Origin of the sequence: Shinella sp. SUS2, from assembly GCF_001262505.1 — a bacterium.
In the GTDB taxonomy this organism is placed as follows: domain Bacteria; phylum Pseudomonadota; class Alphaproteobacteria; order Rhizobiales; family Rhizobiaceae; genus Shinella.
This window is the reverse complement of record NZ_KQ410727.1, coordinates 56390-114060: the sequence shown is the minus strand read 5'-3', so window position 1 is coordinate 114060 and position 57671 is coordinate 56390. Positions and strand designations below refer to the sequence as shown.

Genomic DNA, 57671 nt, shown 5'->3' with positions numbered 1-57671 from the left:
ACGACGGCCTTGAGGATCAGCGCCCGCATCGGCTGGGCGGAGAGGTTCGCCGCAAGACGCTGCGTGCGGGTGCGAAGGCCGCGGCCGATCATCACCAGGCCGGGAACCAGCGCCAGGGTGTAGGACAGCCAGTCGGGCATGATCAGGATCTGGCCGAAACGCACCAGCGAGGATGCATAGGGCAGATTGATCGAGCCGGTCGGGCCGAGAATGAAGAGCTGCAGGCCGAGCAGCGCCAGCAGACCTGCGAGCGTGGCGACGAAACTCGGCATGCCCAGCCGGTTGTAGAGCGTCGCATAAAGAAGGCCGACGCCCGCACCGACGACAAGTGCGGCGAGGATGGCCCCGACGATCGGCCAGCCCTGATTGACCCAGAGGACGCCCACCATGGCGGAAGCAAGACCGCTCATCGAGCCCACCGAAAGATCGATCTCGCCAAGAACGAGCACGCAGACGATGCCGAGTGAGATGACGCCGACGGTGGCGCAATCGAACAACAGGTTCACGAGATTGTTCGGCGCGAGGAAAATCGGATTCAGGGCGGAAAAGACGACGGAGATGACGACGAGGCCGACGGCAACCGGCAACATGCCGAGATCGCCGGAGCGTACGCGGTCGATGAAACCGCGCGCCATGGCGGACAGGCTGTCGTCGTGGCGCACGCGCTCGTCGCTGCGGTCGAGCGTCGGCTGGGAGGAATTCTGGCTCATGCGGCGCCCCCGTGATTTTCCTGGACGTGAGACTTGCGTTCGGCGCGGCGCGAGACGGAATTGTCAGTCGCGCCTGTGATGGCGGAAACGAGCTCCTGATTGGAGGAGTCGGGCGTGAAGACACCGTTGTTGCGCCCGAGCCGGAGCACGACGATGCGGTCGGCGACGGCGCGCACGTCCTCCATGTTGTGGCTGATGATGATGACGCCGAGTCCGCGGTCGCGCACGCGCTCGATGAGGTTCAGCACCTCGGCCGTCTGCGCGACGCCGAGCGCGGCTGTCGGCTCGTCCAGCATGATGAGCTTCGGATTGAGCAGCAGCGAGCGGGCGATGGCGACCGTCTGGCGCTGGCCGCCGGAAAGCGAGGCGATCGGCTCACGCACCGAGGGGATGCGCGCGGCAAGCTCGCGCAGCAGCGTCCAGGCGCGCACTTCCATCGCCACTTCGTCGAGCGCCCAGGGCGACAGCTCGTGGCCGAGATAGAGATTGGCGACGACATCGAGGTTTTCGCACAGTGCGAGGTCCTGGAAGACGGTGGCGATGCCCAGGTCCAGCGCCTTGGCCGGGCTGTCGAGCGTCACCTGTCGGCCGCAGAATTCGATCGTGCCCGAGGACGGCTGATGCACGCCGGCAAGCACCTTGACCAGTGTCGACTTGCCGGCGCCATTGTCGCCAACCAGCGCGACCACTTCGCCGGCCTTCACGTCGAGCTCGATGTCCGTCAATGCGGAAACGGCCCCGAAATTCTTCGATACGCCGCTGAGACGCAGCACGGATTCCCCCTTGGAGGGAGCATTTTGAAGCGTGGCTGTCATGGCCCGGAACCTTCAGACTGACCTTTCGACGGCAGGAAATGTCCGGCCGCCTTGTGCGGCCGGACACAGATGGCGGCGCTTACTGGATGATGCCCAGTTTGCGGCAACCTTCAACATACTCGCCGGTGCAGACCTCTTCCGGCTTGTTGACGCCCTTGTCGAAGATCTCGGCCTTGATGTTCTCCGCCGTCACGACCGCCGGAACGAAAAGCTGTGAGGGCGTTTCGTAGAGCTTGTGCGTCGCTTCCGGCGTCTCGCCCTTGAGGAGCTTGACGGCGACATTCGCCGCCGCTGCCGCAACGATTTCCGACGGCTTGGAGATCGTGTTGTACTGGTCGCCGGAGATGATGAGCTGGAGCGCCGCGATGGTCGCGTCGTTGCCCGTCACCGGCGGCATTTCCTTGACACCGGCCGCCTTCAGCGCCGCGATCGCGCCGCCGCCCGTGCCGTCATTGGCCGCGACGATGCCCTTGATCTCCTCGCCGAAGCGAGTGATCTGGCCAGCCGCCCATTCCTGCGCCTTCGGCGGCGCCCAGTCCGGCGTGTCGAATTCGGCGAGCGTCTTGTAGGGCGAGGCGTCGAGGGCGGAATCGATGCCGTCGCGGATGAGCCCGGCGGCCGCATCGGTCGGCGAGCCGTTGATCTGCAGCACGCCGGCACCATCGGGAACACCCTTCGCCTTCAGGTGATCGACAAGCGATTGCGCAATGGCCTTGCCGATGCCTTCATTGTCGAAGGAGACGTAATAGTCGGCCGGCTTGTCCGGGATCGGGCGGTCATAGGCGATGACCTTGACGTCCTGCGACTGGGCGATCTCGACGAGGGCAGCGGCAGCGGCGGAATCAACAGGGTCGAGCACGACGACCTTGGCACCCTGCGCGATCACCGAGTTGAATTGCTGCTGCTGGAGCGCGACGTCGGCATTGGCGTTCTGGTAGATCACCGTGCAGCTCGGGCACAGCTTTTCCATCTCGGCCTTGAAGCCGGGATAGTCATGCTGCTCGTAACGGGTCGAAGCCTGGTCGGGCATCAGGAAGGCAACGGTCGCGCCCTCCTGGGCAAAGGCGGCGCTGCCGAGCGACAGGACGAGGCCGGTCGAGGCGAGCAAATGGGTAAGCGTCTTCATTGGGTTCCTCCACGGTTGATATTTCGCCAGTTCCCTCAAGCCGTCCAGGGCGACAGGACCGACAATCTCCGCGCACCGAATGGGCACAGAACATCGTTCGCTGCGGCGAGGCCACAACGTCCGGTTCGTCGATGCTCCGTCTGACTCCTCCCTTGGGTCAGCCTTGCTGTTCAGGCAACTTCATCGATGGAGCATACCTGCTCAATCGATGAAGCAAGAATTGCCACCAAACACCATTGGTGTCAAGGTGGCTCACGAAACGGAGATGACGTGTGAATAGAACGACGCAGACGAAAAGGACGACGATCTACGATCTGGCGGAGCTGGCAGGCACCTCGGCAAGCGCCGTCAGCGCGGTTTTGAACGGCAACTGGAAGAAGCGGCGCATCAGCGCAAAGCTCGCCGAAAAGATCACGAAACTCGCCGAGGAACAGGGCTATGCGCTCAACATGCAGGCGAGCGTGCTGCGCCGCGAGCGATCCAAGATCATCGGCATGATCGTGCCGAAATACGACAACCGCTACTTCGCCTCGATCGTCGAGCAATTCGAGATGCTGGCCCGCGCGCGCGGCCTCTTTCCCATCATCACCTGCACGCAGCGCGATCCGGCGCTGGAGGTGGAGGCGGCGCGTGCCATGCTCTCCTACCAGGTCGACTGCCTGATCGCTACGGGCGCCACCGACCCGGACCATATCGTCGACCTCTGCGCTGCCGCGGGCGTACGCACCATCAATCTCGATCTTCCAGGCACGCGCGCGCCATCCGTCATCTCCGACAATTACGGCGGCGCCTTGGAACTCACACGCCGGGTGCTCGCCAACTGCGAGCGGGAATTCGGTGAAAAAAGCCCCCTGCTCTTCGTCGGCGGCCGCGGCAGCGACCACAACACGATGGAGCGCGTACGCGGTTTTCGCGATGCGCATGCCGAGGCGGGCGTGACGGTGGATGAGACACTGGTGATGACCTGCGGCTATGCGCCCGAAAAGGCGGAAAACGCCATGAAGCAGCTCGCCGAGCGCAAAGAGCCGCTGCCACGCGGCATGTTCGTCAACTCCACCATCTCGCTGGAAGGCGTCATGCGCTGGATCCGCCGCTCCGGCCGCTATGCCGACCGGGTGCCGCAGCTCGGCTGCTTCGACTGGGACCCCTTCGTCGCCATGCTGGGCGACCATATCGAGATGGTCCGCCAGGACGTCCCCAAAATGCTGGAAGCCGTGTTCGGCATCATCGATTCCGGCGCGACGGACCGCACCGTGGTGCAAATCCCTCCCATCGTCGAAAAGATCGGCTGAGGCAGCGGAAAGCTCAATCCGCCTCGACGACGAGCCGGTATCCGACACCCGGCTCCGTGCGCACGACGGCCGGATGGGTCGGGTCGCGCTCGATCTTCTGGCGAAGCTGGCCGATGAAGACCCGGAGGTAATGCAGGTCCTCGCCATGGGCCGGGCCCCAGACGGAGGTAAGCAGCGTCTTGTGTGTGACGACCCGCCCGGCGTGGCGCGCCAGCAACGTCAGGAGATCGTATTCCTTCGGCGTCAGGCGGATCGCTTCCTCGTCTCGCGATACCAGCCGGCGCACCGTGTCGATGACGAGGCCGTCGGTGACGAGCGTTGCCGGAGGCGCCTCAGACCGCTCGCGGTGACGCAGCGCATTGCGGATGCGGGCGGTAAGCTCGCCGATGCCGAAGGGTTTTTCGATATAGTCGTCGGCGCCGAGGTCGAGGGCGGCGATCTTCTCGCTCTCCCGCTCGCGGGCGGAGAGGATGATGATCGGAATCTGCGTCCAGCCGCGAAGACTGGTAACGACGTCCTTGCCGTCCATGTCCGGCAGGCCGAGATCGAGAATGACGAGGTCGGGCGCTGCCGTTGCCACGGCCTTCAGTGCCTCGCCGCCGGTTGCCGCCTCCACCACGTCATACCCCGCCGCCTTGAGGGCAGGCTTGAGGAACCGCTGGATCTGCGGCTCGTCGTCCACCACCAGAATGCGCTCGTTCATCATGTCGCCTTGCCCGTCCTTGCCTTTTCACCCACCGGGAAGCGGATGACGATGCGGGTGCCCTTCTTCTTCACTGCCGGGCTCTCTACATGGATCTTGCCGCCCATCGCCTCGATGAAACCACGGGCGATGGATAGGCCGAGACCTGTTCCGGGCGAGCGGCCGTCCGGCTTGCCGCGACGATAGAATTTTTCGAAGACGCGGTCGATCTCCGAGGGCGGAATGCCCCTGCCGAGGTCGGTGACGGAGATGAGGACATCCTGTCCATCCCGCCGCGCATAGACATTGACCGGCTCCTCGCCACCATATTTCACCGCATTGTCGAGCAGGTTGAACAGCACCTGGCCAAGCAGCACGCTGTCGCCCTCGATGAGTGGCAGGTCGGTCGCAATGCCGGTCTCGATCACCTTGCCCGGGAAATACTTGCGCGCCCGCTCGACGGCGGACTGCACGACATCGGAAACGTCCACCCAGTCACCCTTGGGCTTCAACGTGCCGGATTCGATGCGCGTCATGTCGAGCAGGTTGGCGACGAAGCGGCTCATGCGGCTGCCCTCCTCCTCGATCGACTGGAGAAGATCGTCGCGACTTTCGGCAGTCATGCGCCCGCCGAGCTGGCGCAGGCTTGTGACGGCCCCCATGATGGTGGCGAGCGGCGTCCTGAGGTCGTGCGAGATCGAGGAGAGCAGAGCCTCCCGGTAGCGCTCGCCCTCGAGCTTGGCCGCCTGCATCACGCTTTCTTCCGAAAGCCGCGCCCTGTCGAGCGCAATCGCCGTCTGATCGAGGATGGCGGACAGCGCACGCTCCGCATTGAGGTCGAGGCGTTCGTCTCCCAGCTGAATGCCGCACACGCCGACCAGGCCGTGCGGCCCCATCAACGGGCGGAACTCGAAGCGGCTATTGGGCAGCGTGCCCGTGCCCAAGCCGGCCTTCTCCTGCTTGTCGCAGGTCCAGCGTGCCGCCGTGAAATCGGTGACGTCGAGCTCGGTATCCGGCGGCCAGACCGCGGCGACCTTGAGATCGTTCTTGTCGGGCAGAAGCAACACGATGTTGCGCTTGAGGCTTGCCTGCAGATGCGACACCGCCACCCAGTTCGCATCGTCGGCCTTGCCTGCCGTCGAGAGCTTTCGCGAAAAATCGTAGAGCGATTGCAAAGCCGTGGCGCGCACACGGGCAACTTTCGCCTGCTCCTTGATACGCGAGGCGAAACCGCCGGCGATGATTGCCACCGTCAGGAAGACGAAGAGCGCGAAAACCTCGTGCGGCGCGGTGATCGTGAAGGTGTGCACCGGATCGATGAAGAGAAAATTGTAGGCGAGCGCCGAAAGGAAGGCGGCAATGAAGGCGGAGGCATAACCGCCCAGCACCGCGGCACCGAGAACCGCAAGCAGGAAGAGCAGCGAGATGTTCGGCAATTCGGCAAAGAGATAGACAAGCTTGCCCAACGCCGCCGTGGCGGCCACGAGCGCGAGCGCGACAAGCGCCGACTGCCGGTAGGAGGCGATCGCCGGCATAGCGGGGCGTGCGGGGGCGGCCGACTTTTCCTTCCTGTCGGGCGTAACGAAATAGACACCAAGGCCTGCCGCGTTGCGCGAGAGCGCATCGGGCAGCGACGGCGAGACGAGCCGTCGCCAGCCGCGGTTGCGCCGGGCGCCGATGACGATCTGCGTCGCGTGCTCGCGGCGCGCCAGCTTCAGGATTTCCTCGACGAAATCGTTGCCGACCACCCGGCGCGTTTCCGCGCCCAGCTGCTCGGCGAGCCGGAACAGCGCCTCGATGCGGTGCAGATGTTCGGTCGTGCCGACCTCCCGGTCCGCCCGCTCTATCGACACGACGATCCACGGCGCGTTGAGGCCGGAGGCGAGCCGGCTCGCCACACGAACCACCTTTTCCGACAATTCGTCCGGCCCGACACAGACAAGCAGGCGTTCGCCGGCCGCCCAGGGCCCTTCGATCGCATGCTGCTTGAGATAGTCGACCATCTGGTCGTCGACCCGGTCTGCCGTGCGCCGCAGCGCAAGCTCGCGCAGCGCCGTCAGGTTGCCGAGCCGGAAGAAGCGGTCAATCGCGCGGCTGGCGCTGTCCGGCAGATAGACCTTGCCCTCCTTCAGCCGCTCGATCAGCTCCGTCGGCGGCAGATCGACGAGCAGGACCTCGTCCGCCTTCTTCAGCATGACATCGGGCACGCGCTCGCGCACCGTGACACCAGTGATCTCCGCGACGAGATCGGCGAGGCTTTCAAGATGCTGGATGTTCAGCGCCGTCCAGACATCGATGCCGGCCGCGATCAGCTCCTCGATATCCTGGTAGCGCTTGGGATGCCGGCTACCTTCGGGATTGGAATGGGCCAGTTCATCGACGAGCACGATGCGCGGACGGCGGGCGAGCGCACCATCGAGGTCGAACTCCTCCAGTGCACGGCCGCGATGGGTGATCTGTTTGCGCGGCAAAACCTCCAGACCGGCAAGCAGTGCGGCGGTTTCCCCGCGCCCGTGGGTCTCGACGAGGCCGACGACGACATCCACGCCCTCTGCCTTGAGACGGCCGGCACGCGACAGCATGGCATAGGTCTTTCCGACGCCGGGAGCAGCGCCCAGAAAAACAGTCAATTTGCCCCGGCGGTCTTTCTCCGCCAGGGCAAGCAATGTGTCGGGATCCGGTCTGCGGCTGTCGTCGTCCGCCATTCGTCCTCTCATGATCCGAGCGTGTCGAGCGCCATGTTGAGCTGTAGCACGTTCACTTGCGGTTCGCCGAACACACCCAGGAGCCGGCCTTCGACCTGCCGCCCGACAAGGGCCTCGACCGTCGTTTCCTCCATACCACGCGCCTTTGCAACCCGCGCGACCTGCGCCCGCGCGAAAGCGGGCGAGATATGCGGATCGAGGCCGGAACCGGAGGTCGTCACCGCGTCGGCCGGGATCGGCGTCGCCATGCCCGCCGCCGTCAGCCGGGCGACATCCGCCTCGACACGATCCCGAAGCTTGACGGAGGTCGTGCCCAGGTTCGAGCCGGACGAGGCGGCCGCGTTGTAGGCGTCCGGTCCGGTGGCCGAAGGACGCGGCCAGAAATACTTGTCCGAGGCAAAGGCCTGCCCGATGAGGTCGGAGCCGACGACGGCTCCGTTCCTTTCGATGAGAGAACCATTGGCGGCGGACGGCATCACGACCTGCGCGATGCCGGTCACGGCGAGCGGATAGGCAAGGCCGAGAAGCGCCGTCAGGGCGAAGACGAGAGTGAGGGCCGGGCGAAGTTGTTTCAGCATGATCACACCAGATTTAGGGCGCTGACGGCAAGATCGATAGCCTTGATGCCTGCAAAAGGCAGGACGAGACCACCGAGACCGTAGACGAGAAGGTTACGGCGCAACAGGGCGGCCGCTCCCGCCGGACGATAGGCGACACCGCGCAGCGCCAGCGGAATGAGCGCCACGATGATCAGCGCATTGAAGATGACGGCCGAAAGGATGGCCGATTGCGGCGAGGCGAGTTGCATGATGTTGAGTGCATCGAGCGCCGGATAGGTCGCGACGAAGAGGGCCGGGATGATCGCGAAATATTTGGCGACATCGTTGGCGATCGAGAAGGTGGTCAGCGAACCGCGCGTCATCAGCAATTGCTTGCCGATCTCGACGATCTCGATGAGCTTGGTCGGGCTCGAATCGAGGTCCACCATGTTGGCCGCCTCGCGGGCCGCCTGCGTGCCCGTCTGCATGGCAACGCCGACATCTGCCTGGGCGAGTGCAGGAGCGTCGTTGGTGCCGTCGCCGCACATGGCGATCAGGCGGCCGCCCTGCTGTTCGCGGCGGATATAGGCCAGCTTGTCCTCCGGCGTCGCCTGGGCAAGGAAATCGTCGACGCCGGCTTCCGAGGCGATGGCTGCGGCCGTCACCGGATTGTCGCCTGTCACCATGACGGTGCGGATGCCCATGGCGCGCAGTGCCGCAAAGCGCTCCTTGATACCCGGCTTGACGATGTCCTTGAGGTGGATGACGCCGAGCAGGCGCGAACCGTCGGCAACGGCGAGCGGCGTGCCGCCGCTGCGCGCGATCGTCTCGACGGCACGACGGAATTCGGCGGGCGCATCACCCTCCTGAACGCCGGCAAAACGCAGCACGGCATCGACCGCGCCTTTGCGCAGCCGGCGGTCACCGAGATCGACGCCGGAAAGGCGGGTCTCGGCGGTGAACTCGATCACGGCATCGAAGCGCACCTGCGGCATCGCTACCGAAAACTCACCCATTGCAAGAGCCACGATCGAACGGCCTTCGGGCGTCTCGTCGGACAGGCTGGCGAGAAGCGCGGCTTCCGCGAGTTCCGAGGGGCTCACGCCCGGCGCCGGCAGGAAATCGCTCGCCATGCGGTTGCCGAAGGTGATGGTGCCCGTCTTGTCGAGCAGCAGCGTATCGACGTCGCCGGCCGCCTCCACCGCCCGGCCGGAGGTGGCAATGACGTTGAAGCGGACGAGGCGATCCATGCCGGCAATGCCGATGGCCGAGAGAAGGCCGCCGATGGTCGTCGGGATGAGCGTGACGAGAAGCGCGGCAAGCACCGTGACCGTCAGGATCGTGCCGGAATAGCCGGCCAGGCCCCAGATGGCGACGCAGACGAAGAGGAAGATCAGCGTCAGGCCCGAAAGCAGGATCGACAGCGCGATCTCGTTCGGCGTTTTCTGCCGCTGCGCGCCCTCGATGAGCGCGATCATGCGATCGACGAAGGAGGAGCCGGGCGCAACGGTGATCTTCACCGTGATCTCGTCGGAAAGCACCTGCGTGCCGCCGGTAACGGCAGAGCGGTCGCCGCCGGATTCGCGGATGACGGGAGCGGATTCGCCGGTGATTGCGCTTTCATTGACCGAAGCGACCCCTTCGATCACCTCGCCGTCGCCGGGAATGAGTTCGCCGGCGGCAACAAGCACGACATCGCCGATGGCAAGGCTGGTTGCCGGGATCGTTTCGACCGCGCCGGAGGCCGACCGCCGCCTTGCGACGAGTTCCGACTTGGTCCGCTTCAGGCTGTCGGCCTGGGCGCGGCCGCGCCCTTCGGCGACGGCCTCTGCAAAGGTCGCAAAGAGCACGGTAAACCAGAGCCAGGCCGCAATCTGGCCGGAAAAGCCCGCCTGCGCGCTGCCGGTAAAAAGATCGCGCAGGAAAAGCACGGTGACGACGGCGGCGACAGCCTCGGTGACGAAGATCACCGGATTGCGCACCAGCTGGCGCGGGTCGAGCTTGACGAAAGCATCGCGCGCGGCCGGCAGGAGGATGGCTGGGTCGAGAAGGCCCGGCGCGTGGTGGTCCTTTGACATGATCTGTTCCTTCAGAAGGTCTGGCCGGCAAGCATCGCCAGATGTTCGACGATGGGGCCGAGGGCAAGCGCAGGGAAGAACTGCAGGCCGCCGAGAATGAGGATGATGCCGATGAGGAGGCCGACGAAGAGCGGCCCGTCCGTCGGGAAGGTGCCGGAGGACGGGGGCACCTTCACCTTGGCCGCCAGCGAACCGGCGATCGCCATGACGGGTATCATATAGGCGAAGCGGCCGAGCAGCATGGCGATGCCGAGCGTCGTGTTGTACCAGACGGTGTTGCCCGTCAGCCCGCCGAAGGCCGAGCCGTTGTTGCCGGCCGCGGACGTATAGGCATAGAGGATTTCCGACAGGCCGTGCGGGCCGGCCGTGCCGATGCTGGCGACGGCGAAGGGCAGCATGGCGGAAACTGCGGTGAAGCCGAGGATGGTGAGCGGCAGGACGAGCACGGCGAGCATGGCATATTTCATCTCGCGGCCCTCGATCTTCTTGCCGAGGAATTCCGGCGTGCGGCCGACCATCAGGCCGGACACGAAGACGGAAAGCAGCGCGAAGACGAGCATGCCGTACAGACCGGACCCGACACCACCCGGCAAAACCTCACCGAGCTGCATCAGGAACATCGGCACAAGACCGCCGAGACCGGTGAAGGAGCCGTGCATGCCGTTGACGCCACCGTCTGAAAGGCCGGTCGTGACGGCGGCATAGAGCGCGGTCATCGCCTGGCCGAAGCGCACTTCCTTGCCTTCCATATTGCCGGCGGAAGCATCGACGCCAAGAGCGGTCAGGATCGGATTGCCCGCGGCCTCCGCCCAGTAGACGACGGCGACGCCTGATATCAGCAGGATCGCCATGGCGCTGATGATCGCCCAGCCCTGGCGGCGGTTACCGACGAGCTGGCCGAACGTGTAGACCAGCGCGGCCGAGATCGACAGCATGGCGAAGATGTTGAGATAGTTGGAGAACGTCGTGGGGTTCTCAAAGGGATGGGCGGCGTTGACGTTGAAGAAGCCGCCACCATTGGTGCCGAGCTGCTTGATCGCCTCCTGCGAGGCGACCGGGCCGAGCGAGATCGTCTGGCTCGCGCCCTCGAGCGTGGTCGCCGTCACGGCACCGTCCAGCGTCTGCGGCAAGCCCATGGCGACGAAAGCAAGCGCGACGACGATCGCCATCGGCAGCAGCACATAGAGCACCGCCCGCGTCATATCCACCCAGAAATTGCCGAGCGTTGCGACCTTCGAACGGACGAAAGCCCGCGTCAGCGCCATGGCGAGCGCGATGCCCGTTGCGGCGGACAAGAAGTTCTGCACCGTCAGGCCGGCCATCTGGCTGAAATGGCTGAGCGTGGTTTCGCCGCCATAGTTCTGCCAGTTGGTGTTGGTGACGAAGGACACCGTCGTGTTGAAGGCGAGGTCCGGTGCCATGCCGGCAAAACCCTGCGGGTTGAGCGGCAAATACGCCTGCAGGCGCAGGATCGCATAGAGCGCGACAAAGCCGGCGATGGAGAAGGCCAGCATCGAGGCCGTATAGGCGAGCCAGCCCTGCTCTTTGCCGGGGTTTATGCCGGAAACGCGATAGAGGTCCGTTTCCAGACGTCCGAGAACCGGCGACAGCGCAGTGCGCTCGCCGGCAAAGACGCGGGCCATGTACAATCCGAGCGGCTTGATCGTGACGAGCACCGCGAGGAAGAAGAGGGCGATTTGCAGCCACCCGATCGTGGTCATCAAAATTCTCCAGAAAACTCAGAAGCGTTCGGGCCGCAGCAGCGTGACCACGAGATAGGCGCCAAGGGCAAGCGCGACGAAAAGGCCGAAAAGGGGTTCAAGCACTGTCGTCTCCTCAAAGCCGGTCGAGCGCGCGGGCATAGGCTGCGAACACGACGAACGTGGCGCAGCCGAGCGCGAGGAATATGAAATCGGACATGTCCGTCTCCTGTTTATGCTGGCGGCACACTAGGAGCGGACGGGGTCAGGTTTCGATTGGGAAGGCAGGGAAGCGACGTAAGGAAAAGATAAAGATGCGTTTTCCAGTCCGCCGCGTATTTTTTCAAAGCGGCAGGGAATAATCCGGCAGGCATCGGTGTCTTGGCAGGGGCGGCTCAGGAAAGTCGCCGTAACGATGGGAGACGACCATGAAGTTCCTAGTCCTCGTGCCATTCGCCGTCGCGGTCCTTGCGGGCACGGCTTTCGCTGCCGAACCGTTCACGACCGTCAAGACCGACAAGGGCGAGGTGCTTGCCGGCGAGAAGGGCATGACCCTCTATACCTTCAAGAAAGACAAGCCCGGCACCTCGAACTGCTACGACAAATGCGCGGCGAACTGGCCGCCGGCCATCGCCGCTTCCGATGCGGCCGCAGAGGGTGCATACTCCCTCGTCACCCGCAAGGACGGGGCGAAACAATGGGCCAAGGACGGCATGCCGCTCTACTACTGGGTCAAGGACAAGAAGGAAGGCGATACGACCGGCGACGGTGTGAACGGCGTCTGGGATGTCGCAAAGCCCTGACCCGCACGGCGTCGGGATGGGCAGCGGGCGGGAGGGCGTATCCTCCTCGCCCGTCTCTTTCGACGCCGAGATCCTGGCCCTCTTGCCACAGCTCCGGCGCTACTCCCGTAGCCTGACGCGATCGGATGCGGAAAGCGAGGATCTGCTGCAGGACTGTGTCGAAAAGGCGCTGAGCCACCGGGGGCAATGGCGCGGCGCAAACATTCGCGCCTGGGCCTACCGGATCATGACCAACCTGCATTTCAACGCCCGCCGCGCCGTCGCGCGCCGCCCGTCCGTCGGCATCGAGGCGGCCGAGAGCATCGCCGAAGGCGCCCCGCCCTCCGATCCGCTGGCGCGGAACCGGCTCGTTCAGGCGCTCGACGCCCTGCCGAAGGAGGCGCGGGCCGTGCTGATGCTGGTTGCGGTCGAAGGCCACACCTATCAGGAAGTTGCCGACATCCTGGATGTCCCGGCCGGCACCGTCATGTCGCGCCTCTCCCGCGCCCGGCAGATGCTGCGGGAGAAATTGGCAGCCGAAAACGTCATTCACCTGCGGAGCCCCCGATGAGCGAGAGCCGCCCCGTGACCGAAACGGACCTACACGCCTTTGCCGACGGCTTTCTGAAGGGAGCTGAACACGAACGTGTGGAAGCCCATCTCGCCGACAACCCGGAAGCCGCACGACTGGTGGCCGACTGGCAGGCGCAGAACGATGGCCTGAGAGACGCCTTTGCCGCCTATGCCACCGCCCGCCCCTCCGATCTCCAGCTCATCACCGGACATCGTGCCGCTAAAAGGGTCGCAACGCCGCACCTTGCAATGGCCGCCGCGGCAATGCTCGTCTTCATGCTCGGCGGCCTTGCCGGCCATTTCGGCCCGATGCTCCTTGAAAGGGCGCCGACGATGACGGCCATGGATGCCCTCCCGCACGAGGCGCGCAATGCCTATCTCATCTATGCGAGCGAGGTGCGCCATCCCGTCGAGGTCTTTGCCGACCAGGAGGCGCATCTGGCACGATGGCTCGGAAAACGCCTTGCCATCGACGACCTGAAGGTCCCGGACCTCACGACGCTCGGCTTCAAGCTGGTGGGCGGTCGCCTCTTGCCCGTCACCGACAAGCCCGGCGCCCTGTTCATGTACGAGGACGAAACCGGGCGCCGCGTCACGGTCCTCGTTGCCCGCAACGAGGAAAACCGGACGACCAGCTTCCGCTTTGCTTCTACCAGCGGCGTGGAAACCTCCTACTGGATCGATGGCGATCTCGGCTATGCGGTGACCGGCGACATTTCCCGCGAACGGCTCCAACAGATCGCGGAGGAATGCTACCGGCAGTTCCCGACATAAGGCCGTCACAGGTCGGGCCAGGACCCGGCGGTTCTAGAGATAGGACAGGAACAGCACGATCCCCGTTGCAATGACGGCGAGCCGGAGGGCGATGGCTGGCACATGGGCCGCAAGCCGCCCGCCGAGGAACCCGCCGGCCAAGGCACCGGCAAAAACGGGCAAACCCTGCCGCCAGGCAATGCTGCCGCTTGCGATGAACACCGCCGCCGCAAGCGAGGTCACCACCGCCGCCCGAAAATTCTTGCGCAGATTGGCACGCCGGAGCGCCGCCTCCCCCTCCAGCATGATCAGCGCCATCAGCACGACACCGAGCCCGGCGCCGAAATAGCCGCCATACAGCGCCGCAGCGAAATCGAGAAACCGGCACCGCGGCCCTTTCCCTCCGGCAAGGCGCCCCACGAGCCGATGCAACGGTGCGGCAAAGGTAAAGAGCAGCGTCGCCGTCAGGATGAGCCAGGGCACGAGCACGCGAAACACATCGTTTCCGCCAAGGAGCAGCAAGGCCGCACCCGCAAGTGCACCTCCTGCCACCCAGGGCATGCTGTCGCTCTCTTCTGCCGGCAGCCGCTCCGGTGCCCCGACGACTGCCAGCGCGTGGCCCGGCCAGATGGCGACCGCGCTCGTCGCCGCGGCCGAAACGGGCGGCACACCCACTGCGATGAGGGCAGGCAGCGTGAAGAAGGTGCCACCGCCGGCGATGGCATTGCAGAGGCCGCCGATCAGGCCGGCCCCTGCGAGAAGAAGGAAATCTGTCAGGATCATCGTCACCTCTGCGGCAAGAATAGACTTGCAGCCGGCGGGCAGTGTCGCGAAGATGCCAAGTGCCATCGCGGAGGTGCCAGAATGCAGGTCGATCCGGTCGCGGGATACGAGGACGGCGCAGCACGGCTCATCGGCCTTTCCACCCGCTTCGAGACGGCGCGCGAGCCGCCGCCACACCGCCATCGCCGCGGGCAATTCGCCTATTGCCCGGATGCGCCTCTCTTGGTGCAGGCCGCAGAGCGTTTCGTCGTGCTCGGTCCCGGCGAGGCGATCTGGATACCCGGCGGCCTGCCGCATGCTCTGAGCGCGCGCAGCGCCCGCACGGCGCACAATCTCTATGTCGAGCCGGGCGCAACGGTGCTTCTCGGCGACCGGCCGATGCTTTTCCGGATCGGTGGACTGGAACGGGAGCTCGTGCACACACTCGCCTCCAGCGATCGCAGGGCTTCCGGCCAACCGGCGCATGAGCGTCTCATCGACGTGTTCTTCGACCGGCTGCGCCCGGCCCGACCTGTCGCGACGCTGGCAATTCCCGCCGATCCCGCACTCGCCGCCATGCAGCGCCAATGGCATGCCGGCGAAGAACGCCTGCTGGAGCTTTCCGATTGGGCCAACAGGCTGGCACTGTCGCCGCGCAGCCTGCAAAGGCGCATTACCACCACCACCGGGCTCTCCTTCCGTGCCTGGCGGCAACGGGTGGTGCTGGCTGCGGGTTTCGATCCGCTGATGCGTGGCCTACCGGTAAAAGTGGTGGCGGCCGATGCCGGCTATGGCTCGGCCAGTGCCTTCGTTTCCGCCTTCCGCAAGGCTTTCGGCGTAACGCCGGGCGCCCTTGCCGAGATGGGCGCGACAGAGCATCCGGGCCGGTGAAAACCGCTCAGGCCCGGCCGGCGCGGATCATCGAGAAATAGTCGTCGCCGCCAACCTGCCCGCCCTTCAGCGCGATCTCGAGGCCATCCGCCGCCCCGCCATGGGCAATGCAGAGCGGCGAACCCGGCGTCTGCGGCAAGGGCATTTTCAGCGTGAGTGCCGCGATCCCCATTTCACCAAGCGCATGGCTTGATGTGTCGCCACCGGCGACGACCGCGCGAACAAGACCGGCACGTGCGACGATCTCCGACTGGATACGCCCCAAGGCACGCCCGAGACGATGACGGGCGCCTGCCGCAGAATCGAGTTCACCGCCGCGGTCCGCCGCAGGCCCGAGCGCGGTATAGAGCACGACGCTGCGCCCTTCCTGCAAGATCCTGAGACCAGCCTCGACGGCCGCAGCAACCGCCGTCGCGTTGTTCTCGCCCGACAGCACAAGCGGATCGAGCGTGACGCCACCAAAGCCGTTTTCCAGCGCATGGCGGATCTGCCGTTCGGTGGTGGGCGAGACGCTGCCCGAAACGACAGCGATGCGATCCACCGGCCCGGCTGCGGGAAAGGCGGGCTTCTCGCCGACCAGGCCCTGGTCCCGCCATGTCGGGATCAGGGCGTATTCCAGACCGGAGGAGCCGCAGACAAAGCGGCTCCTCTCCCGCAGCCGGTTCCAGAGCAGGGCACCGGCCGCAACCTGCGTCGCCGCATCGAGCACGTCGACGAGAAGGATATCGGCGTTTTCCGGCTGCTGATCGGCCAGCAGCGCAACCATGTCGATGAGGGTGGAGGAGAGCGTCGTCTGCCGCGAGAGATGCAACAGGAGATTGGCCTCGTTCATCGGCGTCACCGGGTGACGTGCCATGACCGGATGGCGATCGATGCGGTAGTTACGCCCCTGATAGGCCGCAAAAAGGTCGCCAAAGGCCGTGTAGCGCCGGATCTGCGGCGCACCGACGATGAGCGGCACCGTCGCCTCGCCGAAGACGGCACGGCCGATCTCTATTGCACGGCCGATGTTGCCGACATGGGGGGCGGAATCGAAGGTCGAGCAGATCTTGTAGTGGCAAAGCTCGGCATCGAGCGTCTTCAGCCAGCCGAAGGCCGCACGAAGATGCACGTCCATCCAGCCCGGTGTCTCGCTGCGGCTGGTGCCCGCCAGGCCGAAGGCCCGCGCACCGGCAAACCGCGACAGGAGGTCCGCATCCGGCACATCGAGGAAAAGCACGGTCTCCACGCCATTGGACGCGAGGGCCTCCATGACGTCCGTCGAGCCGGTGAAATCGTCGCCGTAGTAGCTGATCAGGGGACGCGTCATCGTCTAGGCTCCCTTGCCATCGGCAAACTTTTCGATGGACTGCGCAAGTTCCGCATGGTCCTTCGCATAGGCTTCGAGCGGCACGCCCGCGACGGCCGCTTCCCAGGCCTGCCGTATGGCCTTGACGCCCGCCCCCGGCCCGCCCGGATGACTGACGATGCCACCGCCGCACAAGTACAGCAAATCCGTCGAACCCTGCGTCGCCGCGATCGTTTCCGGCGCCTGCCCGCCCCACTGGCCGGAGCCGATGACCGGGAGCGCCACGTCCTTCGTCGAAAACAGCGGCGTGCTGACGGCCTTGTAGGAGCGCACGAAACTCTCGTCGGGCTCCCAGTATTTCACGCGGATGCCGTTGATCTGGAACTGGTCGACACCGAGCAGCCGCCAGAACTGCTGCCAGACGGAAAACTCGAAGCCGAGACCGGCATGGCGGGTCAGGATATCCCACCCGTTGCGGTGGGCATGCAGCACGAGACCCGAGCGCTTGCGCAGAAAGGAAAGGCCGCCGAAGCCGATGGAGTTGATGTTGACGACCGCACAGTTGCCGCCGGCTGCCAGTACCAGATCATGGTTGCGCATCATCTCGTCGGGATCGGCGTGGCTGATGCCGAACGCATACATGACCTTCTTGCCGGTCTTCTGCTCGTGGTCGAGGATCCTCGGCATGATCGTCGCCACGCGGTCCTTCAGCGGCGAATAGGCCGGGCTCATCAGCTTCTCGTCGTCCTTGATGAAGTCGACGCCCGCAGCGATCAACTCTCCGACCATCTCGGCCGTCTCGTGCGGCCGAAGGCCGAGTGCCGGCTTGACGATGGTGCCGATGATCGGCCTGTCTTTCACACCCGTCAGCGCGAAGCTTCCGGAAACGCCAAATTGCGGGCCGGGATGCGCGTCAGCGAACTCCGGCGGCAGCTTCATGCCGACGACGCGGATGCCCGTCATACCCTTGATGGAGAACACACCGCCGATCGCGATGGTCATCAGCGCCGAAAGATCGGTCCCGACAGCATCCAGCGGAAAATCGATATCGACATCCGCCCGGTGAAAGAGGTGCGCCCCAACGGCTTCATCCGGAAAGGAGGCCCGCTCGGCGGGCGGCAGGGGGCGAATGGCAGCAACGCGCGCTGCAACACGGGCCTTCAGCTCCTCCGTCTCCCCGGGAAGGGCCACGAAGGTGCCGGTCGACTGGTCGCTGGCGATCTTCGCCGCCATGGCCTCGGGCGAACCCGCCGTCTCTATCCGATAGGTCAGACGGATCACGTTTTCTCCTCCCGCACGCGCTTGTGAAAATCCATCAACTGGTATAATGAGTATTTATGTTATTGCAAGCCGACTTTCTCGTGAAAGCTGTTGCGGCAATGAAACTTGATGCATATTCAAACCTGTCGAAACCAGGTGCCCCATGAACGTCGTTTCCGAACCGATCGTCCGCAAGAAACTCTCCGACGAAGTCTTCGCCCGGCTGAAGCACATGATCGAGACCGGCGAACTGAAAGCCGGCGACGACATGCCCTCCGAACGCGAGCTGATGGAGCGCTACGGTGTCGGCCGCCCGGCCATCCGCGAGGCGATGCAGGCGCTCGCCGGCAAGGGGCTGGTGGAGATTTCGCAGGGCGAGCGCGCCAAGGTGCTGCGCATCACCGCCGAATCCATCATCCGCCAGGTCGACCTGCCGGCAAAACTCATGCTCTCCGGCTCCTCCGACACGCTGGAGCATCTGAAAAGCGCCCGCATCTTCTTCGAGCGCGGCATGATCCGCGAGGCCGCCACCAAGGCGAGCCCCACCCAGATTGCCGAACTGCGCGCCCTGCTCGACACGCAGAAACAAAGCCTCGGCGATGCGGATGCCTTCATCGAAGCGGACATGGAGTTCCACCAATGCATTGCGCGGATCTCCGGCAATCCGATCTTCGCGGCCGTCAGCGGTGCGATGCTGGGATGGTTGAAGTCCTATCATACGGAAATGCTCATCTGGACGGGCCGCGAGAATTTCACGCTGGCCGAACACGAGGAAATCATCCGCGCCATCGAGAAGGGTGACGCCGACCTTTCCGAAAAGGCGATGATCAAGCACCTCGAACGCTCCCGCGCGCTCTATGCGCTCAAGGGGCAGAAATAAGGTTCACAGCAGGACCTCGACCGTGCCGTAGGGCGGCAGGCTGATCCTTTGGGCCGCCGGCATCTCCACGCCGCCGCCACCGATCAGCGAAACCGTGCGCGGCATTGCCGGAAGAACCACAACCTGCGCCTCTCGCGTGATGTTCGCCAAAAACAACCGGCTTTCTGCAGCAAGGCCCAGCACCGCATCCGGGCGGGACGTCTCGACGGCGACCAGCGCCGCACCCGAAAGGCTGCCGAGCCGCGCCAGCACATGGGCGAGCGGCCGAAGCGCCCCTTCGGGCGTTGCCTCCCCCTCGCTTGCCACAAGCCCGAACGGCCCCGCCAGCGTCGACAACGTCAGGACCTCAAGCCCGGTCGAGGCAACCGTAGCGGCATAGGCCAGCGTCCAGGCTGCACCGAACGCCCCGTTATGACGAAGATCCACATTGGCCATCGGAATGCGGCCGCCCGCTGGATTGGCCTTCGTCGCGCTGCCATAGGGATTTTGCCGCATGGCGATTGTCGAAGGGCCGATACGGTACGGCTTGTCGCCGTAGAGCGTGCGAACCGAACGCGTGACAAAACGCAGCGCCTCGAAGGTCTGCATGACTGAGAGGTCATCGGCCGCGTGCACGATCGGATTGGTGCAATGACTGACATAATCCAGCAACGCGCCCGGCACACGCTTACGGTTGAGCTCGGTGAAATAACTCATCATGCCGCCACCGAGCCGCACGCCCGGAAAGGCTGCCCGCGCTGCGGCATAAACCGCCTCCAGCGGCGGACACTCCGGCCAGACGCTGCCGGGCGGCGTCGACTGCCGGTCCACCGCAGGACAGACGAACAGCGTATCGAGCACCAGCCCTGCCTTACCGACGAGTGACGCGATATCAGACATTTCATCATTGAGCGGACGTTGGCACGGCACGGCAAATTCCAGCGTCACCTTCAGGCCGGACCGTGCTGCGATCTCAGCATAGCCAGCCAGCGCTTCGATGCCATGGCCGGCGGCAGGATCGAAATGGGCGATCAAATGCCGGGCGCCCACAACGCTCAAGGCATCGAGTGCGGCCCGCTCGCCAGCAAGGCATTCCGGCCTCAGTCCGACGCCGATCTCGGGAAGCCGGTATGTCGTCGGCACCATCAGCAGCGAAACGGCATCCCCGGCACCGGCCGCAGGCGCCGCATCCCCATCCGCCTCGATCGCAACAGAAACCCGCTGGCTGAACGGTTTGCTCTTCGGCACGCGATAGGGCCAGGGCAGCGCCAGCGGCCGCACATAGGTTTTGTAGGAGCCGTCGGTCCAGTTGCGCTGGTCCTCCATCTCGAAGACATCGCCCAGGAATTCCGTCGTTGCCGCGATACCGGAGGCAACGTGATGGGTAATGGCAGCGATATCCTTGAAGGGCTGCCAGGGCTCTATCCGGTCCGGCCAACGCGCCTGTTCGACGCTGCCGTCACTGTGCTGCACCTCGACCGGTTCGCCTGCAACGCCGACAACCGGATGCAGCACGACGAAGCCCGCGCGCGCAGTTTCAAAATCCGCATCGCTGACGCAATCGGCAGAGAAGGTCACGCTCTCGGCGTTGCCGGTGATCGTGATGGTGCAGTCGAGGTTGGCGCCGGAAGGCGCGCTGAAACGTGCATCATAGCAAACAGAAAAACCCGTTGCCGTTTCTTCGAGCGCAAGATTGGCGATAGCGGCGCCGCAAGTACCCCAATCCCTGTCGCGCACGAGAAATGCAATGGCGCGCAGCACCTCATGGCCACGAAACCGCAGTGTGCGCAGGTTGCCGTCCTGAAGGTCCACACTCAGGTCACCGGCCGAAAGCGTTCGGCTTTCCGGCTCGCGCTCGCTTGTGCCGTAGAGCCGGAGCAGGTCCCCGCTCATCCCAAAAGATCTCCCAGCGCGACGGTCTCGCCGCGCTTGGCACTGAGATAGGCAGCCTCCACCAAGGCAAAGGTTTTCAGGTTGTCGTGGCCGGAGGTGTCCGGTTCGTGTCCCGTCGCCAGCCGCTCGATCCAGTGTTTCTGGATGAGCGCAACACTCTCCTGGATATTGTGCCAGGGCCGCGAGGCCCAGGGCAGCAGGTTCGGCGCGACGACCGTGTCCGTCGTGCCATCTGGACCATGAACGATGAGCTTGTAGTCCTTGCCGAGCCGCAGCGTGCCCTTGCTGCCGTCGATCTCGACGAAGGTTTCCGGAAAGGGTTCCTGCGGCAGCTTCGTCGCATAGCTGACATCGACAATCGAGGTGATGCCGTTGTCATGGTCGAGCAGCATCGTCGCCACGTCCTCGCCGGCGATGTCAGGGTTGATGCGGCGTGTGCGGGCGGTCATGTGGCTGGCATCGCCGAAGAGGAAGCGGGCGATGTCGAGCGAGTGGATGCCGAGGTCCTCGATGATGAAGCGATTGCCCTTGGCGAGATAGGGCTGACCGGAGAACACATCGAAGCCGGAACGGAAGGAGACGCGACCCCAGAAGGGATCACCGATCGCGCCACTATCGAGCACCGCCTTTACGGCTAAGATAGGCGTCTGCCAGCGAAAATTCTCGTGGATCATCAGGGGGATGCCCGCCGTCTGCGCGGCGGCGACCATGGCTTTGGCATCCTCAAGCGTCGGCGCGAACGGTTTCTGGCAGATTGCCGGGATCGAGTGGCTTGCGGCAAGCTCGACCAGTGCGCGATGACTGCCGACCGTCGTGGCGATATCAACGAAATCGAAGCCGCCATCGGCAAACATCGCTCCCGCCGACTGATAGCGCCTTTCGACGCCGAAGTCGTCACCGACGATACGCAGCCGCTCCGGATCGCGGTCGCAGATCGCCACGATGTCCACGTCGGCCAAGTCCCGCCAGCCATGCATCTGGTTGACGGCGAAGAAGCCGCAACCGATCAACGCACCCTTGAACCGCGCCATGCTCAACCCGCCTTTGCCATCTGCATCAGGGTGACGCGCTGCTGGAGCCGGCGCTGCGCCTGGTCCACCACGACGGCGACGATGATCACGAGCCCCTTGATCAGCATCTGCCAGAAGGAACTGACACCCATCATCACCAACCCGTCCGAGAGAATGCCGATCACGAAGGCGCCGATGATCGTGCCGCCGATCGTGCCGCGTCCGCCCGACATGGATGTACCACCGAGAACGGCCGCCGCAATGGCGTTAAGCTCCAAATTGGTGCCGGTCGCCGGGTGCGAGGCCATCAGTTCGGAGGAGATGATGAGGCCGACGATCGCCGCGCAGAAGCCGGAGAACATGTAAACGAACATCTTGACGCGGTTGACACGGATGCCGGACATGCGGGAGGCACGTTCATTGCCACCGACCGCGAAGATGTGCCGGCCGAGGGGCACGAAGCGGGCGAAGTAGGCGGCCCCCAGCGCGACGACGATCAAAATCCAGACGGAAACCGGCAGGCCGAGGATCGAGCCGGAGCCGAGATAGGAAAAGCCCTGATTGCCGAGGTCTTCGCGGCCCGTGAGATTGGGCAGCGTCTGGCCATCGGAATAGAGCAGCGCCATGCCGCGCGCCACATAGAGCGTGCCAAGCGTCGCGATGAAGGGCGCGACGTTGAGGCGGGTGATGAGCAGGCCGTTGATCGCACCGATCAGGATGCCGACCGCCATGACGATGACGGCGACCTCGACGATGTTGAAATAGACCGTGTAGCCGAGCGGCAGCGCCACGCCATACATGATGAGCCCGCCGGCGATCATGCCGCACAGGCCGACGATCGAGCCGACCGAAAGGTCGATGCCGCCGGTGATGATGACGAAGGTCATGCCGATGGCAAGGAACGCGTTCTGCGTCGCGTGTTTCGACATCAGGATCATATTCGCAGTCGACAAAAAGTTCGGCGCGAAGATCGAGAAGAAGATGATCACCGCGAAGAGCGCGATGAAGGTCCTGAGCTTCATGATCGTGAGCAGGGCGGCGCCCGTGGAAAGGTGGTTGCCGGCGGCGGCAGTTTGCGTTGCTGTCGTCATCACGCGTGCATCCTTTTGGTTTTATGTCCCTCCGCGGAGGCCGAAACGATCATCTCCTCGGTGGCGTCCTTTCGATCCACCACGGTCACCAGCCGGCCGTTGCTCATCACGGCGATACGATCGGACAGCGCCATGACCTCTTCGAGGTCGGAAGTGGAGAAGAGGATGGCGAGCCCCTCGCCCGCCAGCCGCCGCATGGTGCGGAAGACGTCTGCCTTGGCCCCGACATCGATGCCGCGGCTCGGCTCGTCCATCAAAAGCACTTTTGGGCCGGTCATCAGCGCCTTGCCGATGACGACCTTCTGCTGGTTGCCGCCGGACATCGAGGTAACGTCGAATTCGGGGTTCTTCGCCTTGATCGAGAGGCTGCGGATCGCCTCCAGGATCGCCTTCTTCTCGAGCTTCAGATCGATATGGAAGCCGCCCTTCAGGAACTGGCCGAGGCTTGCCATCGAGAGGTTGTCAGCAATCGACATGGACTGCACAAGCCCCTCGCGCTGGCGGTCCTCCGGGATCAACGCCAGGCCCTCGCGGATGCGCCGGGTCGTATCGCGACCCTTCAGCTCCTCGCCCTCGACGAAGATTTTTCCCGTATAATGCTCGTGCCGGCCCATGATGCATTCGAAAAGCTCCGAACGCCCGGCGCCCATCAAACCATAAATGCCGAGGATTTCGCCCTTGCGCACGCCGATCGAGACATGATCGACGGCATAGCCGCCCTGCGCGCGCGGCAGGCAGATGTCTTCGGTGCGAAACAGCTCCGCGCCCGGCTCGTGATCGACCTGCTTGGCAAAATCCTTGGCGTCCGAGCCGATCATCGAACGCACGATCCAGCGCGTGTCGATGTCCTTGACCATGGCGTGACCGGTGATCTGGCCGTCCTTCAAGACGGTGATGTAGTCTCCGATGCGCATCAGCTCTTCCAGCCGGTGCGAGATATAGACGATGGCGACGCCCCGCGCCTTGAGGTCGGCGATGACGCGGAAAAGCACGTCGACTTCCGCGGCACTGAGGGCCGACGTCGGTTCGTCCATGATGAGGATGCGCGTGTCGAGCGAGACGGCGCGGGCGATCTCGACGAGCTGCTGCTGGCCGATCGGCAGGTCTTCCGCCAGCGTATCGGCGGAAATGCCGGCTTCCAGGCGGTTGAGGAATTCGTTCGCCTTTTCGACCTGCGCCTTGTGATCGATGCCGCGGATACCGCGGGTGATCTCGCGCGTCGCAAAGATGTTTTCGGCAACGGAGAGGTTGCCGAAGAGGTTCAGCTCCTGGAAGACGATGCCGATGCCGTGGCGCACCGCATCGGCAGGGCTGTTCAGATGAATGCGCACGCCGTCCATCCAGATCTCGCCGAGGGTCGGCCGCTCCACGCCGGCAATGATGCGCATCATAGTCGACTTGCCGGCGCCGTTTTCGCCGACGAGCACATTGACCGCGCCGCGCCTGAGCTTCAGGTCCGCCCTCTTCAACGCCACGATGCCGGAATAGGCCTTCGTGATGTCCTTCAATTCGAGAATGACGTCGCCGTCGTCGATGCCGCTCATCTCAGCCTCCGACGGTGATTGTAACGGGCACGAATTGCGGCAACTGCCCTTTGGCCGGCAGCGGATAGGCGCCCGTCGCCTTGATCGTCTTGCCGTTCAGGCTTTCGCGGGGCAGCTTTTCCAGCAGCAGGCCATTCACATGCGTGTTGAACGACTTGCCGTATTGCGCCCACTCGATCTGGTTCTTGAACTCGTTGAAGTTCACGAATTTCAGGCTGTCACGGATCGCCGTGCCGCGGATGGCCGGGCCGATCGAGACGCGCACATCCGCCTTCTGGTCGCCGTCGACGTCCACATCGACATAGGCTGCGCGCGATTTCGTTTCTTCAGCAACGATCACCCCGTCGACCTTGGCCGCAAACGTCCAGGGCGCATTGCCCTGCTTTTCCTTGTGACCGTATTTTTCGGCAGCCGCATTCAGGTCGCTTGCCGCGAGAGCGGAAACCGCCTGAAACGCACCGGCACGCTCGTCGAGATAGGGCACGACCTTGGCGTCCCAGATATCGGCGACCAGCTTGTCCGGATTGAAGGCCCCGGCCGCCGCCTGTTTCTGTTCGTCTTCCGTCTTGACGAACTTGCAGCCGCTAAGCGCCAGCGCGCCGGCCAGCAGAACCGGAAAGGCAGCCTGAAACCTCAGCATTCCCATTCTCCGTCATGAATGAAATGCGAGGCGGGACCGTACCCCGCCTCGCACCGTCGCGGGGGAGGATTATTCCGCGAGCGCGAAGGTTTCGAGCTTGCTGGCGTTGTCAGCGGTGATCAGCACGCAGTCCATGAGCTGCTTTTCCTCGGCCGGCGCCTTGCCGGTCGTGATGTATTCATGCGCCTGGGTGACAGCGAGCTGGGCCTGGGCATAGGCCGGCTGCATGACGGTGGCCTTGATGCCGCCTGCCTTGATCGAGTCGCGCACGTCGTTCGAACCGTCGAATCCGACGACGATGACGTCCTTGCGGCCGGCCGCCTGAAGCGCCGCGATCGCGCCCATGGCCATCGTGTCGTTGCCGGCGATCACGCCCTGGATGTCCGGGTTGGCCTGAAGGATCGTCTCCATCTTGGAGTAGCCTTCGGTCTGGCTCCAGTTGGCCGACTGCTGGGCGACCATCTTCATGTCGGGGTACTCGTCGATGACGTCGTGATAGCCCTTGGAGCGAATGCCGGCATTGAGATCGGCTTCGCGGCCGAGCAGCTCGACATAATTGCCCTTCTCGCCCATCAGCTTGACGAACTCTTCCGCGCCGAGCTGCGCGCCCTGATAGTTGTTCGAGACGATCTGCGAGACGGCAACGCCGGTGGCGTTGATTTCGCGGTCGATCAGGAAGGAGGGAACGCCCGCATCCTTCGCCTTCTGCACGGCGGCGATCGAGGCTTCCGAGCCGGCATTGTCGAGGATGATCGCCTTCGCGCCGCGGCCGATCGCGGTGTCGATGAGCTGCGACTGCTTGTTGGCGTCGTCATCGTGCACGAGCACCAGCGTCTCGTAGCCGAGTTCCTTGGCCTTCGCCTCGGCACCGACGGCTTCCGCCTTGAAGAACGGATTGTCGTGGCTCGGCGTGATGATGGCAATGAGATCCGCTGCAAAGGACGGCATGGCAACGCCGGCGGCCATGACAGCAGCGAAGCCGACGGTGATCAGTCTACGGGTAATATTCATATGTCTCCTCCCGGTTAGGCACCGGTCTCTCCAGCGGCCGTTCCTCCATTGAAAAGGGCCGCCCCGGTGCAAGTCGCTTCATCGGCGGGCGAACCCGCCGGATATCAGGTGATGCGGTGGATACTGGCCGCGATTTCCTCGGGCTCGAACACACGCTTCCAGTCGTCCTTCATCAGCACGGGCTTGCCGAACTCGATCGCCTTGTTGCACGCGTCGGAAAAGACGCCGGGCGTCTCTTCGAAGATGACCGCGCCGAGCACGTTCATATGGCCGAGCAGGAAGTCGCGGGCGGCCTCCTTGGCAACGCCCCGCCTGACGCATTCGTCCATGGCTTCCCGCATGACGACGAGCAACGAAGCGCAAACGGTTTCGGAAAGCCCGGGCTCCAGCAGCGCCATCTGCTCGACGGTGACACGGTGCGAGCGCATGACCGGCGCCCAGATGACCTTCGCGATCTCCTCACCGAGCGCATACACCTCCTCCGGCCCCTGCATCAGGGCGGAAACGATGTGCTGCTTGGCCGCGATGCCGCCGAAGAAATCGCGCTTGGCGGCCGGATCCGTCTCGTCGTTGAAGATTGGCGGATGGCAGGGATGCGTGACGAAATAGGTAAGGTCCGCACGATCCGGCAGATGGCCGGCGAAGGGGGCGGCGGCGTCGAGCGCGACGACCATCGTGCCCGGCTTCAGCTTGTCGGCGATGTCGGCTGCGACCTTGCCGATCGCCGTATCCGGAACCGCGAGGATGACGACGTCGGCACCATCGAGGCCTTCGTCGGCGGAAACGCAGGCGAGGCCCAGTTCATTGGAAAGGCGCGCCTTTCCGGCCTCGCTCACCTCGATATGACGGACATCGAAGCGCGAACCCTTGAGATTCTTGGCGAGCCGATAGCCCATTTTGCCACCGGCGCCGAACAACGCGATCGATGTCATCGAAGACCTCCCTGAATGCAGCGGCCGGAGATTTGGGCTCCAGCCGGAATTTCCTCCACCGGGCGTCCGGCGTGATCCTATATTTCTCAACTGGTATAATATGTCAACAACTATATCTTAGAATATGCGATCACACGATGAACATAACATCGCGTCTTGACGGCGATGGAGAACGGAGCTCAACCCCAACCATTTGAAAAACCGTCGGTTCTTGACGAAGCCGGACACGCGAAAAAGCCGAACGTCACACGACGTTCGGCTCATAATCACACAGGCGATGGGACGCAGACCGCTTCCGATCCAAAGAAAACCCGTTAAAAGCCGTCAGAGACGGCCGGCGACCGTCCTTGCGATCAACGCCAGCGACACCGCGCCGGCATCCGGATGGCCGATGCTGCGCGCGGCGAGCGGGCGTGCGCGCCCGAGCCGCGGCGACAGCGGCGCGGTGGCCTCAGCCGCAGCCTCACAGGTGGCGGCGGCCTTCTTCCAGCCCGCTTTCAGGGTAAGGCCATCCGCTTTCGCCGTTTCGAGCGCGGCAACGAAGGGAACGAAGGCATCGACAAGCGTCTTGTCGCCCGGCTTCGCCCCGCCGAGGCGCATCACGTCCTCCAGCGCGAGACGGGCGCCGCGCACGACATCCGCGTCCTGCAAGGCCGCCTCATCGGAAAAAGCCGAGCTCCAGGAGCGCAGTAGCAGGCCCCAGATGGCGCCGGAGGTTCCGCCGGCCCGATCCGCCCAGGCATCGCCGGCCGCGGCAAGCGCGCTTTTCGCACCGGCACCATCCGCCACTGCCTGATGGAGGGCGTCGCGGGCCGCAGTCGCGCCGCGGCGCATGCCCTGGCCGTGGTCGCCATCGCCGGCAAAGGCATCGATGCGCCCAAGCTCGGCCTCCGCCTCGGTCAGAGCCGCCACCATGGCATCGAGGAGACCGGCGAGGCAGCGGGCGCTCTCCCGCGCAGTGCCGGAGGCCGGCCCGAAGGTCGGCCCCGCGTCCTCGGCATTTTCCGCAAAGTCGGCCGGCTGCGTCTCGAACCCCGCGCCGCGCCGGAAGACCGGCGTATCGCAAGGGGCGAGCCAGAAACGCTCCAGCTCCGCGTCGAGCCACATCACCGTCAGCGAACATCCCTGCATATCGAGGCTGGTGACATATTCGCCGGCCTCCGGCGCGACAAGCTCGACACCCGCCGCCTGAAGCCGGCTCTCCACCGCGCCCCAGAGCACGAACAGCTCCTCATACTTGGTCGCGCCGAGGCCGTTGAGCAGCACGGCGGCGCGGCGCGCGCCCGCCGGGCGCTCGGCGAGCACGGTCTCCACCAGCAAGGTTGCAAGATCGCCCGCCGGCACGATTTTCGCATCACGGATACCCGGCTCGCCATGGATGCCGAGGCCGAGCGCCATCATGCCCTTGGGCACGGTGAAGAGCGGCTCCGTCGCGCCCGGCAGCGTGCAACCGCCGAAGGCGACACCAAAGGAGAAGGTGCGGGCATTGGCAAGCCGCGTCACGCGCTCGACCTCATCGAGGGAAAGCCCCGCCTCCGCTGCCGCGCCCGCCACCTTGAAGACGAGGAAGTCGCCGGCGATGCCACGCCGTTGCAGATGCCGGTCCGCCGGTGCGCTCGCCACGTCATCCGTCACGGTGACGATGCGCACATCGATGCCCTCAGCCCTCAACCGCTCCGCCGCCACGCCGAAATTCAGGACGTCGCCGGCATAGTTGCCGAAGCCGAGCAGAATGCCGCCGCCATGGTTGGCATCGCGGCAGACGCGGGCGACCGCCGCCGTCGAGGGGGAGGCGAAAATCTCGCCCGCCACCGCCGCATCCGCCATGCCAGGCCCGACATAACCGGCAAAGGCCGGATAGTGCCCCGATCCGCCGCCGACGATAACGGAGACTTTTCCGCGCGGCACCGCCGTGGCGCGAACCACGCCGCCTTTCACCAGCCGCACATATCGCCCATAGACCCTTGAAAAACCCACCAGCGCCGAAGACGCAAACCGTTCCGGATCATCGACAATTTTTGTCATGGGTTTCCTCTCCGCAGGCAATCGGGCCGCGAGGATGCAACATCGACCGGAGAGAAGAAAGAGGTCTCAGGCCACCCGTTCGGCATCCGCCACGATGACGTTGATGCCCGCCGAGCGCATGCGCGACAGATGCGAGATCGGAATGTCCTCGTCGACAACGACGGCATCGAATTCCTGAAGCGTCGCAAAGTGATGCAGCGCGCGCCGCTCGAACTTGGTGTGATCTGCAAGAAGCACCCGCTTGGCGGAGCTTTCGAACATCGCCCGTTTTGTTTCCACCGTCTCTGGCGACTGGTGATAGACCGCATCACCGACGATGGCCGAGAGCGACATGAACACCGTATCGGCCCGCAGGCGGCGGATCTCGTTGGTGGTGATGTGGCCCATGAAGGCGTTGCACCAATTGTAGAACTGGCCGCCGAGACAGATCAGGTTGACGTCGTTGACGTCCTTCAACTCGTTGATGAGCACGAGCGAATTGGTGATGACCGTGAGCGGCACCTTGGCCGGCAGGAAAGCGGTCATCTCGTGCACGGTGGTGGCGTCGTCGAGGAAGATCGCCTGGCCCGGCTCCACGAAGCGCATCGCCGCCCTGGCGATCGCCTTCTTTTCCTTCGCCTGCTTCGTCGCGCGGTAGACGTCGGAGGATTCGATCAGGCTGGTGGGCGCAGCAGAGACGATGCCGCGCGTCTTGCGGAAAAGGCCGCGGCTGACGAGTTCATCGACGTCGCGATGCGCCGTCATCAGGCTGATGCCGAAGCGTTCGGTCAGGTCTTCGATGCGGATGGAGCCTTCGGCGATGACCGTCTCGGCGATCATCTGGCGGCGCACGAGCTGGCGCGCATGCCGGCTGTCGCTCGGCAGCTCTTCCGAAAGCAAATCCTTGACGTCGACTTTCTTGTTCACCGGAGGCCCTGCCATGCTTCGAGGATAGCGTGTCGTATCTCGTTTCGGGCGGCAAGGGAAATGCCAAGCGGAAAGGGGCGCCCGCGACGGGCGCCCCCGTGTCGATTACTCGCTCAGAACGAAGGGAGCGGTGTACTTGTCGACATTGTCCTTGGTGATCAGCAGGCAATCGAAGAGCTGCTTTTCGGTATCGACACCGGTGGAGCCGGTCTTGATCACGTTGTCAGCCTGCTTGACGGCCGCTTCCGAGAAGACGGCGACCGGCTGGAGGACGGTGTACTGCAGCTCTCCCGCCTTGATGGCCGCGACGGCATCCGGCGAGCCGTCGAAGCCGCCGACCTTCACCTGTTCCAGCTTGCCGGCTTCCTTGAGCGCCGCGATGGCGCCGAGGGCCATTTCGTCATTGCCGCTGATCACGCCGATGATGTCGGGATTGGCCTGAAGCAGCGACTGCATCTTGGCGTGGCCCTTGGTGCGATCCCAATCGGCGACTTCCTTGCCGGACTTTTCGAGATCCGGATACTGCGTCAGGACGGTTTCGTAACCGTTCGAACGGGTTGCGGCGTTGTTGTCGGAGGGTGCACCGAAGAGTTCGACATACTTGCCCTTGTCGCCGACCGCTTCGACCCACTGCTGGGCGCCGAGAGCGGCGCCCTGGGCGTTGTTCGAAACGAGCTGCGCCTTGGCGAGGCCTTCCTGGTTGATCTCGGCATTGACGAGGATGACCGGGATGCCGGCGGCAACCGCCTTCTTGACCGCACCAACCGAACCGTCGGCGTTTGCCGGGTCGAGGATGATGGCGACGGACTTGTTGGTGATGGCCGTGTCGATCAGGTTGCTCTCGGTGTTGGTATCGCCCTTGTGCGCGCCGACATTGGCCGTGTAGCCGAGGCCTTCCGCCGTCTTCTTCGCCACTTCGCCTTCCGTGAACCAGTAGGGGTTGGACGGATCGTTGACGATGACGGTGATCAGACCTTCAGCCCAGGCCGTGCTGAACAGCAGCGGCAGTGCGGCGGTCGCAGCGAAAAGTACACGCATTCCTTTTTTGAACATGGTCTCACTCCCTTGTTGAGTCCGGTTGCGCCGATTTTCGGCAATACTTTCCACTGCCGGGGCTTCGATGGTCCGCCTCCCCCAGCCGCAGTCAGTTCCTGTCAGTCGCCGCTTTCCCTAGCGGCGACCGTATTTGATGCTGTTCAACAGAACGGCGGTGACGATGACGGCGCCGGTGAAAACCGTCTGCCAGTAGGCCGAGACGCCGATGATCACGAGACCATCCGACAGGAAGCCGATCACGAAAGCGCCGAGCATGGTGCCGATGACCGTGCCGCGACCGCCCGTCAGCGCCGCCCCGCCGATCACGACGGCGGCGATCGCCGTCAGTTCGTAGGTCGTGCCGGCCGTCGGGCCTGCGGATGTGAGCTGCGAGGACAGCACCAGGCCGGCAACGGCGGCGCAGACGCCCGACAGCACATAGACGGTGATTTTCACGCGCTTGACCGGCACGCCCGACAGTTCCGCCGCACGCTCGTTGCCGCCGGAGGAATAGAGCCAGCGGCCGAACGCCGTGCGGGCAAGCAGGACGTGGCAGACGACGGCGAAGACGAGGAGCACGAGGACGCCGATCGGCACGCCGGCGAGACGGTTGAAGCCGAGCCAGTCGAAGCCGGTATTGCCGAGTTCCGGGCGCCCGCCGAGATTGTTGTAGGTGAGGCCGTTGGTCATCAGGAGCGCGATGCCGCGGGCGACATAGAGCACGCCGAGCGTCGCAACGAAGGCCGGCACCCGCAGATAGGCGATGAGCACGCCGTTGACTGCGCCGACGACGGCGCCGAGCAGGCAGGTCAGCACGACCACGACCCAGACCGAGGGATAGAGGATGATGCCGAGCTGTGGCAGCGTTACGCCCTGCATGAGGAAGCCCGCGACGACGCCGGCAAGCCCGAGCGTCGATCCGACGGAAAGGTCGATACCGCCATTGAGGATGACGAGCAGCATGCCGATGGCGAGCAGGCCGAAGATCGCGACATGCGAGGCCATGATCAGGAAATTGCTGACGGTGAAATAGTTCGGCGACATCAACGAGAAGACGACGACGATCGCGATGAGCGCGAAGAAGGCGCGGCCCTCGAACAGGAGCTCGATAAAGCTCTTCTTGCGCTTGCCGCCGCTCGCCGCCGCCTTTGTCTGGATTGCAGGTGTGACTGACATTGCTTCAGCGCTCCTAGAGCATTTCCAGCCGGAGCATCGCCTCGGCCTCGGAGAATGCGGTAAAACAAGTATCTAGAATGAACCCGGCTGGGTTCGTTCTAGTGGGCGTGCACGGCTTCGCCCGAGGCGGCCATGATCTGTTCCTTGGTCACGTCAGGACCGAATTCTGCCGAAATGCGGCCGCGCCGCATGACGATGATGCGGTGGGCGATGCTGAGGCATTCGCCGACTTCCGACGTGGTGTAGACAACGGCAAGGCCCTGCTTCGCGCGCTCGGCGAGCAGCTTGAACACCTCGGCCTTCGCGCCGATGTCAATGCCGCGGCTCGGCTCGTCGAGCAGGATCACCTCCGGATCGGTCGCCAGCATCTTGCCGATCACCACCTTCTGCTGGTTGCCGCCGGAGAGCGAGCCGATCGCCGCCCCGCCGCCATCGGTCTTGATATGCACCTTGCGGATCGCCTCGCCGACAAGGCCCGTCTCCCGCGCGGTCGAGGTGAAGAGGCCGCGGGTGAACGCGCCGAGGCTGGCGAGCGACAGGTTGCGGCCGACCGTCATCGTCTGCACAAGGCCATCGCGCTGCCGGTCCTCCGGCACGAGCACGAGGCCGTCGCGAATGCAGGCCGCGATCGACTGGCCGGTGACGTCCCGGCCCTTCAGCTTGACCTTGCCGGCCGTCGCCTTGAGGCGGCCGGCAACGGTTTCGAGCAGCTCGGTGCGTCCCGCGCCCATCAGGCCGTAGATGCAGACGATCTCGCCCGCGCGCACCGAAAGCGACATGCCGTCAACCACGGAATAGCCCGCGCCGCCCGGATCCGGCACCGTCAGCCCTTCGATGGAGAGCGCAACGTCGCCCTTGTCGTAGCCTGACGGCGGCGAGCCGAGGTCGAAATTGTCGCCGACCATGTGCCGCACGATCCATTCGAGATCGATGTCCTTGCGCTCGGCATAGGCGGTCATCGCCCCGTCGCGCAGCACCACCGCATGGTTGGTGATCTGCAGCGCCTCTTCGAGATGGTGCGAGATATAGACGATCGAGACACCGCGGTTCATCAGGTCGCGGATCACCTTGAACAGGACGTCGACTTCCGAGGCCGAGAGCGCCGAGGTCGGCTCGTCCATGATCAGGATGCGCGAATTGACCGAGAGAGCGCGCGCGATCTCGACGATCTGCTGCTGGCCGAGGCGCAGGTCCTCGACCGGGGTCAGAGGATCGATATCCTCTTCGAGTTCCTCCATCAGGAGCCGCGTCTGGCGCTCTTCTTCGGCGAAGTCGACACCCGTCGCCGTCATGATTTCGCGACCCATGAAGATATTGTCGCGAACGTTCATGTTCGGCGCGAGGCTGAGCTCCTGATGGATGATGGAGATACCGCGGTCACGTGCTTGGGAGGATGACGCGAAAACGATAGGTTCTCCATCGAGAATGATTTCGCCCGACGTCGGCTGCACCACGCCGGAGAGGATTTTCATCAGTGTCGACTTGCCGGCGCCGTTCTCGCCGAACAACGTCGTCACCTGGCCGCGATGGATGTCGAAGTTGACGCCCTTGAGGGCATGCACATTGCCGTAGGATTTCGCCACGTTGCGCGCGGCAAGCACGACTTCACCCTTCCGGCCGGTTTCCGCGAGCGCGCTCATTGGACGTCGAGCCTCACCGGGGTGACGATCCAGCTCTTCGGGTTGACGAGCTTGATGACGCCGATCACCGAGACCGTCTTGCCGCTCAGCGCCGCCGGATCGATGCCCGACAGCACGACCTTCTTGACCTCGTTGTTGATGGCCGAACCGGCATCCTGGTATTCGATCTGGTTCTTGAACTGGCCGAATTCGATCTGGCCGGTGGCATCGCGCAGATCCGTGCCGTTGAGCGCCGGGCCGGTCTGCACACGCACGGTCAATTCGGCGGGCAGCCCCTCGACCGCGACGACGTTGTAATTCGCCTTGCGCTCGCCGACGACGCCGGTGAATTTCACCGGAATGACCGGACCGACGGAGGTGGCGACGCCGTATTTCTCACCCGCCGCCTTCTTGTCCGCGGCGACCGCCTGCGACAGCTCGACGGCGTCGACAGCCCGCGTCTCGACGCTCTGCTTGATCAGCGGGAACTGTTCCGCGCCATACGCTTCCGGCGAAAACTTCTGGACCTGCACGTCGGCCTCCGAGCCGATGCGCACGATCGTCGTGTCGAAGACCATGGCGCCGAGCAGCACGACGGCGGCGGCGACACCGATCCAGCGATAGCTTTTCGCAGGCTGGGGCGATTTTGCGAGCGCAGCGTCAGTCATGTCGGTTGGCCTTGCAGTTGAACGAGGGATTTTCCGGGCGGACACGTCGATAGGGCGACGGCAAAAGGGACAAGCCCAAAGCGTTGCGGCCGCAGGTCGAATTCTTTCGAACAGAACATGTCACGATGTCCTCCCCATGAACGGCGCCGGCCCGGCCTCCTCACCTGCCTTGCGCTGCAGTGCACACAATTTCGCAATTGCGATATATGCGTGTTATATGTCGCAGTATATATGTTAAATTAACACAGGCTGTCAATCGGCGTTTTTTAACAACATCGTGTACAGCCCTGGTCCTGAGCGATAGTTCGGCGGCAAAGGAATGGGCATCGACGCGTCCTTCTCACCCACACGATCGCAGATCACCGTCACCGCCAGTGCATATCGGAAAATAAACTAAAATATTGATATTAAACGAGAAAAATGGAACTTATCGAATAGCAAGGAAGCCCGATCGACAGCCTTCGGGCAACAAAAGCACGCTACGCGACAGCGCCGCCCCATAAAAAGCGAGCCGCAACGAATTCCCCGATAGCTACCCATCATAACTGAAAAAAAATTCGTTGTTCGAAAAATTTTACGAGACAGATGATAACTTTGTGTTATGTTCCTGTGTGAAATTCGGGCGGCCCGTGGTAGGTTCTTGAGGCAAGTCGAAAGAATTCGATTTGGGAACCCACACACATTTCCAGAGAGACTGTCGGGAGGATCGAATGCTCTCAATCGGATCAGGCGAGACGACGCGGGCAACCGCGGGCGCTGCGGGCCTTTCCCATGGCTGACGCGGCGGATCTGATCATCGGCGTCGATGCCGGCACATCCGTCATGAAGGCCGTCGCCTTCACACTCTCCGGACGCCAGATCGCCAGCGCCTCCGTGCGCAACACCTACACGACCGCCGATGACGGCGCCGTGACCCAATCACTCGACCAGACCTGGCTCGACTGCACCCGCGCGCTGCGCGGCCTTGCGGAGAAGGTCGAAAACCTTGCAGACCGCACCGCCGCCATCGCCGTGACCGGCCAGGGTGACGGCACCTGGCTCGTCGGCGCCGGAAACCGCCCGGCCGGCGACGCCTGGTTGTGGCTCGACGCCCGCGCCGCGCCGACCGTCGAGCGCCTTGCCGCCTCTGATGCCGACCATGCGCGTTTTGCGGCGACCGGCACCGGCCTCAACACCTGCCAGCAGGGCGCGCAACTCGCCCATATGGACCGGTATTTTCCGGACCTGCTAGCCGGCGCCGAAACGGCGATGCACTGCAAGGACTGGCTCTACCTGAACCTGACCGGCGTGCGCGCCACCGACCCGTCGGAAGTGAGCTTCACCTTCGGCAATTTCCGCACCCGCGCCTATGACAGCGACGTGCTCGCCGCCCTCGGCCTTACCCATCGTCGCAAACTGCTGCCGGAGGTAATCGAGGGCACGGAAACCGTTCACCCTTTGACGGCGGAAGCTGCCGCGGCAGCCGGCCTGAAACCTGGAACACCCGTCTGCCTCGGTTATGTCGACATGTGCATGACGGCGCTTGGCGCGGGCGTGCGCAGCGAGGGCCGCAACGCCGCCTGCTCCGCCATCGGCTCCACGGGTGTGCACCTGCTGGCAAAACCGGTTTCCGAGGTCGTGCTCAACGCCGAGCGCACCGGCTATGTCATCGCCCTGCCGATCCCCGGCGTCGTCACCCAGGTCCAGACCAATATGGGCGCGACGATCAACCTCGACTGGCTGCTCCAGCTTGGTGCCGATCTCCTGGGCGAATTCGGCGTCACCGCCAGCCTCAACGAGATGATCGGCCGCGTCGACCAATGGTTCGCGGCAAGCAAACCCGGCAATATCCTTTACCATCCCTATATTTCCGAGGCGGGCGAGCGTGGCCCCTTCGTCAACGCCCGTGCCCGCGCGAATTTCACCGGGCTTTCCAGCCGCCACCGCTATCCCGACCTCGTGCGCGCCGTCGTCGAAGGCCTCGGCATGGCGACGCGCGATTGTTATGCCGCCATGGGCACGCTTCCCTCGGAGCTTCGCGTTTCCGGTGGCGCCGCCCGGTCGGCCTCGCTGCGCGGCACGCTCGGCGCAGCGCTGGGCGCGCCGGTGCGCGTCTCGACGCGCGAGGAGGCGGGCGCCGCGGGCGCATCGATGATGGCGGCCGTTGCCATCGGCGCGTATCGCACGATGGACGACTGCATCGCCGATTGGGTGACGCCTGAGCTCGGCGCCGCCGAGCCCCCGAAGCCTGAAGACACCGAACGCATGACGCGCCTCTTCGCCGCCTATTCGGACGCGCGTCGAGGCATCGCGCCCGCCTGGGACATTCTGGCGGCGCGCTGAAGCTAGGAGATTGAGATGAACGAGCCTGAGCTTATTGACCTCTTCGTGATCGGCGGCGGTATCAACGGCGCGGGTATCGCGCGCGATGCGGCCGGCCGCGGGCTGAAGGTCGTGCTCTGCGAAAAGGACGACCTGGCAGAAGGCACCTCTTCCCGCTCGGGAAAACTGGTGCACGGTGGCCTGCGCTATCTCGAATATTACGAGTTCCGCCTGGTGCGCGAGGCGCTGATCGAGCGTGAGGTGCTGCTCAACGCCGCGCCGCACATCATCTGGCCGATGCGCTTCGTGCTGCCGCACAGCCCGCAGGATCGCCCCGCCTGGCTCGTCCGCCTCGGCCTCTTCCTCTATGATCATCTCGGCGGCCGCAAGAAACTGCCGGGAACACGCACGCTCGACCTCGCACGCGATCCCGAGGGCACGCCGATCCTCGACCAGTACACCCGCGGCTTCGAATATTCCGACTGCTGGGTGGACGACGCCCGCCTCGTCACCCTCAACGCCATCGGCGCCGCCGAAAAGGGAGCGGTTGTCTTGACCCGCTCGCCCGCCGTCTCGGCCCGCCGCGAAAATGGCGCCTGGATCGTCACGACAAAGAACAGCCTGACCGGCGAAAGCCGCAGCTTCCGCGCCAGATGCCTCGTGAATTGTGCCGGTCCCTGGGTTTCAGACGTCATCAACCGCGTTGCCGGCTCCAACTCGACGCGCAACGTGCGCCTCGTCAAGGGCAGCCACATCATCGTGCCCAAATTCTGGGCGGGATCGAATGCCTATCTCGTGCAGAACCACGACAAGCGCGTCATCTTCATCAACCCCTACGAGGGCGACAAGGCGCTGATCGGCACCACCGACATCGCCTACGAGGGCCGCGCAGAGGATGTCTCTGCCGACGAGGGTGAGATCGACTATCTGCTGAAGGCGGTGAACCGCTACTTCAAGGAGAAGCTGCGCCGGCAGGATGTGCTGCATTCCTTCTCCGGCGTGCGCCCGCTCTTCGACGACGGCAAGGGCAACCCTTCCGCCGTCACGCGTGACTATGTCTTCGACCTCGACGAGACCGGCGGTGCGCCACTGCTGAACGTCTTCGGTGGCAAGATCACCACCTTCCGCGAGCTTGCCGAACGCGGCATGCAGCGTCTCAAGCATGTTTTCCCGAACATGGGAGGCGACTGGACCGAAAAGGCGCCTCTTCCCGGCGGCGACATGCCGAACGCCGACTACGAAGCCTTCGCCAACAGCCTGCGCGACACCTATCCCTGGATGCCGCGCAAGCTGGTGCACCACTACGGCCGCCTCTATGGCACGCGCACGAAAGCCGTCGTCGCCGGCGCGAGCGGCCTCGACGGTCTCGGCCGGCATTTCGGCGGGCAATTTTATGAGGCAGAGGCGCGCTATCTCGTCGCCAGCGAATGGGCGGAGACGCCAGAGGACATCCTCTACCGCCGCACCAAACACTACCTGCATCTGACGGAAGCCGAACGCGCGGCCTTCGCCGACTGGTTCAACGCCGCTCGCCTCGCCGCGGCCTGAGGATTGTTATGCCGCTGACGCTCTCGCTCAACACCAATCCGCTGGTCAACCGTTTCGCCGATCCCGACGACCTGATCGACACCGTCGCGCGCGATCTCAAGCTGCGCGACCTCCAATTGACCCATGAATTCATCAATCCGAGCTGGAACGCCGCGACCATCCGCCGGCTGACGCGGCAGATGGACCGGGCGCTGGAGCGCACCGGCGTGCGCGTCACCTCGGGCATGACCGGCCCCTACGGCCGCCTCAACCATTTCGGCCACCCGGATGCGGATGTGCGCCACTACTATGTCGACTGGTTCAAGACCTTTGCCGATATTATCGGCGATCTCGGCGGCACCTCCGTCGGCACCCAGTTCGCCATTTTCACCTACAAGGATTACGACGACCCAGTCCGCCGCGAGGACCTGATCCGGATCGCCATCGACTGTTGGACCGAAGTTGCGGAGCATGCGAAACGCGCCGGTCTTTCCTATGTCTTCTGGGAGCCGATGAGCATCGGCCGCGAATTCGGCGAGACGATCGACGCCTGCCTGTCGCTGCAGGACCGGCTGACCGCCGCGAACATGGCGATCCCCATGTGGATGATGGCCGACATCGACCACGGCGACGTCACCTCGGAAAACCCCGACGACTTCAATCCCTACGCCTGGGCACGCGCGGTACCGAAAGTGTCGCCGATCATCCACATCAAGCAGAGCCTGATGGACAAGGGCGGGCACCGACCTTTCACCGCCGAGTTCAATGCCAAGGGCCGCATCCAGCCCGAACCGCTGCTGAAAGCCTTCGCGGACGGCGGGGCCGCCGACAACGAAATCTGCCTCGAACTTTCCTTCAAGGAGCGCGAGCCGAACGATCGCGAGGTCATTGCGCAGATCGCCGAAAGCATCGCCTTCTGGGCCCCGCACATCGATACCGGTGCGTCGGACCTCAAGCTGGGCTGACCATTTTGTAAGTGCTTGCTAAGACTGGGCCTGAAGACCGCTTCCGGTTGCAAGGCACGACAGGACATCGCTGATGACCGACAATGAAGATTCCCTCGCCGTCCGCGCCGCCTGGCTGCACTATGTCGGCGGCTTCACCCAGTCCGCCGTCGCCAAACGGCTGGGCATCCCCTCGGTCAAGGCGCATCGGCTGATCGCGCGCGCGGTCGCCGAGGGCGTGGTGAAGGTCAGCATCGATGGTGACATCGCCGAATGTGCCAATCTGGAGATGGAGCTTTCGACCCGCTATGGGCTCGATTACTGCGAAGTCTCGCCCGATATCGACGACGATTCGCTGGCGCTGACGACGCTCGGCCATGCCGGCGCGAACTTCCTACGCCGCGAGATCGAACGAGGCGAAGCCGCCGTCATCGGTCTCGGCCATGGCCGCACGCTCTCCGCCGCCGTCCGTCACCTGCCGCGGATCGGCGCGAGCGGCACCCGCTTCGTCTCGCTGCTCGGCGGCCTCACCCGCAACTACGCCGCCAATCCCTATGACGTGATGCATCGCCTCGCGGAAAAAACCGGCACGCAGGCCTATGTGATGCCCGTGCCCTTCTTCGCCAACACGGAAGAGGACCGCGAGGTGCTGCTCTCCCAGCGCGGCGTCAGCGAGGTGTTCGACCTCGCCCGCAGCGCCGATCTGAAAATCGTCGGCATCGGAACGGTCGACAATCAGGCCCATCTCGTCAAATCCGGCATGTTGCAGCCGGATGAGCTGGAGGAGATCGCGGCGCTCGGCGGCGTCGGCGAACTTTTAGGCCATTTCTTCGACGCCAAGGGCCGCATCCTTGAGACAGCCGTGACAGCGCGCACGCTGGCCGCTTCCTTCTCCGAGGCGGGCGGCGACCGGATCGTCGCCATCGCCGGCGGTCCTGTCAAAACCGAGGCCATCCGCGCCGTGCTCTACAGCCACAAGCTGTATGGGCTCATCACGGACGAGCGGACGGCCCGGCAGCTCCTGCAAAACTCAACATGAGAAAAATCTCAAAATCACATTTTTAATGTTATAATCCGGAAGAAGCGATGTTATAAGCCGCCATTCGACGGAGGACGCCTTGAAACGGGAAGAGCGCAGGCAGGAAATCATCAATCTGCTGGTCGAAAGTCGGGCCGTCGAGCTCGACGACATCGCGGCGCGCTTCGGCGTCTCCAAGATGACCATCCACCGCGACCTCGACGATCTCGAGAAGGCCGGCGTGCTTCGAAAAGTGCGCGGCGGCGCAACGATCGACGCGGGCACCCAGTTCGAAAGCGATTTCCGGTTCCGTGAATTGCAGGAGGCCGACGTCAAGCGGGAACTCGCCGAAACAGCCGCCGAACTGGTCGAGCCCGGCATGACCGTCATGATCAACGACGGCTCCATGGCCTCCGTGCTCGGCGACGTGTTGTGCGAGAAGAAGCCGATCACCCTCATCACCAACAACGCCGCGATCCTGGAGCGTGCCAAGGGCCTGTCCGGCGTGACGTTGATCGGTCTCGGCGGCGTCTATTCCGCAAAATTCAACGCCTATTCCGGCATCGTGACAGAGGAGGCACTATCGCGCCTCAGGGCCGACATCGCCTTCATCTCCGCGCCGGCGGCGTCGGGGCGCCTTGCCTATCACATGGACGAGGCGGTGGTGCGCACCAAGCGGGCGATGATGGCTGCGAGCCGCCAGAAATGCCTGATGATCAACAGCCGTCGCTTCGGCCATACGGCGCTGCATGTGCTCGCCGATCTTTCCGAATTCGACACGGTCGTTTCAGACAAACCCCTGCCACACGACACAACCGCGGAACTCATCGGCGGAAAAACGACGGTCAGGATCACACAGGAGAAAACGCCATGAGCCGGAAATTCTGGGTCGGCACGAGTTGGAAGATGAACAAGACGCTGGCCGAGGCAAAGCTCTTTGCCGAAGGCCTCAAGGCGGCTGACGGCAACCGCGATGCCCGCATCCAGCGCTTCGTCATCCCGCCCTTCACTGCCGTGCGCGAGGTCAAATCACTGCTTGCCGACACCTCCGTGAAGGTTGGCGCACAGAACATGCACTGGGCGAACGACGGCGCCTGGACCGGCGAAATCTCGCCCGTCATGCTGAGGGACTGCAATCTCGACCTCGTCGAACTCGGCCATTCCGAGCGCCGCGAGCATTTCGGCGAGACCGACGAGACGGTCGGCCTCAAGACCGAGGCGGCGGTGCGTCATGGTCTCGTGCCGCTGATCTGCATCGGCGAAACACTCGCCGATCGCGAGGGCGGCCATGCAACCGAAGTGCTTGCCCAGCAGGTGCGCGGCGCGCTCTCGCGGCTCGACGCTACGCAGAAGCAGGCAACAATCCTGCTCGCCTACGAGCCCGTCTGGGCGATCGGCGAAAAGGGCATCCCGGCCACCGCCGACTACGCCAATGCACGCCACGCCGAGATCGCCGAAGTTGCGGAAAACATGCTCGGTCGGCGCATTCCCTGCCTCTATGGCGGTTCGGTCAATCCGCAGAACTGCGAGGAACTGATCGCCTGCCCCGATATCGACGGGCTCTTCATCGGCCGCTCAGCCTGGAAGGTTGAAGGCTATCTCGACATTCTGGCGCGCTGCGCCGCCAAGATCTGAAAAGGAGATCTCCCATGAAACTCGCCATTGCCGGTGACAGCGCGGGCGAAGGCCTCGCAAAGGTTCTCGCCGATCATCTGAAGGACCGCCACGAGGTGCACGAAGTCTCGCGCACCGATGCCGGCCCGGACGCCTTCTACGCCAATCTTTCCGACAGGGTCGGCTCCGCCGTCATCGCCGGCGAATACGATCGCGCGATCCTTGTTTGCGGCACCGGCATCGGCGTGTGCATCTCGGCAAACAAGGTGCCGGGCATCCGCGCCGCGCTGACGCACGACACCTATTCGGCCGAACGCGCCGCGCTGTCCAACAACGCGCAGATCATCACGATGGGCGCGCGCGTCATCGGCTCGGAACTGGCAAAGGCCATCGCCGACGCCTTCCTCGCGCAGACCTTTGACGAAAACGGCCGCTCGGCCGGTAACGTTCAGGCGATCAACGACGTCGACGCCAAATACAACGCGGGCAAATAAACCCGGTCGCGAAAGCGGAATGCGATCTCCAGCATTCCGCTTTTCGTAAGAGCTTACGAACCGAATGCCGTCGCGAGCTTGCTGGCCGGCGGCGGGGCATAGCCGCCAAGGCGCGAGGTGCGCATGTTGAGGGCGCCCATGGCCTCGGCGAGTTTCACGGCACAGGTCACGCCATCGAGCACGGGCAGGCCGTGTTCCTGTGCGAGATCATTGGCAAGGCCGGCCATGCCGGCGCAGCCGAGCACGATCGCCTCCGCCCGGTCCTCGGCGACGGCGATCCCGATCTCCGCGCTGATCTTCTGGCGCGCATTGGAACCGGGCTGCTCCAGTTCCAGCACTGCAACTTCCGAGGAGCGCACCCGCGCGCAACGCGCCGCAAGGCCGTAGCGCGCAAGATTGTGCTCCAGTGCCGGCACGGAACGGGCCAGCGTCGTGACGACGGAGAACTTGTTCGAGATCATCGAGGCAAAATGATAGGCCGCCTCGCCGATGCCGATGACGGGTTTGTCTGTCAGGCAGCGCGCAGCATCGAGCCCCGTGTCGTCGAAACAGGCGATGACGACAGCGTCGCAATCCGGATTGTCCTTGATGACGCCGAGCAGGCCGGCGAGGCTCATCGCCTCGTCGAAATAGCCTTCGATGGAGACCGGACCATTCGCCGGATTGACCGCGACGATCTCGGTCCCGGCAGAGGCGGCGCCAAGCGCCGCCTTACCGATATGGTCCGTCATCGATGCTGTCGTGTTGGGGTTGATGACGAGGATTTTCATTTTAGAGTTCGCCTCCGAGGTAGGCAGCCTTGATGCGGTCGTCGTTCATCAGATCCTTGGAATTGCCTGACAGCGCGATCGACCCGGTGGAAAGCGCGTAAGCGCGGTTGGAGATGGACAGCGCCATGCGGCTGTTCTGCTCGACGAGGAGGATCGAAACCTTCTCGTCGCGGCTGATGGCGACGATGGCGCGGGCGATGTCCTGCACCAGTTTCGGCGCGATGCCGAGCGACGGTTCGTCGAGGAGCAACAGTTTCGGACGGGCCATCAGCGCGCGGCCGATCACCATCATCTGCTGCTCGCCGCCCGACATGGTGTTGGCCTGCTGATGGTAGCGTTCGCGCAGGCGCGGGAAACGCGTCAGCACGTTTTCCAGCGTCTGCTCGATCTCCGCCTTGTCGGTGCGGGTGAACGCTCCCATCAGGAGGTTGTCCTTCACCGACATCAGCGGAAAGGCACGACGTCCCTCGGGCACCATGGAGATGCCCTTGCGCACCACATCGGCGGCGGAGGTGCCGTCAAGGCGCGCCCCCTGGTAAAAGATCTGGCCGGACTTCACCGGCCGAAGACCGGTGATCGCCCTGAGGATCGAGGACTTGCCCGCCCCGTTCGCGCCGATCAGCGCGACGGTTTCGCCTTCGTCCACATCGATGGAAACGCCCTTCAGCGCATAGATGTGGTCGTAGTAGAGTTGGATATTCTCAACGCTCAATATCTTCGTCATGGCTTACATCCCGATCGCCGCATCTTCGGAGCCGAGATAGGCCTCGATGACCTTCTCGTTCTCGCGGATTTCCTGGGGGGTGCCCTCGGCCAGCTTCTGGCCGAAGTTGATGCACACGATGCGGTCGCTGATCTTCATGACAGCGGGCATGTCGTGCTCGACGAGAAGCACGGTGACGCCGCGCTCGTCACGCAGGCGCCGCACGAGGCCGACCATCTTCATCGTCTCGTCATGGTTCATGCCGGCGAAGGGTTCGTCGAGCAGGATGACCTTCGGATCGGTGGCAAGGCCGATCGCCATGCCGAGCGCGCGCAGATGCCCCTGCGGCAGGTTCGAGGCGAGTTCGTTGCGGATCGCCTGCAGGCCGAGGAAATCGACGATGTCGTCCGCCGAGGCCGCAAATGCCGCCTCGTCATCCTTCGCTTGGCTCGTGCCGAGGAAGAAGCCGAAGAGGCTCGCCTTGGAGCGCAGGTGATGGGAGACGATGATGTTTTCGCGCACCGTCATGGAGCGGAAGATCGTCGTTTCCTGGAAGGTGCGCACCACGCCCATGCGGGCAACCTTGTGCGGGGCGAGGCTGGAGATGCGCGTGCCGTTGAACAGCACCTCCCCGCTGGTCGCCGGCACGAAGGAGGAGATCAGCTTGAACAGCGTCGATTTCCCCGCGCCGTTCGGGCCGATCACCGAGAGGATCTCGCCCTTGTTGACGTCGAAGGAGACGTCGTTGACAGCCGTCAGACCACCGTAGCGCTTGGTGATGTTGCGGATTTGCAGGATGGTGCTCATGCGCGTCCCTCCTTCTTGTCGAGAAGGCTCAAAACCCCGTTCGGCAGGACCAGCATGAGCAGGATCATGACGCCGGAATAGATGAGGAGCTGATATTCCCGGGCGATCGACAGGAGGTCCCAGCCGAAATAGAGCAGGAGCGTGCCGAGCATCGGGCCGAAGACATAACCGAGGCCGCCGAGGAAGCAGTAGAGCATGAAGTTCACGCTGTCGGCGACCACGAAGGAGGACGGATAGATCGACTGGGCGATGGAGGCGAACATGGCGCCCGCAATGCCGCCGAAGAACGAGGAAATCGCATAGGCGAGCACCCGGAGATAGGCGGTGTTGACGCCGATCGAGGCCGAAAGCTCCTCGTTCTGCTGGAGGCTGCGGCAGAGATGCCCAAGCCGCGAATTCACGATGCGCCACAGCACCAGGTAGGTGATGACCATCAGCACCACGGCCATGAGGTAGAAACCGAAGCGCGGGTTGGAGAGCGTGCCGAAGGCCGGGATGATCGTCAGGCCGAAGATGGAGAGCTCGCCGGGCAGCGGGATCGAGGTGATGCCCTTGGCGCCGTTGGTGACGGGCAAGGCAAGCGCGGAAAGGCGTGCGACCTCGGTCAGGACGAGCGTCACCATGGCGAAGTAGACGCCGCGGAGCCTGAGGATCGGAAAGCCGATCAGCACGGAGATGACGGCGCAGAACAGGCCCGCCAGCGGCAGCGTCAGCCAGAAGGAGACGCCGGCCTGGGTGACCAGGATCGCCGAGACATAGCCGCCGACCAGCGCGTAGGCGCCCTGACCGATATTGATGCGGCCGATGTAGAAGGTGAGCCAGACGCCGGCAGCACCAACGGAGAGCAGCGCGACCGAGGTCAGCGTGTAGAAGAAATCCACGCGTCCGGTGGCGCTGATGAACAGCGGCACGAGCACGAAGACGGCGAGAAGGAAGACGGCGAAGCCGACAAGGTTTTTCGTGTTCATGATCTCAACCCCACGGCTTGCCCATCAGCCCCTGCGGGCGGATGGCCAGGAACACCATCAGCGAGGCGAAGATCACGAGATAGGTGACGTCGCCATAGGCCGAGAGCACGGTGAGGCCGACGCTCTCCATCATGCCGAGGATGAAACCGCCGGCAATCGCTCCGGAGATCACGCCCGCGCCGCCGATCATGATCATCAGGAAGGCCTTGACCGAGGTCGGGCCGCCCATGCCGAGATTGACGCCGGTGATGGTGACGAGGAGGCCCCCGACGAGGCCAGCCAGCATCGCGCCGAGCGCAAAGCCGATCATCGAATAGCGCGAGACGTTCACGCCCATGAGCTGGGCGGCCATCTTGTCCTGCGCGAGTGCCCGCATGGCGCGGCCGGTCTTGGAGTAGTTCATGAAGCCGATGAAGGCCACGATGAGCAGGATGGCGAGCACGCCGATCAGGATGCGGTCGTAGGGCATGATGATACGCATATCGAGATTGAGCACGCCGTTGACGATCTTCGGCACGCCGCGCTGCTTTTCCCCGAAGAGCAGCAGGATGACGGCATCGAGGAAGAAAGCGACGCCCGCTGCAAGCAGCATGGTCGATTCATCCCGCTTCGAGCGGCGCACGACCGGCGCGAAGAGGAACTTCTCGATGGCCGCGCCCATGACCGCCAGTACGATCGCCGAGGCGAAAAGGCCGACAATGAAAGGCAGGCCGAGCTGAACGACGACGGTGTAGGTGACGAAGCCGCCGAAGACGTACATCTGCCCGTGGGCGAAGTTCAGCACGTTCATCAGCGAGAAGATCAGCGTCAGCCCGAGGGCGATCAACGCATATTGCGCACCAAGGTAGAGACCGTTGGCAATTATCTGTTCCATCGTGAGCCTCCAATGGAAAGAAGGTTCAGGCAAAAAGGGACCCGGCCGGACGACGCGCCGTCCGGATCCCCCATCTTATCAATGCCTAGGCTCCGATCAGTCGACCTGACCGACGAACAACGTCTCGAACTTGCCGCCCTTGTACTCGTTCACGACGAGCGGGACGGAGATCTGCCGCTTCTGGCCAAAGGACGTCATGCCGACATATTTCAGCTTGGCGTCGCCCTTCATGAAGGGGTTGGCGGCTTCGAACGTGTCCATCGTCTTCTTGAATTCATCGACATTGTCGATCGCAGCGGGGTTCGCCTTGAGCGTCTCGATGATGTATTCGAGCGCATAGACCTTGGTGTTCGACTCATCGTTATACTCACCGAACATCTTCGTATAGCGCTCGACGAATTCCCGCATCGCGTCGCTCGCAAGCTCCGGCGTGGACGCGCCACCAACAGAAATGAAGCCGTCCGCGAGTTCTCCCGCACCTTCCTGCAGAACGCTGGCATCCTGCCCGGTTTCCGTCGAGATGAGGCCGGTATAGCCGAGTTCGCGTGCCGAGCGGATCAGCTGCGGGGCATTGGCCGGCGAAACACCGGAGAGCACCAGCAGGTCTGGCGAAGCCTGAATAACGGGCAGCAGCACCGGGGTGAAATCGGTGGTGTCCACCTGATAGGTCACGTTGCCCGACACGACTTCAAGCCCGAGCGCCTCGGCGGCGGCAATACCGGATTCCCGCTGGCTCAGCGGATCGGATTCGTTGGCGGCAACGAAGGCCACCTTCTTCACGCCCTTGGTTTCCTTCAGGAACTTGTAGATGGCAGGACCGGACTGGTAGTTCGCCACCATGCCAAGGATCGCGTTCGATGCCGGCGCGGTGAAGAGTTCCTTCGGGAAGGCATAGGGGAAATACATGATGCCGTTCTGCTCGGCGACCGGGCGCACGGCGGCGGCGCCGTCATCGACGTTCGGGCCGACGACATAGTGCACGCCGTCCTGCGCCATCTTCTCCATGCCTGCAATGGCACGCTTGGGGTCCTTCTGGTCGTCGAAGGGCACGATCTCGATATTGTAGGTCTTGTCACCGATCTTGACGCCGCCAAGCTCGTTCAGCCAGGCCGCACGCGCTTCCATCGAGCGCTGATTCGAAACACCCCAGGACGCGGCCGGGCCGGAGGTGACGCCGACGAAACCGACCTTCAGCGTGGCGTTCTCGGCATAAGCCACCATCGGCATCGACAGCATGGTCGCGGCGGCAAGGGCGGAGATCTTCAGAAATGTGCGCTTGTGCATGATGTTCTTCCTCTGGGCCATTGATCTGTTTTTGATAGGCGCATGGGTCGCAAGCGGCGGCCCCAATCGGCCTTGGCAGAGGCATTGAGCGCATTGTTAACGATCTTGTCAAGTGGTTGTGAACACGCGATACTATTCCGTGTCAACGAAATCGGCGCTTGTTGGTCAACCAAATCGGTCTTATTTAGGGGCTGTGCAACAGACTGCGCGTGTCAGGGTGAATTCGGTGGTTGATGTAGGCAGGGAAAACCTGGTTGAGGCGGAAGAGATCGACGAGAGCGATATCGTCGATCGCATTTTCGAAGCGGTCATCGAACAGCGATTGCCGCCGGGCACGAAGCTTTCGGAATCGGCCCTGTGCGACGCTTTCGGCGTCGGGCGCATGCGCATCCGCCGCAGCCTGCTCCTGCTGGCGAGCCGCGAAGTCGTGGAACTGCATGCCAATCGCGGCGCCTTCGTCGCCTCGCCGACGCCCGAGCAGGCCCGCGAAGTCTTCGAAGCCCGCCTCGCGCTGGAGCCGAACATCGCCCGTCTTGCCGTCCAGCGCGCAAACGCGGCGGACATTGCCGCACTGACCCGCCATCTGGAAATGGAATATGTGGCGCACAAGGAGCGCCACCGCCACGACGCGATTCGCCTGTCCGGCCAGTTTCACACGCTGCTGGCGCAGATCGCCGGCAATGCCATCCTCATCCGCACGATGAAGGAACTGGTGACCCGTACTTCGCTGATCATCGGCCTGTTCGGGGCACCCGGCGTCAGCAATTGTCGCGACGACGACCACGCCGCCATCGTTGGCGCCTTCCACACGCGCGATGCGGAAAAGGCAGCCTGGATGATGACCCTGCATCTGCGCCACATCCAGGAGCACCTGGAAGCGGGCGCAAAGACCTCCGACAGCGTCGATCTCATGGCCCTGTTCGGTAAGGCGTGATCCGCCGGGTCTCCAGCAGGTAGCATGGCCCGCGTCAGTCCTCGGCCGTGCCTGCCGGCGATGCGCAGGGAGGACACAGACGAAACGTCAGGGCGATGATGCCTTTTCCTCCGGCTGCTCGATGCGGATGGCCGGATCGAACCGGTAGCGCGTCGTTATGGCGAGCCGGTAGCCGTTGACATCGGCATCCGAGACGGTCGCCACCGGACGGTAGCTGGCAGGGTCGAAATAGGCCGTGACACGCGTATCCAGCGTGCCGATCTTCTGACGGAAGACGAAACCACGGTAGGACTTGCCCTCGAAGGTCACCTCGCCGGGGCACTCGAATTCCCGTGCATTTTGATCGTAAACATAACGATCGGCCACCACGCTCTCGAGCGACTGCTGCAACTGCTCCACCGGCATCGGAACCCAGGCCCCCTTCGCCAGGGTCCACCCCTCCTCGCCGATAATGATGAAATCTGCCTGGGTATTGAGCCCCGACGTCTTCATGCGCAGGCCTTGCGTCATGTCGAAAAGCGAGGACGAAGCCATGCGCCGCACCACCGCTCCATCCGATGCCAGCACGTCGGCCACCACTTCGACCCCATAGCGCACCGCATCCGGACGGTGCCGGTTGATCCCGGTGAAATCCGAAAGGCAGTCGGCCCAGCCATCCTGTCCTGTCGAAACCAGAAGGACCCCCACCAGAAAAGCGACCCTGATGTTCAACTGCCTCTCCCCCGCCCCGAGCACGATGGTTCGCACGAGAGGGAACGCATCAGCCGCCCCGCCTATTCACGTTGCCCCCGCGTCTTCCCGCGGCACGCAGGTACCCGCCAAGAGAGGCCCTTTCGGCTCAGCTGCGCTCGATATCCCGCCTGAGCACGATGGAGGTCGTCAGGTCTTCGACATTGTCCATAGTCGAGACCTCGTTTCGCAGCTCGTTGAGCGCGTTGATCGAGCCGACCTCCACCTCCACCACGAGATCAAGCTGGCCGCTGACGGAGGAGACCTTGCGCACCGCGGAAAAGCCGGCAAGGCGATCCAGCACGCCGATCGAGGGCGTGCGCTTGAGGGTGACGAGCAGGAAGGCCTGGATCTGCCCGTCATCGAGTTGGCCGATGTCCGCCCGGTAGCCGCGGATGATGCCGGCCTTTTCCAGCCGGCTGACACGCTCGGTGGTGGCGCTGCGCGACAGGCCGATCCGCCCCGCCAGCGACTTCATTGGAATGCGCGCCTCGCGGGAGAGAATGCTGAGGATCATGCGGTCGATGGCGTCCGTATCCTGCATGGCCCCTTCCCAATTCGCGCCGACAAGATGACGGTTATTATAAACAGAGTGCCGGCACAACCGGCATAATGCCGGATGCGCCGCCGCGTCGTCCATGCAACTCTTTCGGCAGGAACGAGGATGACCATGAACGACATGCTGAAGACGACCCCGGATTTCTCCATCGACGCCGCCGCAGCGCTGCTTGCAGAGCATTACGGTCTCTCCGGCACGCTTTCGCCGCTGGCCAGCGAACGGGACCAGAACTTCAAGGTGGAGACGACGGAAGGCACCTTCATCCTGAAGATCATCAACGCCGCGGAGCCGGAGATCGAGAGCGACTTCCAGACAGCGCTGCTCGCCCATCTCGGCACCCATGCCGGCGACCTGCCGGTACCCCATATCCGGCCGACACTGTCGGGCGGAAGCCTTGCCTCCACCACCAGCCCGCACGGCGTCCAGCATCGTATCCGGCTGGTGAGCTGGGTCGAAGGCAGGCCGCTCGCCGAGACGGAGCGCAGCGATGCCGCGCTTCAGTCCCTCGGCCGGATGCTTGGCCGCTTCGATGCCGCGCTGAAGGGCTTCATGCATCCGGGTGCCCTGCGCGATCTCGACTGGGACATCCGCCATGCCAGCCGCTCCGCCGCACGCCTGCAGCATGTCGCCGCCGCCGAGGACCGGGCATTGATCGAGCGTTTCCTCAAGCGCTTCACCGCCATCGCCCCGCGCCTTGCAACGCTGCGCGCCGCGGTGATCCACAATGACGCCAACGACTGGAACGTGCTCGTCGACGCAGCCGATGCCGACCGCATTTCCGGCCTGATCGATTTCGGCGATGCGCTGCATGCACCCGTCATCGCCGAAGTTGCCATCGCAGCCGCCTATGCCGGCCTCGACCACGGCGACCCGATCGGCGCGGCTGCCGCCATTGTCAGCGGTTTTCATGCCGAATATCCGCTGCAGGAAGAAGAGGTCGATCTGCTCTACGACCTCATCGCCATCCGCCTCGTCACCTCGGTGACCATCTCCGCCTCCCGCCGCAGCCATGCGGAGGACAACCCCTATCTCGCGATCAGCGAGCGTCCGGCCTGGACGTTGCTGCGCAAGCTCGACCGCATGAACCCGCGTTTCGCCACCGCCATCCTGCGCAAGGCCTGTGGTTTCGAGGCCGCACCGGGCGCCCGCACCGTCGCCGGCTGGATCGCGAAGAACTGCAAGACACTCGCCCCCCTGCTGGAGCGCCCGGCCGCGACCTATCCGGCAGCCCTTGTCCCCTACGGCGACCCAGCCCACCCGATGACCGTCAAGTCCGCCGCCGAGCAGCCGGACGAGGCGCAGGCGATCTGGGAAGCATATTGCCGCGAGAACGGCATCGAGCTCGGCATCGGCCCGTTCGGCGAGGAGCGCACCGTCTATGCCGGCGATATGTTCGTCTCGCGCTTCATCGAAAAGACGCGCCGCACCCGCCATCTCGGCCTTGACCTCTTCATGGCCTCCGGCACGAAGCTCTACACGCCCCTGCCGGCGACTGTCGTCAGCGTCGAGATCGAGAAGGACCCGCTCGGTTACGGCTGCCTGATCGCGCTTCGCCACGAGCCGGAGGATTGCCCGCCCTTCGTCAGCCTCTGGGGTCACCTCGCACATGAAGCCCTGGGGCGGCTCAAGGCAGGGGAGCGGCTGGAAGCCGGCGCGCTCGTCGGCGAAATGGGCGCACCGACGGAAAACGGCGGCTGGGCGCCGCATCTCCATCTCCAGCTCTCCGCCGACACCAACCTCTCCGCCACCGAAATCCTCGGCGTCGGCGAGCCGCGCTATCTCGACGTTTGGGCAGAGCTTTTCCCCGATGCCAGCACCTTTGCCGGCATCGCCGGGGAATTCTACGAACGCCACGGCCGCTCGCATGAGGAGATCGTCAAGCTCAGGCGCGAATTGCTGCTGCCGAACCTGTCCATCTCCTATGACAAGCCGATCAAGTTCGTACGCGGCGAAGGCGTCTTCCTGATCGACGACAGCGGCCGGGCCTATCTCGACTGCTTCAACAATGTCTGCCACATCGGCCATGCCCATCCGGTCGTGGTGGAGGCGATGGCGAAGCAGGCGGAAACGCTCAACACCAACACCCGCTACCTGCATGACAACATCGTCGCCTATGCCGAGCGTCTGACGGCAACGCTGCCGAAGGAGCTGACGGTCGCCGGCTTCGTCAACAGCGGCTCGGAGGCCAACAGCCTGGCGCTGAGACTGATGCGGGCGCATACCGGCCGCGAGAATGCCATCACGCTCGACTGGTCCTATCACGGCACGACACAGGAGCTGATCGACATCAGCCCCTACAAGTTCCGCCGCAAGGGCGGCAAGGGACCGAAGCCCCATGTCCATGTCGCGACCGTTCCCGATAGCTATCGCGCGCCCGACAACTGGTCGGTCGAAGAGCACGGCAAGCGCTTTGCCGAAAGCGTCGCGGAACTGATCGCCGGCATGCAGGCGAAGGGCGAAGGTCCGGGCTTCTTCATCGCCGAATCCATTCCGAGCGTCGCCGGCCAGGTCTTCCTGCCGGAAGGCTACCTGAAGGAGGTCTACCGGCTGGTGCGCGAGGCTGGCGGCGTGTGCATCGCCGACGAGGTGCAGGTCGGCTTCGGCCGCGTCGGCAGCCATTGGTGGGCCTTCGAGACGCAGGGTGTCGTGCCCGATATCGTCACCATGGGCAAGCCGATCGGCGACGGCCACCCCATGGCCGCCGTGGTGACGACCCGCGAAGTGACCGACAGCTTCAACAACGGCATGGAATATTTCAACACCTTCGGCGGAAACCCGGTTTCCTGCGCCGTCGGCCTTGCCGTGCTCGACGTCATCGAAAGCCAGAACCTGCGCGGCAATGCACTGACCATCGGCAACTATCTGATGGACGCCTTCCGCGCCATGCAGACACGCTACGACGTGATTGGCGACGTGCGCGGCCTCGGCCTCTTCCTCGGCATCGAGCTCGTCACCGACCGCAGGACGAAGGCACCCGCCACCGAGTTCGCCCGTGCCGTCTCCAACGGTGCCCGCCGCCGCGGCGTTCTGATGGGAACGGAAGGGCCGCATGACAATGTTCTGAAGATGCGCCCGCCGATGATCTTCTCGAAGCGGGACGCCGACCACCTGATCGCCGTGCTCGAGGAAACCTTCGCCGACGTCGCCAAGACGCTCGGCTAAGGCAAACGCCACCACCACGCAACAACTTGCCGCCGGGAAGGATCGCCTTCCCGGCCAGGATGACGCATGCCCAAAATCAACAAGGAGGAGAACCAATGAAGATCGCAACTTTGGCCATGGTTGCCGCCACGCTCGCCACCGGCACGGCCGCCCATGCGGGCACACTCGATATCATCAAACAACGCGGCGAGGTGCGCTGCGGCGTCAGCCAGGGCGTGCTCGGCTTTTCCGTGCCGGACAAGAACGGCGTCTGGGGCGGCTTTGACGTCGACTTCTGCCGCGCCGTCGCCGCCGCCACGCTCGGCAATCCGGACAAGGTGGCTTATGTGCCGCTCTCCACGAAGGACCGTTTCACGGCGCTGCAATCCGGTGAAGTGGACCTGCTCTCGCGCCAGACGACCTGGACCCTGTCGCGCGACACCGACCTCGGCATGAGCTTCGTCGGCGTCAACTACTATGACGGCCAGGCCTTCATGGTCAGCAAGGAGATCGGCGTGAAGAGCGTCAAGGACATCTCCGGCGCGTCCGTCTGCACGGAAACCGGCACGACGACCGAGCAGAACATGGCCGACTACTTCAGCGCCAACAAGATCGAATACCAGGTCATCGCCTTCGAAAAACCGGACCAGACGGTGCAGGCTTTCAACACCGGCCGCTGCGACGTCTACTCGACCGACGCCTCCGCGCTCTACGCCCAGCGCCTGACGCTCAACGACCCCCAACGCTTCGAGGTGCTGCCGGAAGTCATCTCCAAGGAGCCGCTCGGCCCGGCCGTGCGCCAGGGCGACGACCAGTGGTTCAAGATCGTGCGCTGGACGCTGTACGCGCTGATCGAAGCAGAAGAGATGGGCATCGGCAAGGACAACGCGGCGACACTCGTCGAAAGCGGCACCATCGCGCAGAAGCGCTTTCTCGGCATCGAGAACGAGGCCGGCAAGGCGATGGGCCTCGATCCGAAATGGGCCTATCAGGCCGTCTCCGCTGTCGGTAACTACGGCGAGATCTTCGAGCGCCACCTCGGCAAGGACAGCCCGCTGAAAATCGACCGCGGCCTCAACCGGCTGTGGAGCGACGGCGGCCTGATGTACGCCCCGCCCGCCCGCTAAAAATCAGGGAACGCCGCAGGATCGTTCCTGCGGCGTTCCGCATTCTATTCGCGCGCGCCGTCGGCAAGCGCCGAGAGCCCCGCCATGTCGCGGATCAAAAGCTTCTGCCGCCCGCCCTCGACGAGGCCGCGCGCCTCCCAGGCGCTGAGAATGCGCGAGACCGTGTGCAGCGTCGTGCCGGTCATCTCCGCAATATCCTGCCGCGAAATGGGGAAATCGATACGGATGCCGGCCTCTTCCTTCCGCCCAGCCTGCTGGGACAGGCGAAGCACGGCATGCGCCACCCGGCGCTCGACCTCCTGCGTCGACATCTCCCGGATGCGGGTATGAGCCTCCTCCAGCCGCTGGCCGATCGTCTGCATGGCCGTGACGGCAAGGCGAGGATTCTGCTCGACGAAATGCGGCCAGAGATCCGTCGGCCAGCCGAGGATGACGCTTTCCGTCGCCGCCCGCGCGGTGCCCGGATAGTCCGTGCGCTGCAGCGCCTTGGCGAAGCCGAAGAGATCGCCCGGATGCACGACCCGAACGATGATCTGCTGGCCGTCTTCCGTCACCTGCGTCACTTTCAGCCGGCCATGCAGCAGAAGAAAGAAGCTCGCCGCCTGCTGGCCCTGCTCGAAGACGGCATCGCCCTGCGCCACGCGACGCGCCGTCGCATGGGTCAGCAGCCTGTCGAGGTCCTCGTCGCTCATCCTGTCGAACAGGGCGAGCGATCGGACGACGGTCCGGTCGATCTTCACAGCCAAATCCCTCTCGCGTGAAAGCTACCGGCTTCTATCACGCCATCCCGTCACCTGAAAGTTTGAACATCCCCGTCAGAAAGAAACCCCCTTTTCCTTCAAGGCCACGAGCAGGGGCGCATACCAGCGCGTGTCCTTGACGAGGCGGAAGCCGACATTGTCCGGCGGCACGCCGACGGCACAGCCGCCGCCCTTTGGGTTGCGCACGAACGAACTCATCGCCGCCCGGTGCTTGCCGCTGGCAATGTAGATGCCGCACGACGACACGTCGTTCAGCACCTTGCCAGCCTTGTCGAGATTGACGCGGCGGTGGCAGGTCGCGGTCCATTCCCAGACATTGCCGGCGAAATCGGCAAGGCCGAATTCGTTTTCACCGAAGCGTCCGAGCGGCTGGGGAACGGGATCGCGCGAGGCCTTGCGCGCCGCTTCGCGGCGATAGTCCGCAAGCCAGCGCTCGGCCGGATTGGTGCTGTTGATGTCGACACCGAGCGCGTCGTCGGGAAAGCGCGTGCCGGCGGCGAAGGCGAGTTCCTCGTCGCTCGGCAGGGTCCAGATCTCGCCGGTGCGAGCGCCTAGCCAGCCGGCATAGGCCATCGCGTCGTCATAGCTGACACCCGTCACCGGCGTCTCGGCCGCTTCGGCCGGCACGAAGCCGGGCTCGGCCCGCGCGCAAACGCCATCCGCAACGCAGCGCCGGTATTCCGCCGCGGTGACCTGGTATTTCATGATGGTGAGCGGGCTTCGAACGGTAACGGTCTTGACCGGCCCGTCGACGGCAAAGCCGTTGCGGAAGAATTCCCCGCTCTCACGGTATTCGAAGCGGCGCGGTGCGATTTCCACGGTGATTGGCTCGTCCAGCACGGGACCGGCGGGCGCTGCACCGATGAGATCGGCCTTCACCGCGATCCCGCCGGCTAGCGCGGCGAGGAGCAGCGCGGGAAGGGCGAGCGATGTCCAGGAAATGGCGGGCTTCGAAATCAATGCAGCCATGACGGCCTCCTTGCGCATCGCCCGGACGATCCTTCGGCGTCCGGGACGGGCGCCACATTCGGACCGGACCGCCGGTGGCGGCCCGCATTGGCAGGCCCACCTCCAGGGGCAGGCCTGCCGGCAGCAGGGGTGTCAGGCGCCGCTTGGCGGCATGACCGAGGTCATCAAATCGTCGTTCCACTCGCCGGTGACCGTGAAGTGTGCAGCGGCGCCCAGCTCGAAGGCCTCGATCAGGTTGTGGTTGACATAGGCGTAGATGCCGGGCTGCTCGAAGGTGTAGAAGGCCGCACCCGCCGTGCCGCCCGGAATGAACCAGGTCTCCTGATCGACATCAGGCACGTTGCGGAACTTGCCGGTCGCCCAGACATAGTCGCCATGCCCGCCGATGAGGTGCGGCCGGGTATCGCGGTTGGCCTGCGAATGCACGATGAGCACCTTCTCGCCCACCTTCGCCTGCAGGGCGCTGTCGCCGGTCAGCGCGCCGACGGCACCGTTGAAGACGATGTGGCTCGGGGTCAGCGTGCGCATGACTTCGAGCGTATCGGCATACGATTCCCCGACGCTCGGATACTTCTTGTAGTTCCCTGCCGCATCCTTCGGCACGTAGAAGTCCTGCTCGCCGACATAATAGACGCGGTCATAGGTCAGCTCCTTGCCGTGCCCGTCCGTCAGGCCTTCGCGCGGCAGCACCATGATGGCGCCGTTCATGCCCGAGGTGACGTGCCAGGGCACCATTCCGGGAGGTGCGCAATGGTAGACGAAGACGCCGGCCTTGGTGGCCTTGAAGCGCAGCACCGTGCGTTCACCCGGGTTCACCACGGTCAGCGCGCCGCCGCCAAGCGCACCCGTCGCCGAGTGGAAGTCGATATTGTGCTGCAACTCGTTGGTTTCGGGGTTGATCAGCGTCAGTTCGACATAGTCGTTCTGGTGCACCACCATCAGCGGGCCCGGGACCGAGCCGTCGAAGGTCATCGCATGGACCTCGGTGCCCTTGTCGTCGAGGATCATCTTCTTTTCCTCGATCGTCATGGTGAATTCGTAGACTTTCGGTCCGCCTTCGGCCTTCTGGGTGTGGGCGTGAACGAAGGGCGGCTTGACCAGCTCGACCTTCACGCGTTCCAGCTTGGCGATGTCGGCCGCCGTCGCGGCTGCATTTGTCTCGATGGCGCCGCCTTCCGCTCGCGCCATCGACGCCGCAATGATCGGCGTCAGGACGCCGGCAAAGGCGGCTCCGCCCAGAATGGTGCGGCGTGTCATCTGAAGCTGCTCGGTCATTGTGTCTCTCCTTTTTGAAAGGACGGAGCGGTGTATCGCCCGGTCCTCTCTGTTCTAGGAGCATTCGCGCCAACCTCTTTGAGATGGGACAAACAGGCCTTTTCGGCCGCTGCGGCATTTTGGCAGGTGCTGATTTGCTCTTTGCCATCTCGCAAAGAAGCCTCTGCCCGGCTGCCCTAGAAAGAGCTGACAAATGCAAAGGAGCAGACCCAAAATGAGCGCAAGCCAACCCGCAGCGCGCGTCAGCCGCGCCGTTCCCCGCGGCCTTTCCCGCACCGGCCCGGTGCTGTTCTCCTACGGCTTCCGGCCATTCTTCCTCGGCGCCGGCCTCTGGGCCATCGCGGCGATGTCCTTGTGGATCGCGGCGATCACCGGGCATATCGAAATCGGCGGCGACTATGGCGCGCCCAACTGGCACGCGCATGAAATGCTGTTCGGCTTTGCCTCCGCCGTGCTCGCCGGTTTCCTGCTGACCGCGGTGCCGAACTGGACGGGCCGCCTGCCCGT

Annotated in this window: 53 protein-coding genes (2 of these 53 running past the window's edge); 17 read left to right on the top strand and 36 right to left on the bottom strand. The window is 64.1% G+C overall.

What is annotated here, in order from left to right; genetic code table 11:
* From AKG11_RS09170 to AKG11_RS09160, 3 genes are all read right to left on the bottom strand, one after another.
* A protein-coding gene (locus AKG11_RS09170) for a sugar ABC transporter permease (RefSeq protein ID WP_023512743.1) crosses the window boundary here: on the bottom strand, positions 1-710 show its 5' portion. It extends 535 nt beyond the left edge of the window; 710 of the gene's 1245 nt are visible here — the first part of the coding sequence; the start codon lies at positions 708-710; the stop codon falls past the left edge of the window.
* Positions 707-1525, bottom strand: coding sequence for an ATP-binding cassette domain-containing protein (locus AKG11_RS09165; protein WP_023512744.1), 819 nt, complete (start codon positions 1523-1525; stop codon positions 707-709). Before AKG11_RS09165 ends, AKG11_RS09170 begins: the two co-directional genes overlap by 4 nt.
* Positions 1526-1604: 79 nt before the next feature.
* Positions 1605-2651, bottom strand: a complete 1047-nt coding sequence (locus AKG11_RS09160; RefSeq protein ID WP_050743671.1) for an ABC transporter substrate-binding protein — start codon at positions 2649-2651, stop codon at positions 1605-1607.
* 272 nt (positions 2652-2923) lie between these two features.
* Between AKG11_RS09160 and AKG11_RS09155 the strand changes: the two genes are divergently transcribed.
* Positions 2924-3943 (top strand): LacI family DNA-binding transcriptional regulator, encoded by a 1020-nt coding sequence (locus AKG11_RS09155; protein WP_050743670.1) that lies wholly within the window; start codon positions 2924-2926, stop codon positions 3941-3943.
* Between the two features lie 13 nt (positions 3944-3956).
* On the opposite strand, the gene AKG11_RS09150 is transcribed toward AKG11_RS09155, so the two are convergent.
* The 6 genes from AKG11_RS09150 to kdpF are packed head-to-tail and all read right to left on the bottom strand — an operon-like array spanning position 3957 to position 11809.
* Entirely contained in the window at positions 3957-4649 is a 693-nt protein-coding gene (locus tag AKG11_RS09150) for a response regulator (RefSeq protein ID WP_050743669.1), read from the bottom strand.
* Positions 4646-7330, bottom strand: a complete 2685-nt coding sequence (locus AKG11_RS09145) for a sensor histidine kinase (RefSeq protein ID WP_050743668.1) — start codon at positions 7328-7330, stop codon at positions 4646-4648. Before AKG11_RS09145 ends, AKG11_RS09150 begins: the two co-directional genes overlap by 4 nt.
* A gap of 8 nt (positions 7331-7338) precedes the next feature.
* Positions 7339-7908 carry a potassium-transporting ATPase subunit KdpC gene (kdpC, locus tag AKG11_RS09140; RefSeq protein ID WP_050743815.1) on the bottom strand — a complete coding sequence of 190 codons (570 nt, stop codon included), beginning with the start codon at positions 7906-7908 and terminating at the stop codon, positions 7339-7341.
* A gap of 2 nt (positions 7909-7910) precedes the next feature.
* Positions 7911-9947, bottom strand: coding sequence for a potassium-transporting ATPase subunit KdpB (gene kdpB / locus AKG11_RS09135; protein ID WP_050743667.1), 2037 nt, complete (start codon positions 9945-9947; stop codon positions 7911-7913).
* A gap of 11 nt (positions 9948-9958) precedes the next feature.
* Positions 9959-11668, bottom strand: coding sequence for a potassium-transporting ATPase subunit KdpA (gene kdpA, locus AKG11_RS09130; RefSeq protein WP_050743666.1), 1710 nt, complete (start codon positions 11666-11668; stop codon positions 9959-9961).
* Between the two features lie 18 nt (positions 11669-11686).
* Positions 11687-11809 (bottom strand): K(+)-transporting ATPase subunit F, encoded by a 123-nt coding sequence (gene kdpF, locus AKG11_RS33665; protein ID WP_081870726.1) that lies wholly within the window; start codon positions 11807-11809, stop codon positions 11687-11689.
* Positions 11810-12075: 266 nt separating this feature from the next.
* On the opposite strand from kdpF, the gene AKG11_RS09125 reads away from it, so the two are divergent.
* The 3 genes from AKG11_RS09125 to AKG11_RS09115 are packed head-to-tail and all read left to right on the top strand — an operon-like array spanning position 12076 to position 13776.
* Positions 12076-12450 (top strand): COG4315 family predicted lipoprotein, encoded by a 375-nt coding sequence (locus AKG11_RS09125; protein WP_023513922.1) that lies wholly within the window; start codon positions 12076-12078, stop codon positions 12448-12450.
* A complete protein-coding gene (locus AKG11_RS09120; protein ID WP_081870725.1) occupies positions 12434-13000 on the top strand; it encodes an RNA polymerase sigma factor in 567 nt (188 codons plus the stop codon). Before AKG11_RS09125 ends, AKG11_RS09120 begins: the two co-directional genes overlap by 17 nt.
* Positions 12997-13776 (top strand): anti-sigma factor family protein, encoded by a 780-nt coding sequence (locus tag AKG11_RS09115; RefSeq protein ID WP_050743665.1) that lies wholly within the window; start codon positions 12997-12999, stop codon positions 13774-13776. Before AKG11_RS09120 ends, AKG11_RS09115 begins: the two co-directional genes overlap by 4 nt.
* 33 nt (positions 13777-13809) lie before the next feature.
* Here AKG11_RS09115 and AKG11_RS09110 read toward each other — a convergent pair whose 3' ends face one another.
* On the bottom strand, positions 13810-14604 hold the full coding sequence (locus AKG11_RS09110) for a TSUP family transporter (protein ID WP_023513919.1): 795 nt from the start codon (positions 14602-14604) through the stop codon (positions 13810-13812).
* A 15-nt stretch (positions 14605-14619) separates the two neighbouring features.
* Between AKG11_RS09110 and AKG11_RS09105 the strand changes: the two genes are divergently transcribed.
* Positions 14620-15408 (top strand): AraC family transcriptional regulator, encoded by a 789-nt coding sequence (locus AKG11_RS09105; protein ID WP_023513918.1) that lies wholly within the window; start codon positions 14620-14622, stop codon positions 15406-15408.
* Between the two features lie 7 nt (positions 15409-15415).
* Here AKG11_RS09105 and AKG11_RS09100 read toward each other — a convergent pair whose 3' ends face one another.
* Positions 15416-16717: a four-carbon acid sugar kinase family protein gene (locus AKG11_RS09100; RefSeq protein ID WP_023513917.1), complete on the bottom strand. Its 1302-nt coding sequence runs from the start codon at positions 16715-16717 to the stop codon at positions 15416-15418.
* A 3-nt stretch (positions 16718-16720) separates the two neighbouring features.
* Complete coding sequence (gene oiaX / locus AKG11_RS09095; RefSeq protein ID WP_050743664.1) at positions 16721-17977, bottom strand: 3-oxo-isoapionate-4-phosphate decarboxylase OiaX; 1257 nt, start codon at positions 17975-17977, stop codon at positions 16721-16723.
* Positions 17978-18119: 142 nt separating this feature from the next.
* Between oiaX and AKG11_RS09090 the strand changes: the two genes are divergently transcribed.
* Positions 18120-18836 (top strand): transcriptional regulator NanR, encoded by a 717-nt coding sequence (locus AKG11_RS09090; RefSeq protein ID WP_023513982.1) that lies wholly within the window; start codon positions 18120-18122, stop codon positions 18834-18836.
* 3 nt (positions 18837-18839) lie between these two features.
* Here the strand turns inward: AKG11_RS09090 and AKG11_RS09085 are convergent, their stop codons facing one another.
* The 13 genes from AKG11_RS09085 to AKG11_RS09025 form a co-directional block, all read right to left on the bottom strand.
* Positions 18840-20708 carry a D-apionate lactonase gene (locus tag AKG11_RS09085; RefSeq protein ID WP_050743663.1) on the bottom strand — a complete coding sequence of 623 codons (1869 nt, stop codon included), beginning with the start codon at positions 20706-20708 and terminating at the stop codon, positions 18840-18842.
* Positions 20705-21739 (bottom strand): Gfo/Idh/MocA family protein, encoded by a 1035-nt coding sequence (locus AKG11_RS09080; protein WP_050743662.1) that lies wholly within the window; start codon positions 21737-21739, stop codon positions 20705-20707. Before AKG11_RS09080 ends, AKG11_RS09085 begins: the two co-directional genes overlap by 4 nt.
* A gap of 2 nt (positions 21740-21741) precedes the next feature.
* Positions 21742-22809, bottom strand: coding sequence for an ABC transporter permease (locus AKG11_RS09075; protein ID WP_050743661.1), 1068 nt, complete (start codon positions 22807-22809; stop codon positions 21742-21744).
* Positions 22809-24353, bottom strand: coding sequence for a sugar ABC transporter ATP-binding protein (locus AKG11_RS09070; RefSeq protein WP_050743660.1), 1545 nt, complete (start codon positions 24351-24353; stop codon positions 22809-22811). The genes AKG11_RS09075 and AKG11_RS09070 overlap by 1 nt, the downstream gene beginning before the upstream one ends.
* 1 nt (position 24354) lies before the next feature.
* On the bottom strand, positions 24355-24993 hold the full coding sequence (locus AKG11_RS09065; protein ID WP_050743659.1) for a DUF2291 family protein: 639 nt from the start codon (positions 24991-24993) through the stop codon (positions 24355-24357).
* Positions 24994-25062: 69 nt separating this feature from the next.
* The gene (locus AKG11_RS09060; RefSeq protein ID WP_050743658.1) at positions 25063-26004 is read right to left on the bottom strand and encodes a D-ribose ABC transporter substrate-binding protein; all 942 of its coding nucleotides are present in this window, start codon (positions 26002-26004) and stop codon (positions 25063-25065) included.
* 104 nt (positions 26005-26108) lie between these two features.
* The gene (locus tag AKG11_RS09055) at positions 26109-26936 is read right to left on the bottom strand and encodes a phosphogluconate dehydrogenase C-terminal domain-containing protein (RefSeq protein WP_050743657.1); all 828 of its coding nucleotides are present in this window, start codon (positions 26934-26936) and stop codon (positions 26109-26111) included.
* 324 nt (positions 26937-27260) lie between these two features.
* A complete protein-coding gene (locus tag AKG11_RS09050) occupies positions 27261-28961 on the bottom strand; it encodes a dihydroxyacetone kinase family protein (RefSeq protein ID WP_050743656.1) in 1701 nt (566 codons plus the stop codon).
* A gap of 66 nt (positions 28962-29027) precedes the next feature.
* Positions 29028-29882: a DeoR/GlpR family DNA-binding transcription regulator gene (locus tag AKG11_RS09045; protein WP_197283966.1), complete on the bottom strand. Its 855-nt coding sequence runs from the start codon at positions 29880-29882 to the stop codon at positions 29028-29030.
* A gap of 90 nt (positions 29883-29972) precedes the next feature.
* Positions 29973-30920 carry a D-ribose ABC transporter substrate-binding protein gene (locus AKG11_RS09040; RefSeq protein WP_024271312.1) on the bottom strand — a complete coding sequence of 316 codons (948 nt, stop codon included), beginning with the start codon at positions 30918-30920 and terminating at the stop codon, positions 29973-29975.
* Between the two features lie 117 nt (positions 30921-31037).
* Entirely contained in the window at positions 31038-32078 is a 1041-nt protein-coding gene (locus AKG11_RS09035) for an ABC transporter permease (RefSeq protein WP_050743655.1), read from the bottom strand.
* Between the two features lie 98 nt (positions 32079-32176).
* Positions 32177-33718, bottom strand: coding sequence for a sugar ABC transporter ATP-binding protein (locus AKG11_RS09030; protein WP_050743654.1), 1542 nt, complete (start codon positions 33716-33718; stop codon positions 32177-32179).
* Positions 33715-34365 (bottom strand): DUF2291 family protein, encoded by a 651-nt coding sequence (locus tag AKG11_RS09025; protein WP_050743653.1) that lies wholly within the window; start codon positions 34363-34365, stop codon positions 33715-33717. The genes AKG11_RS09030 and AKG11_RS09025 overlap by 4 nt, the downstream gene beginning before the upstream one ends.
* A gap of 771 nt (positions 34366-35136) precedes the next feature.
* Between AKG11_RS09025 and AKG11_RS09020 the strand changes: the two genes are divergently transcribed.
* The 7 genes from AKG11_RS09020 to AKG11_RS08990 all read left to right on the top strand — a co-directional run bounded on the left by AKG11_RS09020 (position 35137) and on the right by AKG11_RS08990 (position 42263).
* On the top strand, positions 35137-36687 hold the full coding sequence (locus AKG11_RS09020; RefSeq protein WP_050743652.1) for an FGGY-family carbohydrate kinase: 1551 nt from the start codon (positions 35137-35139) through the stop codon (positions 36685-36687).
* A 15-nt stretch (positions 36688-36702) separates the two neighbouring features.
* Entirely contained in the window at positions 36703-38214 is a 1512-nt protein-coding gene (locus AKG11_RS09015; protein ID WP_050743651.1) for a glycerol-3-phosphate dehydrogenase, read from the top strand.
* A gap of 8 nt (positions 38215-38222) precedes the next feature.
* Positions 38223-39158, top strand: coding sequence for a sugar phosphate isomerase/epimerase family protein (locus AKG11_RS09010; protein WP_050743650.1), 936 nt, complete (start codon positions 38223-38225; stop codon positions 39156-39158).
* Positions 39159-39231: 73 nt separating this feature from the next.
* Complete coding sequence (locus AKG11_RS09005) at positions 39232-40176, top strand: sugar-binding transcriptional regulator (RefSeq protein ID WP_050743649.1); 945 nt, start codon at positions 39232-39234, stop codon at positions 40174-40176.
* A 79-nt stretch (positions 40177-40255) separates the two neighbouring features.
* Positions 40256-41029: a DeoR/GlpR family DNA-binding transcription regulator gene (locus AKG11_RS09000; RefSeq protein ID WP_050743648.1), complete on the top strand. Its 774-nt coding sequence runs from the start codon at positions 40256-40258 to the stop codon at positions 41027-41029.
* The gene (locus tag AKG11_RS08995; RefSeq protein WP_050743647.1) at positions 41026-41790 is read left to right on the top strand and encodes a triose-phosphate isomerase; all 765 of its coding nucleotides are present in this window, start codon (positions 41026-41028) and stop codon (positions 41788-41790) included. Before AKG11_RS09000 ends, AKG11_RS08995 begins: the two co-directional genes overlap by 4 nt.
* A gap of 14 nt (positions 41791-41804) precedes the next feature.
* The gene (locus AKG11_RS08990) at positions 41805-42263 is read left to right on the top strand and encodes a D-erythrulose-4-phosphate isomerase (RefSeq protein ID WP_023516408.1); all 459 of its coding nucleotides are present in this window, start codon (positions 41805-41807) and stop codon (positions 42261-42263) included.
* 53 nt (positions 42264-42316) lie between these two features.
* Here the strand turns inward: AKG11_RS08990 and AKG11_RS08985 are convergent, their stop codons facing one another.
* The 6 genes from AKG11_RS08985 to AKG11_RS08960 form a co-directional block, all read right to left on the bottom strand.
* A complete protein-coding gene (locus AKG11_RS08985; RefSeq protein WP_023516407.1) occupies positions 42317-43033 on the bottom strand; it encodes an aspartate/glutamate racemase family protein in 717 nt (238 codons plus the stop codon).
* Position 43034: 1 nt separating this feature from the next.
* Positions 43035-43757 (bottom strand): ABC transporter ATP-binding protein, encoded by a 723-nt coding sequence (locus AKG11_RS08980; RefSeq protein ID WP_023516406.1) that lies wholly within the window; start codon positions 43755-43757, stop codon positions 43035-43037.
* 3 nt (positions 43758-43760) lie between these two features.
* Entirely contained in the window at positions 43761-44543 is a 783-nt protein-coding gene (locus AKG11_RS08975; protein ID WP_023516405.1) for an ABC transporter ATP-binding protein, read from the bottom strand.
* Positions 44540-45511, bottom strand: a complete 972-nt coding sequence (locus AKG11_RS08970) for a branched-chain amino acid ABC transporter permease (RefSeq protein WP_050743646.1) — start codon at positions 45509-45511, stop codon at positions 44540-44542. Before AKG11_RS08970 ends, AKG11_RS08975 begins: the two co-directional genes overlap by 4 nt.
* 4 nt (positions 45512-45515) lie before the next feature.
* Positions 45516-46385 (bottom strand): branched-chain amino acid ABC transporter permease, encoded by an 870-nt coding sequence (locus AKG11_RS08965; protein ID WP_050743645.1) that lies wholly within the window; start codon positions 46383-46385, stop codon positions 45516-45518.
* Between the two features lie 96 nt (positions 46386-46481).
* Positions 46482-47669: an ABC transporter substrate-binding protein gene (locus AKG11_RS08960; protein ID WP_050743813.1), complete on the bottom strand. Its 1188-nt coding sequence runs from the start codon at positions 47667-47669 to the stop codon at positions 46482-46484.
* Positions 47670-47895: 226 nt separating this feature from the next.
* Between AKG11_RS08960 and AKG11_RS08955 the strand changes: the two genes are divergently transcribed.
* A complete protein-coding gene (locus AKG11_RS08955) occupies positions 47896-48603 on the top strand; it encodes a GntR family transcriptional regulator (protein ID WP_050743812.1) in 708 nt (235 codons plus the stop codon).
* Positions 48604-48690: 87 nt separating this feature from the next.
* Here the strand turns inward: AKG11_RS08955 and AKG11_RS08950 are convergent, their stop codons facing one another.
* Positions 48691-49314, bottom strand: coding sequence for a hypothetical protein (locus tag AKG11_RS08950; RefSeq protein ID WP_050743644.1), 624 nt, complete (start codon positions 49312-49314; stop codon positions 48691-48693).
* A 127-nt stretch (positions 49315-49441) separates the two neighbouring features.
* Positions 49442-49876 carry an Lrp/AsnC family transcriptional regulator gene (locus AKG11_RS08945; RefSeq protein ID WP_024271305.1) on the bottom strand — a complete coding sequence of 145 codons (435 nt, stop codon included), beginning with the start codon at positions 49874-49876 and terminating at the stop codon, positions 49442-49444.
* Between the two features lie 126 nt (positions 49877-50002).
* Between AKG11_RS08945 and AKG11_RS08940 the strand changes: the two genes are divergently transcribed.
* Both AKG11_RS08940 and AKG11_RS08935 read left to right on the top strand, forming a co-directional pair.
* On the top strand, positions 50003-53053 hold the full coding sequence (locus AKG11_RS08940) for an aminotransferase class III-fold pyridoxal phosphate-dependent enzyme (RefSeq protein ID WP_050743811.1): 3051 nt from the start codon (positions 50003-50005) through the stop codon (positions 53051-53053).
* A 95-nt stretch (positions 53054-53148) separates the two neighbouring features.
* Positions 53149-54159: an amino acid ABC transporter substrate-binding protein gene (locus tag AKG11_RS08935; RefSeq protein WP_050743643.1), complete on the top strand. Its 1011-nt coding sequence runs from the start codon at positions 53149-53151 to the stop codon at positions 54157-54159.
* A 44-nt stretch (positions 54160-54203) separates the two neighbouring features.
* On the opposite strand, the gene AKG11_RS08930 is transcribed toward AKG11_RS08935, so the two are convergent.
* From AKG11_RS08930 to nirK, 3 genes are all read right to left on the bottom strand, one after another.
* Positions 54204-54899, bottom strand: coding sequence for a Crp/Fnr family transcriptional regulator (locus AKG11_RS08930; protein WP_050743810.1), 696 nt, complete (start codon positions 54897-54899; stop codon positions 54204-54206).
* Between the two features lie 75 nt (positions 54900-54974).
* On the bottom strand, positions 54975-55889 hold the full coding sequence (locus tag AKG11_RS08925; RefSeq protein WP_050743809.1) for an SUMF1/EgtB/PvdO family nonheme iron enzyme: 915 nt from the start codon (positions 55887-55889) through the stop codon (positions 54975-54977).
* A gap of 132 nt (positions 55890-56021) precedes the next feature.
* Positions 56022-57164, bottom strand: a complete 1143-nt coding sequence (gene nirK / locus AKG11_RS08920) for a copper-containing nitrite reductase (protein WP_023512034.1) — start codon at positions 57162-57164, stop codon at positions 56022-56024.
* A gap of 214 nt (positions 57165-57378) precedes the next feature.
* On the opposite strand from nirK, the gene AKG11_RS08915 reads away from it, so the two are divergent.
* Positions 57379-57671: the 5' end (the start) of an NnrS family protein gene (locus tag AKG11_RS08915; protein WP_050743642.1), read on the top strand. It continues 922 nt past the right edge of the window; the window shows 293 of its 1215 coding nt (coding positions 1-293); its start codon is at positions 57379-57381; the stop codon falls past the right edge of the window.

Coding starts and splice junctions, on each gene's coding strand:
- AKG11_RS09055 (WP_050743657.1), bottom strand. CDS start 26,936: ATGACATCGATCGCGTTGTTCGGCGCCGGTGGCAAAATGGGCTATCGG.
- AKG11_RS08925 (WP_050743809.1), bottom strand. CDS start 55,889: ATGGCTGCATTGATTTCGAAGCCCGCCATTTCCTGGACATCGCTCGCC.
- AKG11_RS09005 (WP_050743649.1), top strand. CDS start 39,232: ATGACCGACAATGAAGATTCCCTCGCCGTCCGCGCCGCCTGGCTGCAC.
- AKG11_RS09115 (WP_050743665.1), top strand. CDS start 12,997: ATGAGCGAGAGCCGCCCCGTGACCGAAACGGACCTACACGCCTTTGCC.
- AKG11_RS09065 (WP_050743659.1), bottom strand. CDS start 24,993: ATGCTGAGGTTTCAGGCTGCCTTTCCGGTTCTGCTGGCCGGCGCGCTG.
- AKG11_RS08970 (WP_050743646.1), bottom strand. CDS start 45,511: ATGAACACGAAAAACCTTGTCGGCTTCGCCGTCTTCCTTCTCGCCGTC.
- AKG11_RS08945 (WP_024271305.1), bottom strand. CDS start 49,876: ATGCAGGATACGGACGCCATCGACCGCATGATCCTCAGCATTCTCTCC.
- AKG11_RS09010 (WP_050743650.1), top strand. CDS start 38,223: ATGCCGCTGACGCTCTCGCTCAACACCAATCCGCTGGTCAACCGTTTC.
- AKG11_RS09035 (WP_050743655.1), bottom strand. CDS start 32,078: ATGTCAGTCACACCTGCAATCCAGACAAAGGCGGCGGCGAGCGGCGGC.
- AKG11_RS09105 (WP_023513918.1), top strand. CDS start 14,620: ATGCAGGTCGATCCGGTCGCGGGATACGAGGACGGCGCAGCACGGCTC.
- AKG11_RS09090 (WP_023513982.1), top strand. CDS start 18,120: ATGAACGTCGTTTCCGAACCGATCGTCCGCAAGAAACTCTCCGACGAA.
- AKG11_RS09050 (WP_050743656.1), bottom strand. CDS start 28,961: ATGACAAAAATTGTCGATGATCCGGAACGGTTTGCGTCTTCGGCGCTG.
- AKG11_RS09070 (WP_050743660.1), bottom strand. CDS start 24,353: ATGAGCGGCATCGACGACGGCGACGTCATTCTCGAATTGAAGGACATC.
- AKG11_RS09085 (WP_050743663.1), bottom strand. CDS start 20,708: ATGAGCGGGGACCTGCTCCGGCTCTACGGCACAAGCGAGCGCGAGCCG.
- AKG11_RS09075 (WP_050743661.1), bottom strand. CDS start 22,809: ATGACGACAGCAACGCAAACTGCCGCCGCCGGCAACCACCTTTCCACG.
- AKG11_RS08975 (WP_023516405.1), bottom strand. CDS start 44,543: ATGAGCACCATCCTGCAAATCCGCAACATCACCAAGCGCTACGGTGGT.
- AKG11_RS09080 (WP_050743662.1), bottom strand. CDS start 21,739: ATGGCGCGGTTCAAGGGTGCGTTGATCGGTTGCGGCTTCTTCGCCGTC.
- AKG11_RS08960 (WP_050743813.1), bottom strand. CDS start 47,669: ATGCACAAGCGCACATTTCTGAAGATCTCCGCCCTTGCCGCCGCGACC.
- nirK (WP_023512034.1), bottom strand. CDS start 57,164: ATGACCGAGCAGCTTCAGATGACACGCCGCACCATTCTGGGCGGAGCC.
- AKG11_RS09030 (WP_050743654.1), bottom strand. CDS start 33,718: ATGAGCGCGCTCGCGGAAACCGGCCGGAAGGGTGAAGTCGTGCTTGCC.
- AKG11_RS09045 (WP_197283966.1), bottom strand. CDS start 29,882: ATGGCAGGGCCTCCGGTGAACAAGAAAGTCGACGTCAAGGATTTGCTT.
- AKG11_RS09145 (WP_050743668.1), bottom strand. CDS start 7,330: ATGGCGGACGACGACAGCCGCAGACCGGATCCCGACACATTGCTTGCC.
- AKG11_RS09060 (WP_050743658.1), bottom strand. CDS start 26,004: ATGAATATTACCCGTAGACTGATCACCGTCGGCTTCGCTGCTGTCATG.
- AKG11_RS09150 (WP_050743669.1), bottom strand. CDS start 4,649: ATGATGAACGAGCGCATTCTGGTGGTGGACGACGAGCCGCAGATCCAG.
- AKG11_RS09040 (WP_024271312.1), bottom strand. CDS start 30,920: ATGTTCAAAAAAGGAATGCGTGTACTTTTCGCTGCGACCGCCGCACTG.
- AKG11_RS09160 (WP_050743671.1), bottom strand. CDS start 2,651: ATGAAGACGCTTACCCATTTGCTCGCCTCGACCGGCCTCGTCCTGTCG.
- AKG11_RS08935 (WP_050743643.1), top strand. CDS start 53,149: ATGAAGATCGCAACTTTGGCCATGGTTGCCGCCACGCTCGCCACCGGC.
- AKG11_RS08940 (WP_050743811.1), top strand. CDS start 50,003: ATGAACGACATGCTGAAGACGACCCCGGATTTCTCCATCGACGCCGCC.
- kdpB (WP_050743667.1), bottom strand. CDS start 9,947: ATGTCAAAGGACCACCACGCGCCGGGCCTTCTCGACCCAGCCATCCTC.
- AKG11_RS08980 (WP_023516406.1), bottom strand. CDS start 43,757: ATGACGAAGATATTGAGCGTTGAGAATATCCAACTCTACTACGACCAC.
- AKG11_RS08990 (WP_023516408.1), top strand. CDS start 41,805: ATGAAACTCGCCATTGCCGGTGACAGCGCGGGCGAAGGCCTCGCAAAG.
- AKG11_RS09165 (WP_023512744.1), bottom strand. CDS start 1,525: ATGACAGCCACGCTTCAAAATGCTCCCTCCAAGGGGGAATCCGTGCTG.
- AKG11_RS08995 (WP_050743647.1), top strand. CDS start 41,026: ATGAGCCGGAAATTCTGGGTCGGCACGAGTTGGAAGATGAACAAGACG.
- AKG11_RS08965 (WP_050743645.1), bottom strand. CDS start 46,385: ATGGAACAGATAATTGCCAACGGTCTCTACCTTGGTGCGCAATATGCG.
- AKG11_RS09120 (WP_081870725.1), top strand. CDS start 12,434: ATGTCGCAAAGCCCTGACCCGCACGGCGTCGGGATGGGCAGCGGGCGG.
- AKG11_RS09015 (WP_050743651.1), top strand. CDS start 36,703: ATGAACGAGCCTGAGCTTATTGACCTCTTCGTGATCGGCGGCGGTATC.
- AKG11_RS09100 (WP_023513917.1), bottom strand. CDS start 16,717: ATGACGCGTCCCCTGATCAGCTACTACGGCGACGATTTCACCGGCTCG.
- kdpC (WP_050743815.1), bottom strand. CDS start 7,908: ATGCTGAAACAACTTCGCCCGGCCCTCACTCTCGTCTTCGCCCTGACG.
- AKG11_RS09020 (WP_050743652.1), top strand. CDS start 35,137: ATGGCTGACGCGGCGGATCTGATCATCGGCGTCGATGCCGGCACATCC.
- AKG11_RS09025 (WP_050743653.1), bottom strand. CDS start 34,365: ATGACTGACGCTGCGCTCGCAAAATCGCCCCAGCCTGCGAAAAGCTAT.
- AKG11_RS08985 (WP_023516407.1), bottom strand. CDS start 43,033: ATGAAAATCCTCGTCATCAACCCCAACACGACAGCATCGATGACGGAC.
- AKG11_RS09110 (WP_023513919.1), bottom strand. CDS start 14,604: ATGGCACTTGGCATCTTCGCGACACTGCCCGCCGGCTGCAAGTCTATT.
- kdpA (WP_050743666.1), bottom strand. CDS start 11,668: ATGACCACGATCGGGTGGCTGCAAATCGCCCTCTTCTTCCTCGCGGTG.
- AKG11_RS09125 (WP_023513922.1), top strand. CDS start 12,076: ATGAAGTTCCTAGTCCTCGTGCCATTCGCCGTCGCGGTCCTTGCGGGC.
- kdpF (WP_081870726.1), bottom strand. CDS start 11,809: ATGCCCGCGCGCTCGACCGGCTTTGAGGAGACGACAGTGCTTGAACCC.